This is a genomic window from Ruegeria sp. YTSB088 (assembly GCF_059609825.1).
Map to the genome: position 1 here is coordinate 1 of NZ_JBXWMM010000011.1, position 56,675 is coordinate 56,675.

53 protein-coding genes (1 of these 53 running past the window's edge) are annotated in these 56,675 nt (G+C 58.3%); 18 read left to right on the forward strand and 35 right to left on the reverse strand.

The window, feature by feature from the left end; translation table 11 throughout:
• The first annotated feature begins 223 nt into the window (after positions 1–223).
• Positions 224–1,030 carry an NAD kinase gene (locus AC2FFA_RS16815; protein ID WP_117869562.1) on the forward strand — a complete coding sequence of 269 codons (807 nt, stop codon included), beginning with the start codon at positions 224–226 and terminating at the stop codon, positions 1,028–1,030.
• 247 nt (positions 1,031–1,277) lie between these two features.
• On the opposite strand, the gene AC2FFA_RS16820 is transcribed toward AC2FFA_RS16815, so the two are convergent.
• From AC2FFA_RS16820 to AC2FFA_RS16830, 3 genes are all read right to left on the reverse strand, one after another.
• Positions 1,278–2,720 (reverse strand): amidase family protein, encoded by a 1,443-nt coding sequence (locus tag AC2FFA_RS16820; protein ID WP_496852477.1) that lies wholly within the window; start codon positions 2,718–2,720, stop codon positions 1,278–1,280.
• 89 nt (positions 2,721–2,809) lie between these two features.
• Positions 2,810–4,699 (reverse strand): propionate-CoA ligase PrpE, encoded by a 1,890-nt coding sequence (gene prpE, locus AC2FFA_RS16825; protein ID WP_496852478.1) that lies wholly within the window; start codon positions 4,697–4,699, stop codon positions 2,810–2,812.
• A gap of 360 nt (positions 4,700–5,059) precedes the next feature.
• Positions 5,060–7,333 carry an NADP-dependent malic enzyme gene (locus AC2FFA_RS16830; protein ID WP_496852479.1) on the reverse strand — a complete coding sequence of 758 codons (2,274 nt, stop codon included), beginning with the start codon at positions 7,331–7,333 and terminating at the stop codon, positions 5,060–5,062.
• A gap of 185 nt (positions 7,334–7,518) precedes the next feature.
• Here AC2FFA_RS16830 and AC2FFA_RS16835 point away from each other — a divergent pair, with 185 nt between their 5' ends.
• From AC2FFA_RS16835 to upp, 7 genes are all read left to right on the forward strand, one after another.
• Positions 7,519–8,223, forward strand: a complete 705-nt coding sequence (locus tag AC2FFA_RS16835; RefSeq protein WP_117869557.1) for a hypothetical protein — start codon at positions 7,519–7,521, stop codon at positions 8,221–8,223.
• Complete coding sequence (locus AC2FFA_RS16840; protein WP_496852480.1) at positions 8,186–9,289, forward strand: cupin domain-containing protein; 1,104 nt, start codon at positions 8,186–8,188, stop codon at positions 9,287–9,289. The genes AC2FFA_RS16835 and AC2FFA_RS16840 overlap by 38 nt, the downstream gene beginning before the upstream one ends.
• A gap of 71 nt (positions 9,290–9,360) precedes the next feature.
• Positions 9,361–9,774, forward strand: coding sequence for a cytidine deaminase (locus tag AC2FFA_RS16845; protein WP_256369674.1), 414 nt, complete (start codon positions 9,361–9,363; stop codon positions 9,772–9,774).
• A gap of 4 nt (positions 9,775–9,778) precedes the next feature.
• Positions 9,779–11,086: a thymidine phosphorylase gene (locus AC2FFA_RS16850; RefSeq protein WP_496852564.1), complete on the forward strand. Its 1,308-nt coding sequence runs from the start codon at positions 9,779–9,781 to the stop codon at positions 11,084–11,086.
• The gene (locus tag AC2FFA_RS16855) at positions 11,083–12,294 is read left to right on the forward strand and encodes a phosphopentomutase (protein ID WP_496852481.1); all 1,212 of its coding nucleotides are present in this window, start codon (positions 11,083–11,085) and stop codon (positions 12,292–12,294) included. The genes AC2FFA_RS16850 and AC2FFA_RS16855 overlap by 4 nt, the downstream gene beginning before the upstream one ends.
• Positions 12,291–13,277 (forward strand): adenosine deaminase, encoded by a 987-nt coding sequence (locus AC2FFA_RS16860; RefSeq protein ID WP_496674725.1) that lies wholly within the window; start codon positions 12,291–12,293, stop codon positions 13,275–13,277. Before AC2FFA_RS16855 ends, AC2FFA_RS16860 begins: the two co-directional genes overlap by 4 nt.
• On the forward strand, positions 13,274–13,906 hold the full coding sequence (gene upp, locus AC2FFA_RS16865; RefSeq protein WP_117869551.1) for a uracil phosphoribosyltransferase: 633 nt from the start codon (positions 13,274–13,276) through the stop codon (positions 13,904–13,906). Before AC2FFA_RS16860 ends, upp begins: the two co-directional genes overlap by 4 nt.
• Before the next feature lie 6 nt (positions 13,907–13,912).
• On the opposite strand, the gene AC2FFA_RS16870 is transcribed toward upp, so the two are convergent.
• Positions 13,913–14,926: a hypothetical protein gene (locus AC2FFA_RS16870; protein WP_496852482.1), complete on the reverse strand. Its 1,014-nt coding sequence runs from the start codon at positions 14,924–14,926 to the stop codon at positions 13,913–13,915.
• A 147-nt stretch (positions 14,927–15,073) separates the two neighbouring features.
• Here AC2FFA_RS16870 and AC2FFA_RS16875 point away from each other — a divergent pair, with 147 nt between their 5' ends.
• Together AC2FFA_RS16875 and AC2FFA_RS16880 are read left to right on the forward strand one after the other, a co-directional pair.
• Positions 15,074–16,009 (forward strand): DMT family transporter, encoded by a 936-nt coding sequence (locus tag AC2FFA_RS16875; protein WP_496852483.1) that lies wholly within the window; start codon positions 15,074–15,076, stop codon positions 16,007–16,009.
• Positions 16,010–16,293: 284 nt separating this feature from the next.
• The gene (locus tag AC2FFA_RS16880; RefSeq protein ID WP_299901626.1) at positions 16,294–17,067 is read left to right on the forward strand and encodes a Hint domain-containing protein; all 774 of its coding nucleotides are present in this window, start codon (positions 16,294–16,296) and stop codon (positions 17,065–17,067) included.
• Between the two features lie 56 nt (positions 17,068–17,123).
• Here the strand turns inward: AC2FFA_RS16880 and AC2FFA_RS16885 are convergent, their stop codons facing one another.
• The 8 genes from AC2FFA_RS16885 to AC2FFA_RS16920 form a co-directional block, all read right to left on the reverse strand.
• On the reverse strand, positions 17,124–19,325 hold the full coding sequence (locus AC2FFA_RS16885; protein ID WP_496852484.1) for a 3-hydroxyacyl-CoA dehydrogenase NAD-binding domain-containing protein: 2,202 nt from the start codon (positions 19,323–19,325) through the stop codon (positions 17,124–17,126).
• Positions 19,318–19,806, reverse strand: coding sequence for a cupin domain-containing protein (locus AC2FFA_RS16890; RefSeq protein WP_496852485.1), 489 nt, complete (start codon positions 19,804–19,806; stop codon positions 19,318–19,320). Before AC2FFA_RS16890 ends, AC2FFA_RS16885 begins: the two co-directional genes overlap by 8 nt.
• Positions 19,806–21,017, reverse strand: coding sequence for an acetyl-CoA C-acetyltransferase (locus AC2FFA_RS16895; RefSeq protein ID WP_117869546.1), 1,212 nt, complete (start codon positions 21,015–21,017; stop codon positions 19,806–19,808). Before AC2FFA_RS16895 ends, AC2FFA_RS16890 begins: the two co-directional genes overlap by 1 nt.
• Positions 21,018–21,028: 11 nt before the next feature.
• Entirely contained in the window at positions 21,029–21,667 is a 639-nt protein-coding gene (locus tag AC2FFA_RS16900; RefSeq protein WP_496852486.1) for a glutathione S-transferase family protein, read from the reverse strand.
• Positions 21,668–21,800: 133 nt separating this feature from the next.
• Positions 21,801–22,013 carry a hypothetical protein gene (locus AC2FFA_RS16905; RefSeq protein ID WP_117869544.1) on the reverse strand — a complete coding sequence of 71 codons (213 nt, stop codon included), beginning with the start codon at positions 22,011–22,013 and terminating at the stop codon, positions 21,801–21,803.
• A 55-nt stretch (positions 22,014–22,068) separates the two neighbouring features.
• The gene (locus AC2FFA_RS16910; protein WP_496852487.1) at positions 22,069–23,850 is read right to left on the reverse strand and encodes an acyl-CoA dehydrogenase C-terminal domain-containing protein; all 1,782 of its coding nucleotides are present in this window, start codon (positions 23,848–23,850) and stop codon (positions 22,069–22,071) included.
• 42 nt (positions 23,851–23,892) lie between these two features.
• Positions 23,893–24,294, reverse strand: coding sequence for a MerR family transcriptional regulator (locus tag AC2FFA_RS16915; RefSeq protein ID WP_117869542.1), 402 nt, complete (start codon positions 24,292–24,294; stop codon positions 23,893–23,895).
• Between the two features lie 269 nt (positions 24,295–24,563).
• Entirely contained in the window at positions 24,564–24,932 is a 369-nt protein-coding gene (locus AC2FFA_RS16920) for a MerR family transcriptional regulator (protein WP_117869541.1), read from the reverse strand.
• 115 nt (positions 24,933–25,047) lie between these two features.
• Between AC2FFA_RS16920 and AC2FFA_RS16925 the strand changes: the two genes are divergently transcribed.
• The 3 genes from AC2FFA_RS16925 to AC2FFA_RS16935 are packed head-to-tail and all read left to right on the forward strand — an operon-like array spanning position 25,048 to position 27,306.
• Complete coding sequence (locus AC2FFA_RS16925; RefSeq protein WP_117869540.1) at positions 25,048–25,467, forward strand: PaaI family thioesterase; 420 nt, start codon at positions 25,048–25,050, stop codon at positions 25,465–25,467.
• A 1-nt stretch (position 25,468) separates the two neighbouring features.
• Positions 25,469–25,987 (forward strand): PaaI family thioesterase, encoded by a 519-nt coding sequence (locus tag AC2FFA_RS16930; protein WP_496852488.1) that lies wholly within the window; start codon positions 25,469–25,471, stop codon positions 25,985–25,987.
• A 2-nt stretch (positions 25,988–25,989) separates the two neighbouring features.
• Positions 25,990–27,306, forward strand: a complete 1,317-nt coding sequence (locus AC2FFA_RS16935) for an MATE family efflux transporter (RefSeq protein WP_117869538.1) — start codon at positions 25,990–25,992, stop codon at positions 27,304–27,306.
• Here the strand turns inward: AC2FFA_RS16935 and arsC are convergent.
• The 4 genes from arsC to AC2FFA_RS16955 are packed head-to-tail and all read right to left on the reverse strand — an operon-like array spanning position 27,303 to position 29,462.
• Positions 27,303–27,644 carry an arsenate reductase (glutaredoxin) gene (gene arsC / locus AC2FFA_RS16940; RefSeq protein WP_496852489.1) on the reverse strand — a complete coding sequence of 114 codons (342 nt, stop codon included), beginning with the start codon at positions 27,642–27,644 and terminating at the stop codon, positions 27,303–27,305. The genes AC2FFA_RS16935 and arsC overlap by 4 nt on opposite strands.
• Complete coding sequence (locus AC2FFA_RS16945; RefSeq protein WP_496852490.1) at positions 27,641–28,699, reverse strand: quinone-dependent dihydroorotate dehydrogenase; 1,059 nt, start codon at positions 28,697–28,699, stop codon at positions 27,641–27,643. Before AC2FFA_RS16945 ends, arsC begins: the two co-directional genes overlap by 4 nt.
• The gene (locus AC2FFA_RS16950; protein ID WP_496852491.1) at positions 28,696–29,127 is read right to left on the reverse strand and encodes a DUF1330 domain-containing protein; all 432 of its coding nucleotides are present in this window, start codon (positions 29,125–29,127) and stop codon (positions 28,696–28,698) included. The genes AC2FFA_RS16945 and AC2FFA_RS16950 overlap by 4 nt, the downstream gene beginning before the upstream one ends.
• Positions 29,124–29,462 carry a DUF952 domain-containing protein gene (locus AC2FFA_RS16955; protein ID WP_496852492.1) on the reverse strand — a complete coding sequence of 113 codons (339 nt, stop codon included), beginning with the start codon at positions 29,460–29,462 and terminating at the stop codon, positions 29,124–29,126. Before AC2FFA_RS16955 ends, AC2FFA_RS16950 begins: the two co-directional genes overlap by 4 nt.
• Positions 29,463–29,569: 107 nt before the next feature.
• Between AC2FFA_RS16955 and AC2FFA_RS16960 the strand changes: the two genes are divergently transcribed.
• The 3 genes from AC2FFA_RS16960 (at position 29,570) to mnmH (ending at position 33,598) form a co-directional block, all read left to right on the forward strand.
• A complete protein-coding gene (locus AC2FFA_RS16960) occupies positions 29,570–31,147 on the forward strand; it encodes a bifunctional metallophosphatase/5'-nucleotidase (RefSeq protein WP_496852565.1) in 1,578 nt (525 codons plus the stop codon).
• Positions 31,148–31,832: 685 nt separating this feature from the next.
• Positions 31,833–32,498, forward strand: coding sequence for an SOS response-associated peptidase (locus AC2FFA_RS16965; protein ID WP_496852493.1), 666 nt, complete (start codon positions 31,833–31,835; stop codon positions 32,496–32,498).
• A 47-nt stretch (positions 32,499–32,545) separates the two neighbouring features.
• Positions 32,546–33,598 (forward strand): tRNA 2-selenouridine(34) synthase MnmH, encoded by a 1,053-nt coding sequence (mnmH, locus tag AC2FFA_RS16970; RefSeq protein WP_496852494.1) that lies wholly within the window; start codon positions 32,546–32,548, stop codon positions 33,596–33,598.
• On the opposite strand, the gene selD is transcribed toward mnmH, so the two are convergent.
• Genes selD through AC2FFA_RS17005 form a run of 7 tightly spaced genes read right to left on the reverse strand, consistent with a single transcriptional unit; the run spans position 33,589 to position 41,681 of the window.
• The gene (selD, locus tag AC2FFA_RS16975) at positions 33,589–35,748 is read right to left on the reverse strand and encodes a selenide, water dikinase SelD (protein ID WP_496852495.1); all 2,160 of its coding nucleotides are present in this window, start codon (positions 35,746–35,748) and stop codon (positions 33,589–33,591) included. The two genes, mnmH and selD, sit on opposite strands and share 10 nt — an antisense overlap.
• A gap of 5 nt (positions 35,749–35,753) precedes the next feature.
• Positions 35,754–36,140, reverse strand: a complete 387-nt coding sequence (locus AC2FFA_RS16980; protein WP_117869530.1) for a Na+/H+ antiporter subunit G — start codon at positions 36,138–36,140, stop codon at positions 35,754–35,756.
• 7 nt (positions 36,141–36,147) lie between these two features.
• A complete protein-coding gene (locus tag AC2FFA_RS16985) occupies positions 36,148–36,417 on the reverse strand; it encodes a K+/H+ antiporter subunit F (RefSeq protein ID WP_117869529.1) in 270 nt (89 codons plus the stop codon).
• Complete coding sequence (locus tag AC2FFA_RS16990; RefSeq protein WP_117869528.1) at positions 36,414–36,911, reverse strand: Na+/H+ antiporter subunit E; 498 nt, start codon at positions 36,909–36,911, stop codon at positions 36,414–36,416. The genes AC2FFA_RS16985 and AC2FFA_RS16990 overlap by 4 nt, the downstream gene beginning before the upstream one ends.
• Positions 36,911–38,455 (reverse strand): monovalent cation/H+ antiporter subunit D, encoded by a 1,545-nt coding sequence (locus AC2FFA_RS16995; protein ID WP_299901574.1) that lies wholly within the window; start codon positions 38,453–38,455, stop codon positions 36,911–36,913. The genes AC2FFA_RS16990 and AC2FFA_RS16995 overlap by 1 nt, the downstream gene beginning before the upstream one ends.
• The gene (locus tag AC2FFA_RS17000; protein WP_496852496.1) at positions 38,452–38,811 is read right to left on the reverse strand and encodes a Na+/H+ antiporter subunit C; all 360 of its coding nucleotides are present in this window, start codon (positions 38,809–38,811) and stop codon (positions 38,452–38,454) included. Before AC2FFA_RS17000 ends, AC2FFA_RS16995 begins: the two co-directional genes overlap by 4 nt.
• Entirely contained in the window at positions 38,811–41,681 is a 2,871-nt protein-coding gene (locus tag AC2FFA_RS17005; protein ID WP_496852497.1) for a monovalent cation/H+ antiporter subunit A, read from the reverse strand. Before AC2FFA_RS17005 ends, AC2FFA_RS17000 begins: the two co-directional genes overlap by 1 nt.
• 257 nt (positions 41,682–41,938) lie before the next feature.
• Between AC2FFA_RS17005 and AC2FFA_RS17010 the strand changes: the two genes are divergently transcribed.
• Both AC2FFA_RS17010 and AC2FFA_RS17015 read left to right on the forward strand, forming a co-directional pair.
• Complete coding sequence (locus AC2FFA_RS17010) at positions 41,939–42,379, forward strand: rhodanese-like domain-containing protein (protein ID WP_496852566.1); 441 nt, start codon at positions 41,939–41,941, stop codon at positions 42,377–42,379.
• Positions 42,376–43,200 (forward strand): CE1 family esterase, encoded by an 825-nt coding sequence (locus AC2FFA_RS17015; RefSeq protein ID WP_496852498.1) that lies wholly within the window; start codon positions 42,376–42,378, stop codon positions 43,198–43,200. The genes AC2FFA_RS17010 and AC2FFA_RS17015 overlap by 4 nt, the downstream gene beginning before the upstream one ends.
• Here AC2FFA_RS17015 and mdoH read toward each other — a convergent pair whose 3' ends face one another.
• From mdoH to AC2FFA_RS17075, 12 genes are all read right to left on the reverse strand, one after another.
• Positions 43,201–45,072 carry a glucans biosynthesis glucosyltransferase MdoH gene (mdoH, locus tag AC2FFA_RS17020; RefSeq protein WP_496852499.1) on the reverse strand — a complete coding sequence of 624 codons (1,872 nt, stop codon included), beginning with the start codon at positions 45,070–45,072 and terminating at the stop codon, positions 43,201–43,203.
• Complete coding sequence (locus AC2FFA_RS17025; RefSeq protein WP_496852500.1) at positions 45,069–46,568, reverse strand: OpgD/OpgG family glucan biosynthesis protein; 1,500 nt, start codon at positions 46,566–46,568, stop codon at positions 45,069–45,071. The genes mdoH and AC2FFA_RS17025 overlap by 4 nt, the downstream gene beginning before the upstream one ends.
• Positions 46,565–47,782: an OpgC family protein gene (locus AC2FFA_RS17030; protein ID WP_496852501.1), complete on the reverse strand. Its 1,218-nt coding sequence runs from the start codon at positions 47,780–47,782 to the stop codon at positions 46,565–46,567. Before AC2FFA_RS17030 ends, AC2FFA_RS17025 begins: the two co-directional genes overlap by 4 nt.
• 28 nt (positions 47,783–47,810) lie before the next feature.
• Positions 47,811–49,181, reverse strand: a complete 1,371-nt coding sequence (locus AC2FFA_RS17035) for a tetratricopeptide repeat protein (RefSeq protein WP_117869521.1) — start codon at positions 49,179–49,181, stop codon at positions 47,811–47,813.
• A gap of 179 nt (positions 49,182–49,360) precedes the next feature.
• On the reverse strand, positions 49,361–50,545 hold the full coding sequence (locus tag AC2FFA_RS17040) for a CaiB/BaiF CoA transferase family protein (RefSeq protein ID WP_496852502.1): 1,185 nt from the start codon (positions 50,543–50,545) through the stop codon (positions 49,361–49,363).
• Positions 50,532–52,151 carry a thiamine pyrophosphate-binding protein gene (locus tag AC2FFA_RS17045; RefSeq protein WP_496852503.1) on the reverse strand — a complete coding sequence of 540 codons (1,620 nt, stop codon included), beginning with the start codon at positions 52,149–52,151 and terminating at the stop codon, positions 50,532–50,534. The genes AC2FFA_RS17040 and AC2FFA_RS17045 overlap by 14 nt, the downstream gene beginning before the upstream one ends.
• Before the next feature lie 78 nt (positions 52,152–52,229).
• The gene (locus tag AC2FFA_RS17050) at positions 52,230–52,688 is read right to left on the reverse strand and encodes a DUF302 domain-containing protein (RefSeq protein WP_496852504.1); all 459 of its coding nucleotides are present in this window, start codon (positions 52,686–52,688) and stop codon (positions 52,230–52,232) included.
• A gap of 58 nt (positions 52,689–52,746) precedes the next feature.
• A complete protein-coding gene (gene cobF, locus AC2FFA_RS17055) occupies positions 52,747–53,517 on the reverse strand; it encodes a precorrin-6A synthase (deacetylating) (RefSeq protein ID WP_496852505.1) in 771 nt (256 codons plus the stop codon).
• Positions 53,510–54,238: a uroporphyrinogen-III C-methyltransferase gene (gene cobA / locus AC2FFA_RS17060; RefSeq protein WP_496852506.1), complete on the reverse strand. Its 729-nt coding sequence runs from the start codon at positions 54,236–54,238 to the stop codon at positions 53,510–53,512. The genes cobF and cobA overlap by 8 nt, the downstream gene beginning before the upstream one ends.
• The gene (locus tag AC2FFA_RS17065) at positions 54,235–55,557 is read right to left on the reverse strand and encodes a cobyrinic acid a,c-diamide synthase CobB (RefSeq protein WP_496852507.1); all 1,323 of its coding nucleotides are present in this window, start codon (positions 55,555–55,557) and stop codon (positions 54,235–54,237) included. The genes cobA and AC2FFA_RS17065 overlap by 4 nt, the downstream gene beginning before the upstream one ends.
• Complete coding sequence (cobM, locus tag AC2FFA_RS17070; protein ID WP_117869515.1) at positions 55,544–56,338, reverse strand: precorrin-4 C(11)-methyltransferase; 795 nt, start codon at positions 56,336–56,338, stop codon at positions 55,544–55,546. The genes AC2FFA_RS17065 and cobM overlap by 14 nt, the downstream gene beginning before the upstream one ends.
• Positions 56,335–56,675, reverse strand: partial view of a cobalamin biosynthesis protein gene (locus AC2FFA_RS17075; RefSeq protein WP_299901542.1) — the 3' portion only. Its footprint extends 40 nt past the window's final position; 341 of the gene's 381 nt are visible here — the last part of the coding sequence; the start codon falls outside the window, past its right edge; it ends in the stop codon at positions 56,335–56,337. The genes cobM and AC2FFA_RS17075 overlap by 4 nt, the downstream gene beginning before the upstream one ends.

The following is a 56,675-nucleotide window of genomic DNA, read 5'->3' on the forward strand; positions in this document are numbered from 1 at the left end:
GCTGACGACCCAGTTCCGACGTGATCGAGCCAAAAAGCTCAGGATCACGATCAGCAAGGGACTGGGTGAAAAATCCGGTGTCACGAAGATTGGCGTTCATGGGCGCTCCACATGGCTGGGTAAAATTCTTGCGGATTTCCTATCGGAAACGCCACATTTGCAAAAGGCTTAAAGCGACGATTTGGCCCGCTACGGCGTCAAGACTGGCCTATCGGGGAAAGGTATGTTTGTTTCGGAACCAAATGTGCAGCACCGGAAACCGGAAAACATGAAAAAAAGAATCGCCTTTCTTGCCAGTGAGGTCAAAGTGGCGCAAACAGCCCGTGACACTCTGGTGGCCAAACACGGCAATGCCGCTCCTCGCGACGCAGATGTTGTGGTTGCTCTTGGAGGGGACGGCTTCATGTTGCACACCCTGCACAACATGCAGCATCTCGATACACCGGTTTATGGTATGAACCGCGGCACGATCGGGTTCCTGATGAACGAGTACCACGAAGACGACCTTATGGCACGGCTGGAGGAAGCCGAAGAAGAGGTGATTAATCCATTGGCAATGCGGGCGATGGATCAGTCCGGAAAATTACACGAGGCGCTGGCGATCAACGAAGTATCGCTGTTGCGCGCTGGGCCACAGGCTGCTCGTTTGAAGATCAGTGTTGATGGCCGCGAGCGCATGGATGAACTTGTCTGCGATGGAGCTCTGCTGTCTACTGCGGCGGGGTCAACGGCATATAATTACTCGGCGCACGGGCCTATTCTGCCGATCGGCTCGGACGTTCTCGCGTTGACACCAATCGCCGCATTTCGCCCCCGCCGATGGCGTGGTGCCTTGCTGCCTAAAATCGCAAAGGTGCGGTTTGATGTGCTGGATGCGGACAAGCGACCTGTTATCGTTGCGGCTGATTCCATAGCCTTCCCAGACGTTGATTGGGTCGAGATCCGATCCGAGCCAGCGATCTCACATCGCATTCTTTTCGATCCGGGACACGGGTTGGAGGAGCGGCTGATATCCGAGCAATTCACTTAAATTTACGTTTCTGCGAGCTTTTTTGAGCCTGTGTGAAGCAGTTCACAGGGGATTCGCTCACAATTGGATAGTGTGAACTTGCTCGGAGAACACGCCAAGGTGGGAGTGAGTGGCCACCTGAAAGGCGTTTTCGAATGATTGCGCAGATTTTGCGCTGGCGAGGGTGGGTGGTGCTACGCTCGTCATCAGAAATCCGGGCTTATTTTAGCAGTCGGGCCCCGGGTACAATGTCCCGGGGTCTATTTTTTCAGCCACCCTGCAACTCTGTCTTTTCCCATAACGGCAGGCACATTTGCCCCACGCGTGCTTCGATGGCCGCGGCCGCATCCACCGCTAGATCTTCGCGCCAGCGCTGAGCGGCAATCTGAACATTGATCGGCTGAGGACCCTTCGACAATTCAGCCAGTCGGGCCGGGACACATGCCGCAGGCAGGCCTAAAAAGTTCATCGCATAAGAATATACGGCGCACCCCAGAACCTCGTGCACACCTTCAGCGCCTTCGGTGTCCCGGTCGGGTTTGAAGAACGGTTGTGGCAGGAAAGGCGACAGTACCAAAGGGAAATCCTGCAGAAACAGGGACCAATTGCGCGCGTAGTGGCTTCGTTTGGCCAGCATCTGGATCATCTCGGTTTCGACAATTGGCGGGAATTCCTGAAAATAGACCTCAAAGATATTCTGAATGGTTTTGGAACCAGCGGCTTCGATATCTGATTTCATGAGCGTCAGCACTTCGCCCATCAGCGTACGATAACCGATCCGACCACATTCAAAAACATCAGGCTGGTCAACCTCTTCCACAACATAGCCCGCATCAACCAGCGCCTCTCGTGCCGTGTCGAGCGCTTTCTCGACCTCGGGGTGCAAGTCATAGCCGAATGTGTTTTTTGTAAAGGCCACTTTGACTGGTGCGTTGAGGTCAGGACCACGCCAGGGCATTGGCACGTGAAACGGGTCACGCGCGTCTGCGGCGATCAGGCTGGGCATGGACAGATGCAGGTCGGCAGCCGACCGGGTTAACAGGCCCTGAACGGACATCGATTGCGCCAGCAAGCCGCGTTCGGCTTTCTGGCTTGGGTTCCACGCCGGGACACGCCCCAGCCCGGGTTTCACTGTCACGGCTCCGTTGGCTGCTGCGGGAAAGCGCAGGCTGCCGCCGATATCGTTGCCGTGGGCCAACGCGCCGATTCCGGCGATGACCGCGACGCCAGCCCCGCCGGAAGAGCCGCCGGGAGAGATATGCCGCCCCCAGGGGTTGTGCGTACGCCCATAAAGCGGGTTGTCCGTGTCGGCGCGGAACGAGAACTCGGGCGTGTTGGTCCGCCCGATAACAATTGCCCCGGCCTTTTGCAGATTGCTCACAACCGGGGCGTCATCCGGTGCCATTACATCTTTCAGAGCAACAACACCGTTGGTTGTGGCATGGCCTTTTTGGTCAACATTCACCTTGATCGTGACCGGCACGCCATGCAGCGGCCCCGTCGGTTGGCCGTTCGCCCGCGCATGGTCCAAGGCCTTGGCACGTTCCAACGCCTCGGCGCGCAGGTCTTCCACCACTGCATTCAGGTCGGGGTTGACCGCATCCATTCGCTCGATCGAGGCCTGAACCGCCTCGGTCGCACTCAGGTCCCCGCGTCTTGTCAGGGTGGCCAGATCAGTGGCGCTGAGACGCCAGATATCGGTTTGTGTCATGGGTCCTCACTGTCTTAATGCGACAGTAGGGAGGCTGCTTCCGGTTGCAAGAGAAGACACGACAAAGGGCGGCTTGCGCCGCCCTCAAGTTACTTGGCGTAACCGATTGTCTGTAAGGCTTCTTTGATTTCGTCAAGAATGGCAGGGTCGTCGATTGTTGCAGGCATTTTATAGTTTTGGCCGTCCGCAATCGACACCATCGTACCACGCAGGATTTTACCTGAACGGGTCTTTGGCAATCTGTCGACGACCACAGCCAGCTTGAAGGCCGCCACCGGGCCGATCTTTTCCCGAACCATTTTGACGACTTCCTGAACCACGTCGGTATGATCCCGGTTTGCGCCGGCATTCAGGCACAGGAACCCAACGGGCATCTGACCCTTTAGCTGATCCGATACACCGATCACCGCGCATTCGGCCACATCCGGGTGAGCGGCAAGCACTTCTTCCATCCCGCCGGTCGACAGGCGGTGACCCGCGACGTTGATGACATCATCGGTGCGGGCCATGATGTAAAGGTATCCGTCCTCGTCGATCATTCCGGCGTCGCCGGTTTCATAATACCCGGGGAAGTGCTCCAGATAGGATTTCTTGAACCGCTCCTCGGCGTTCCACAGGGTCGGCAGGGTGCCCGGAGGCAGCGGCAGCTTGACAGCGATGGCCCCGAGTTCGCCGGCTTTCATGGGGTGACCACCTTCGTCCAGTATTTGTACGTCATAGCCCGGCATCGGTTTGGCAGGCGAACCCAGCTTGATCGGAAGCTCTTCGATGCCCAGCGGATTGCCGGCAATGGCCCAACCGGTTTCGGTTTGCCACCAATGGTCGATCACCGGAACCTTCAGCGCATCCTGTGCCCATATGATGGTATCAGGATCAGCGCGTTCGCCTGCCAGATACAGAGCCCGCAGATGAGACAGATCGTATTTGGCGATCAATTCGCCCTTTGGATCTTCACGTTTGACGGCGCGGATCGCTGTGGGCGCGGTGAAGAAGCTTTTGACCTTATGCTCGGAGATTACGCGCCAGAAGGTGCCCGCATCAGGGGTGCCGACCGGTTTGCCTTCGAACACAATCGTCGTGTTCCCGTGGATCAGGGGTGCGTAGCAGATGTAGGAGTGCCCAACGACCCAACCCACATCGGACGCCGCCCAGAATACATCACCCGGATCGACGTTATAGATGTTCTTCATACTCCAGTTCAGCGCCACCAGATGCCCGGCAGTTGGGCGCACGACTCCCTTGGGCGCCCCGGTGGTGCCCGAAGTGTAGAGGATATACGCCGGATCGTCTCCGTCGACGGGGACACATTCTGCTGGTTCAACGCCGTACTGGAACCCGTGCCAGTTGTAGTCACGCCCTTCGATCAGCTGAGCAACTTCTTGTTCGCGCTGGAAGATGACGCAGAAATCCGGCTTGTGTTCAGCAAGTTCAATGGCGCCGTCCAGAAGCGGCTTGTAGTGCACCACCCGCCCAGGCTCCATTCCGCAGGACGCGGCTATGATCGCTTTGGGTTTGGCGTCATCGATACGGACCGCCAATTCGTTGCTGGCAAATCCACCAAACACCACGGAATGCACAGCGCCCAGACGTGCGCAGGCCAGCATCGCCTCAAGCGCTTCGGGGATCATCGGCATGTAGATGATAACGCGGTCACCTTTCTCGATACCTTTTGCCCGCAGCGCACCGGCAAGATTGGCCACGCGGTTGCGCAGTTCAACATATGAAATCTCGCGCTTGGTGTGGGTGATCGGGCTGTCATAGATGATTGCGGTTTGTTCGCCGCGCCCGTTTTCCACGTGGCGGTCCACGGCGTTCCAGCAGGTATTGACCCGTGCGTCGCTGAACCATTCGTACAAGGGCGCATTGTCGTCGAACAGCGCTTTGCTGGGTTCCCTGACCCAATCGATTCCCTTGGCGGCGTCCATCCAGAACGCCTCGGGGTCCTTCTTCCAGCTGTCATAAACGTCCTGATACGCCATCTCGTCCTCCTCACAACGACTTGGTCTTTGTGTTAGGACCCAGAAAACTCTCGGGCAAGCGCGTCAAATGACGACGCGTCAGTTTATCGCAAAATATTTGCAGGAAATCGCACAATAGCTTGCAAATTTTTGCAAACCTCTTTTCCAGCATTGAATTTTCTGCGCCGAAAATGCCATTTTGCAAACTTGCAAATTCGGCAGTGCAAAAGATCATGCGAGAGGCGACTCGGCGCAACGCCAATTCGCCACTCATCCGCTATCGTCACCACGGAGGTGAAACGACATATAGCAGCCAAGGTGTGAGTGTTTTATTAACCGCACCCCCGCGAGGATTGCGGTTCACGTCGACAGGAGACCAGCTTACCCGTAATGCGCCACCGGGGTCCCCGCTATGGCAGCCATGTTCAGCAATCCGCGTGCGGTAATGGACGGGGTGACGATATGCGCTTTGTTGCCCATTCCCATCAGAATGGGTCCGACTTCGATCCCGTCCGCTTTCATTTTCAGAATATTTCTCACGCCGCTGGCTGCGTCCGCATGGGCAAAGATCAGCACATTTGCCGCTCCCTGAAGGCGTGATCCCGGAAAGATCCGCTCGCGAAGGTCCGCATCAAGGGCGGCATCCAGGTTCATTTCCCCTTCATAGATAAAGTCGCGTGGTTTCTGGTCCAGAATTTCCAATGCGGCGCGCAGGCGTTTTCCGGAACCTTCTGCCTGATTGCCGAATTGCGACTGCGAACAGAATGCGATCTTGGGCTCAAGCCCAAATCGACGAACATGCCGTGCCGCGCCAATGGTCGATTCGGCCAACTCCTCCGGTGTCGGCAGTTGCCGAACGTGCGTATCGGCTATGAACAAGGGGCCGTCTTCCAATATCATCAGTGACAAAGCGCCGTGCGGGCGCAGGTCGCCGTCGGCCAGCACCTGTTCAACATAGTTCAGATGCCAGCGATATTCGCCAAACGTGCCGCAGATCATACTGTCAGCTTCGCCTCGATGCACCATGATCGCGCCGATGGCGGTCGTATTTGTGCGCATGATTGCCTTGGCCAGGTCAGGCGTCACACCTCGGCGCTGCATGAGCTGATGATACGAGTTCCAGTAGTCGTAATAACGCGGATCGTTTTCCGGGTTCACGATCTGGCAATCTGTGCCCGGGCGAATGGTCAGGCCTAGCTTTTCGCAACGGGATTCGATTACTTCGGGTCGCCCGATCAGGATCGGCGTTTCTGTTGTTTCCTCAAGAATGGCCTGTGCAGCCCGCAGCACCCTTTCGTCTTCGCCCTCGGCAAAAACGATGCGACGGGATGCGACAGCCGCAGCCTCGAACACGGGGCGCATCAAAAGGGCCGACTTGAAGACAGTCTGGTTGAGCTTTTCCTTGTAGGCCTCAAGGTCCTCAATGGGGCGCTTTGCGACGCCGCTTTCCATGGCTGCCTTGGCAACCGAAGACGAGACGACGCCCACTAGACGCGGGTCAAAGGGTTTCGGGATCAGGTAATCCGGCCCAAAGGTCAGTTGTTCGCCCTTATAGGCGGCTGCGGCTTCGGCGCTTGTCGTCGCGCGGGCCATATCCGCAATGCCGTCAACGCAGGCAATCTGCATCGCATCATTGATCTCGGTCGCGCCCACATCCAGAGCCCCCCGGAAGATAAACGGGAAACACAACACGTTGTTGACCTGATTGGGGAAATCGCTGCGCCCCGTGGCGATGATCGCGTTCGGGGCAACCTCACGCGCGGCCTGTGGCAAAATTTCAGGCGTTGGGTTGGCCAGTGCAAAGATGATTGGACGATTGGCCATTTTCTTGACCATTTCGGGCTTCAGGACATTCGGGCCGCTAAGGCCCAGAAACAGATCTGCATCGCCGATTACATCATCCAGAGTACGCAAGTCTGTTTTCTGCGCGAACTGCGACTTATGCGGGTTCATATCCTCGGCACGCCCCTCGTAGACGAGCCCGTGAATATCGCACAGCCAGATGTTTTCCTGTTTCACACCCAGCTTCACAAGCATGTTCAGGCACGCAATCCCGGCAGCCCCGCCACCGGTTGATACGACCTTGATGTCTGCAAATGTCTTTCCGGCTACATGCAGAGCATTCTTCGCAGCGGCCCCCACGACAATGGCCGTTCCGTGCTGATCGTCGTGGAAAACGGGAATGTTCATGCGTTCGCGGCACAGCTTTTCGACTATGAAACAATCTGGCGCCTTGATGTCTTCCAGGTTGATGGCCCCGAATGTCGGCTCCAGCGCGCAGACGATATCCGCCAGCTTTTCCGGATCGGGCTGATCGACTTCGATATCAAAACAGTCAATGCCTGCGAACTTTTTGAACAGGACGGCTTTGCCTTCCATCACCGGTTTCGAGGCCAGCGCCCCGATATTGCCTAAACCAAGAACCGCAGTGCCGTTGGACACCACGGCGACAAGGTTGCCGCGCGCCGTATACTTTTCAGCGTTCGCAGCGTCGGCTTTGATTTCAAGGCTGGCCTCGGCAACGCCGGGCGAATAGGCGCGCGCCAGATCGCGACCATTTGCCATCGGTTTCGTGGCCTTGATCTCAAGTTTTCCAGGTTTCGGATGGGCGTGATAGTCAAGCGCGGCCTGTCGCAGGCTGGGGGTGTCAGACATTGGAGATTCAGTTCCCTCTGAGAATTTGATTTAACATTAAACTATTCGTCCGAGCTTGGCTACGTTGCGTAATTTTGCCGACGTCTCGCAGTTGCGAACCGGAATTGGGTTGAATTTTGACACATTTTTTTTACATCTAGGTAACTTTGCGAAACGAACAAACACTCAGGCAAGACGAAGCAGTAATGACTTTCAAGGCAAATGATCAGGTCGATGGCCTGTCCTCTGGTCCTGTGGCGGATACTGGAGTTGCGCGGCTGACCATATGGTTTGCGGTGCTGTCGGGTGTTGTGCTTCTTGGTGCTGTTGGCATCTGGCCAGAACAGGCACTGGTTTTCAATCAGGAAGGCGGATTGTTTGAAACAATTTCCGCGGCGTGTTTGTTTGCAGCGGGTGTGGCGGCTTTGTGGCGATACCCGGGTGTCACCCGGCTGTATATCGGGCTGACATTCCTATTGTTGGCCGAGCGTGAGCTTGAGGAAAGCGTTTACCCTGAAGGCAGTTTGCCGTTCCTGATCCTTGACGGTCTGGATGCCGTGCTGGACGTCACTGTGGTCAGGGTCCTGCTGGCCTGCGTTGTTCTGAGCGGCGTCATCTGGCATGGGATCCCGACGGGATGGCGTGCTATCAAGCAACGCGCGTCTTTTATGATCGTGTTCATAGTGGCCGGCTGTCTTGCCGTCATCGCCCAACTTCTCGAAGAATTCACCGGGCTGCACAGCGACGCTTTGTCGTCAGTTATGAAAACGCGCCTTTTCGTGATGGAAGAAACGCTCGAGATGTTCTTTTCGATTGGCATTTTGGCCTCTGTTCTGATCGGATGGCCAAAATCGAAATCTGATGAGACATCTCATGACAAAGACATCCGAGCCTTCCCGGACCCAAGCTGAATTTCGTTTGCCTACCCAGGAAATTCGAAACGACATCCCCTTTTATACCAAGGTGTTGGGGATGCAGATGGACATGATCTATCCCGCAGACGATCCGCGCGTCGCAGTGTTTTCAGGGCACGGTCTGCGGCTGCGGATCGAAAAAGACGCGCCCGAAGGTCCGGGAGCATTGCGCATCCTGACAGATGACCCGGAAAGCTTTGCAGATGGCCAACGCGTTCTTGTCGCGCCGAATGGGACCCGGATCGAAATCGAAGAGCGAAATCCGCCGCTGGTGATGCCTGAAACAGTTCATTCCTTCGTGGTGCGCAGGCTTAAGGATCAGGCACCCTGGATCATCGGCCGGGCTGGGATGCACTATCGCGATCTGGTGCCAGACCGTTTGGGCGGATCGATCATCGCAAGCCACATCCGTATCCCGGACGGTGGTCCGGTGCCCGACATGGTGCATTTTCACAAAGTTGGGTTCCAACTGATATTCTGCATCCATGGCTGGGTGGATGTTGTCTACGAGGATCAGGGAGAGAAAATGCGCCTGAATGCAGGGGATTGCTTTATCCAGCCGCCGGAAATTCGTCACCGTGTACTCGAAGCGTCAGACAATGTTCAGGTCATCGAAATAGGGGTGCCAGCAGAACATGTCACGGAAATCGACCATGACATGCAGCTTCCAACGCCGCATTTTCGCCTGGAGCGCGAATGGCAAGGGCAACGCTTTGTCTATAACCAGGCCAAGGACGCTGAATGGGTACCGTTCCGTCTTCCGGGTTACATCTGCCGCGACACGACAATTGCCGAGAACACCAAAGGGGTCGCAGGGGTCCAGGTCGTCCGCAAAGGGCAGGGCGATACCGAATGGGCCAGCCACGATACGGACATTCACTTTACCTTCGTGATGGACGGAGCGGTCACGCTGGAAGGCGAAGGGCGCGAGCCCTACCGGCTGGAGCAAGGAGACGCCTTTGTCATCCCGCCCGGGATGCGCACGCGGTTATCTGCCCCATCGGACGACATCGAGTTGCTGGAAGTCACCTTGCCCGGTACCTTCAACACAACACTGGGCTGACCGAAAAACATCGGCTGGGGGCTTCAACTTCTCCGCCTTTTTACTTTACGGTGCAATTTTCTGACCAGACGATCAAAAAATGGGGAATCGCCATGTCGCTCAAAGACGCTGCTTTGTCCGTCCGGGAAAATGCCTATGCGCCTTATTCGAATTTCAAGGTTGGCGCGGCGCTTCGATCCTCCTCGGGTCAGGTCTATTCCGGGTGTAACGTTGAGAATGTGGCATATCCCGAAGGCACCTGTGCTGAGGCCGGTGCAATCGCCTCGATGGTTGCTGCGGGCGAGCAGGAATTTACAGAGGTCTACGTGGTTGCCTCCAGCCCTCAGCCTGTGCCGCCCTGCGGTGGGTGCCGCCAGAAACTGGCCGAGTTTGGCAAGCGCGATGTGAAAGTTACTCTGGCAACCGTGGACGGTGCCGAATTTGAGACAACCATCGGGGATCTGTTGCCGGGTGCATTCGATGCTTCACACATGGAGGATGTCTGAACGCATGGATGCCCGCTCGATCATAGCAAAACTGCGCAGGCAGGAGGTGCCGGGTCGCGAGGAACTGATCTGGTTTGCGCAGGGACTTGCGGACGGAAGCGTCAGCGACGCGCAGGCCGGGGCTTTTGCCATGGCCGTCTGCATGGGCAGTTTGGGCGCTCAGGGGCGTGCGGATTTGACGATCGCGATGCGCGACAGTGGAGACGTACTGACTTGGGATGTGGACGGCCCGGTGATCGACAAGCACTCGACCGGAGGTGTCGGGGACAGTGTCAGCCTGGTTCTTGCCCCGGCGCTTGCGGAATGTGGGGCGTATGTCCCAATGATCTCGGGCCGGGGCCTGGGGCACACTGGTGGAACGCTTGACAAGCTTGAGGCTATCCCGGGGGTCAGCACTCAGATCGGGCAGGACCGTCTTGCGCAGATTCTGCGCGAAACCGGCGCCGCCATCGTCGGAGCGACGGGCCAGATCGCGCCGGCAGACAAGCGCCTTTATGCGGTGCGGGATGTGACCGCGACAGTTGAGAGCCTGGACCTGATCACAGCGTCGATCCTGTCCAAAAAGCTGGCCGCCGGCCCGGACGCGCTGGTTCTTGACGTCAAGGTCGGCAGCGGCGCTTTCATGAAAACGATGGAAGATGCCCGCAAATTGGCCACCGCATTGACCGAGACCGCAAACGCAGCAGGGTGTCGCACGTCGGCGGTGATCACTGACATGAATCAGCCATTGGCCCCGGCGTTGGGGAATGCTTTGGAGATCGCTGAGGTGATGAAAGTCCTGACCGGCTCGGATATGTCACCTTTGGCAGACATTTCTGCCGAGCTGGGGGGCGTCTTGCTGACCGATGCAGGAATGTGCGGTTCGGTCGATGAGGGACGTGATAAAATCTTTGAAATCATCCGTGACGGACGCGCCGCAGAGCGATTTGGGCGCATGATGGCAGCGGTTGGTGGCCCCGTTCAGTTCGTCGAGACCTGGGCTCGGTTCCTTCCTGAGGCGAATGTCATCCAAGAGGTTCCGGCGCCGCGGGACGGCTTCATTTCTGCTATCGATGGCGAAGCTCTGGGTCTTGCCGTGGTTGCGCTGGGCGGTGGCCGTCAGGTCGAAAGTGATGAGATCGATCCTGCCGTCGGAATATCCAATATTCTCCGGCTGGGGGATCGTGTGACCAAAGGTTCACCGATTGCCGTGATCCACGCTGCTCGGGAAGATGCCGCGCGCCGAGCCACAGAAACCGTGCTGAGCGCGATTGAGATCAGCGATACGACTCCGATGCTTCCGGATCTGATCCACGAAAGGATTAGCGTATGAGCCGTGCATTTCTCGTCGTCATGGATTCCGTTGGAATAGGCGGTGCGCCTGATGCCGATCGTTTTTTCAATGGGGACGTCCCGGATAGTGGGGCAAATACGCTGGCTCATATCGCGCAGGCTTGTGCCGAAGGGCGGGCCGAAGACGGTCGCTCGGGCCCTTTGAGCCTGCCGAACCTCGACGCGCTGGGTTTGGGTGCGGCTGCGCGACTGGCGTCTGGGGACGCAACCCCCGGATTGGACGCCAAACCCGTTGGGCTGTGGGGCTGCGCGCGCGAGCATTCGCCCGGCAAAGACACGCCCTCGGGCCACTGGGAACTGGCAGGTCTGCCGGTACCCTGGGAATGGCACTATTTCACGGATACGGTTCCAGCTTTTCCTGCGGACCTGAGCCGGGCAGCGGCCCGGGCCGCCGGGACCGAAGGCATCCTTGGCGATTGCCATGCCTCGGGCACGGCGATCATCGCTGAATTAGGTGCCGAGCATATGCGAACCGGCTGGCCGATCTGCTACACCTCAGCCGACAGTGTGTTTCAGATCGCAGCCCATGAAGAGAGTTTCGGGCTGGACCGTTTGCTGGGTATGTGCCGCGCACTTGCACCGCGCTTGCACGGGATGAAAGTGGGCCGTGTCATTGCGCGCCCCTTTGTCGGCACGCCAGAGGCGGGATTTGAACGGACAACCAACCGCAAGGATTTCGCCATTCAGCCACCCGCTCCGGTTCTGACCAATTGGGTGCAGGATGCCGGGCGGAAGGTGCACGCGGTGGGCAAGATCGGCGACATCTTTTCCATGCAGGGTATCGACACGCTGCGCAAAGGGTCGGACGCTGAACTCATGCGGCACCTTTCAGATCTGGTGGATGACGCCGAAGAGGGCAGCCTGACTTTCGCCAATTTTGTTGAATTCGACAGTCTTTATGGCCACCGTCGGGATATCAGCGGCTATGCCCGAGCATTAGAATGGTTCGACCGGGAGATCGGTGAGATTCTGGCCAGGCTCCGCCCCGGCGACCTGTTGGTGTTGACCGCCGATCATGGCAATGATCCCAGCTGGACCGGGACAGATCACACACGTGAACAAGTACCGGTTCTGATTTCCGGGTCTGGCACGGGGCAGATCGGCCAGGTGGACTTTGCCGACATTGCCGCCAGCATCGCCCATCACCTGAACATTCCGGCGCAAGGGCCGGGAAGGAATTTTCTATGAGCGTCGCCGACCTGCCGAAAATAGAACTGCACCTGCATCACGAAGGCGCCGCGCCACCGGCATTCATCCGCCAGCTTGCGCATGAGAAGCGGGTGGACCTGAGCGGTATCTTTAAGTCCGACGGTTCTTATGATTTTCGCGATTTCGCGCATTTCCTGAATGTGTATGAGGCCGCCTGCGAAGTCCTGAAAACGCCTGAAGACTTCCGGCGGCTGACATTGGCCATTCTCGAAGAAAGCGCCCGGAACGGCGTGGTCTATTCGGAAACCTTCCTCAGCCCGGACTTTTGCGGGGGTGGTGATCTGCACGCGTGGCAGGACTATCTGAATGCCATTCAGGACGCTGCGGATGAAGCCGAACGCAAGTTCGACATAACCCTGCGGGGTGTCATCACATGTGTCCGCCATTTTGGCCCCGAGCAAGCCAAGCGGAGCGCCTATTGTGCAGCAGAAACAGCGGGCGACTGGATTACCGGTTTTGGCATGGGGGGAAATGAATCCGTTGGCACACAGGTTGATTTCAAATGGGCTTTCGACTGCGCGCGCGAAGCCGGGCTTCGCCTGACGACACATGCCGGTGAGTTCGGAGGCCCTGAAAGCGTGCGTGATGCTGTGCGCGATCTGGGGGTCGAGCGCATCGGGCACGGTGTTCGCGCCCTCGAGGATCCGGACCTTGTTCGCGAACTGGTCGACCGGGAAATCACTCTTGAGGTCTGTCCTGGATCGAATGTGGTTCTGGGGCTTTTCCCCGATTTTGCGGCCCACCCGATTGCGAACTTGCGCGATGCAGGCGTGAAGGTAACGGTATCCACAGACGATCCCCCGTTTTTTCACACGACCATGCGACGGGAATATGAGATGTTGAACGCAGCCTTCGGCTGGGAGGCCGAAGATTTTGCGGCCCTGAATCAGACCGCCCTGGAAGCGGCCTTTTGCGATGATGATACCCGCGCGCGGGTCAACAAAAGACTGGAGAACACATGAGCGAACATCTGACCGTCGTCGATCACCCGCTGGTGCAACACAAACTGACGCTCATGCGGGACAAGGGTACCTCGACCGCCGGGTTCCGGCAGTTGCTGCGCGAAATAACGTTGTTGTTGGCCTATGAGGTCACGCGCGAAATTCCGTTAACCACGCGCCATATCGAAACGCCGATGGAAGAAATGGATGCCCCCATTCTTGCGGGCAAGAAAATGGCGCTGGTGTCGATCCTGCGTGCCGGAAACGGGATGCTGGATGGGGTGTTGGAATTGGTTCCTTCTGCGCGCGTCGGTTTTGTCGGTCTGTATCGCGACGAAGAAACGCTAAAGCCCGTGCAGTATTACTTCAAAGCACCCGAGAGCCTGAAAGACCGTTTGGTTATCGCGGTGGATCCGATGCTGGCCACTGGCAACAGCTCGGCTGCGGCCGTTGACCTGCTGAAAGAGGCGGGGGCGACGGATATCCGCTTTCTCTGTCTGTTGGCCGCGCCGGAAGGGGTCGCGCGTATGAAAGAGGCGCACCCGGATGTACATATCGTCACTGCTGCACTGGACCGCGAGCTGAACTCGAAAGGCTATATCATGCCGGGTCTGGGCGATGCAGGCGACCGGATGTTTGGAACCAAGTAACCCGGATTATTCGCCGCATATGTTTTGCAGCCGGACCCAATCGCGGTCCGGCAACACCTGTTCCAGGGTTCGGCCGACCATGGGATCAGCCTCAATCAGACCCAGTACTGATTCACCGGTAATGTCCTGAGCATAGGCGTAAGGGGTAGAGGGCAGGGCGCTTTGTGAGAACATCGCCAACAAGTCTTCGTCCGGAAGGGATGGTCGGGGCTGCGAAAGGACCTGTTCGGTATACGTGTCAATGATCTCAGGGGTCAGTTCCCCGGTCGTCAACAACCGAAAGGCCGAGGATGCCCCGGTTCTGTCCAGCAGATCATCCAGCGGGTCGTTGAGCGCCGTACGCGCGCGCTCTGCGATAATGTAACCTGCTGCGACGGCAGGGTCTTCATGGTCTTCTACCAGGGCACGATTTAACAGAACGGTGCCACCGGGCAGGCTGAGGCTGTCCTGAACACCTGCGGGCAGAATAATGATCTGCCGGACGCCTGCACGGTGGGCCAACTGATTCAGCGAAGCCTGCGCATCCACAGACGTGCAGGCCGGTCCCGAGACGCGCTCGATCCGACGCAAAATCGTGTCTCCGATCTCCTGTCGTTTGACCTCGGGCACGACCGAGACAACGTGGTTTCGCAAAGCACCGGGGAACCAGAACAACAATACCGCCAGAACCGCTGCCACAACGCCTCCGACGCTCATCCAGCGCAAACGGCCGGGACGGGGACGAGAGCGTTCGATGGCACGTTGCAGCCGATCGATCGCTTCGAGCATCGTGGTTTCGGATTCTCCCAGTTCCAGTGTCTCATCCGGATCACCATCGGGGTTGAAAACAGCCGGAAAGGCACCGGGATTCTGCCGTTCCAGCGCCGCCAAGGACCAATGAGTCAAAGCCCTGTCATTGAAATCGGAAATTGTCAGGGTTGCTTTGCCAATCGATACCACAACTTCGCGCCGCTGTTCATCGGGCGAAGAGCGCCACAGACCGGTGGCTTCGATCCGCTGGTACTTTTTCAGGGCCGTCATCTGGTTGAGGTCTGCTCGAAATTGTTTTGCCGCAGCTTAGCATGGCAAAATCCCCGGGCGCAAACCTGTTGCGCAGGCATTCAGATTTGTGCTGGATACCCGTCAGGAAAAAGATCGCCGATCTTTGATCGCAACAGAGGCGCGAAAATGCAGGCAGACACGTCCACCGCCCCGGTGCTGGCTTCGGCCCTGATGGTAGCTGCGATGGCAATTATCGGCGTGATCGACAACGTTGTGATCCTGCTGGCCGAGACGGTCGGGCTGTGGCAATTCCATTTTATGCGGGCACTGTTGATGCTGCCGCTGATTGTTGGCCTTTCCTTTCTGGGGCTGGGTGGGCTGAGGCCGCATCGGTGGGGACCTGTCATCTTACGCAGTTTGTTGATCACAACGGCTATGTTTTTCTATTTTGCGTCTCTGTCGATGATGCCGATTGCGCAAGCCCTGGCAGGGTTGTTCACCTCCCCGATTTTCGTGCTGTTGATTTCGTCCATTGCGCTCAGACAAAAGATAGGGCCGTGGCGCATTCTGGCTGTACTGATCGGTTTTTCGGGCACTCTTCTGGTTTTGCAGCCAAACCCGGTCGAATTTGATATGCGTTCGGTTTTCCCGATTGCCGCTGGTTTTTTCTATGCCTTGAGTTCGATCATGACGCGGACATATTGCGCGCGTGAAAGCACGGTTGCGATGCTGGCGGCCATGGTCATTACCCTTGGCCTGTCAGGGGCCGTGGGGGTTATCTTGTTCACGGTCTCGCCTGTTGCCACGCTGGACGGGCCCGAAGGCTTTGTCACGCGGGGCTGGGTCTGGGGCGTGGGGTCCGCATTGCAATGGATTTCAATTCAGGCAGTCGGGTCGACAATTGCGGTCTTCATGCTCATCAAAGCCTATCAGGTAGGCGAGACCTCTTACGTGGCCGTGTTCGAGTATTCGGTGATGATCTTCGGGCCGCTCTTTGCATTTGTCGCACTGGGTCAAACCCTCGATCTGATGCAGGTGTCCGGGATCGTCCTGATCGCGACAGCAGGGGTTTTGCTGGGCTGGCGGGCCAAACGGTCATCCACCCAGCAAGAACTTGCCTGACGCGTGCAATACCGCACTCTGTCAACGGTTTTAAAACGCTGCAATCTGAATAAGCGACTTCATTTCGTCTGATCGGGGGCAGGTGGATTCGAACGATCACAACATGGTGCCCGTTTCGAAAATGGCACAAAAGCCGGTTTGTGGCCTGTCAGTGTTTACGGGATCTCTACAAAAATATGTTGAGACGGCCCAAATTGGGCATAAATATGTCTGAAATAAGACAGCCTCGATTTTTGATGTTAGCTGTTTGGCATAGTGAGTTTGTGCCAAAGGGGGTTAGGCACGTGTCTGAAGTTACGAGTATTTCTGTATATCTTGATCAGTCGTCCGAAACTGATCCATCCAGTTTGAACCACGCCGTGAATGCGCGCCGTGGCGGATTTTTGAACGGCACGAAGATTGCGACAACCAGCGGGTGGAAACCGGTGGAACGCATTGCAGTTGGCGATCTGGTCCGAACACTGGATCACGGGTTCAAAGAGGTGCGCCGCATCTCGACCAGCGTCGTGGTCATTCCTGCCGAAGAGCGCCGTTCGGAGTATTTGCCGGTTTTTGTACCTGCACGCGCCGCATATAACGGGCGTCCCGTCTGGCTGATGCCCGAGCAGGGCATTGCTCTGAACCTGACACGGTCTGATTTCAGGGCCAGCGTGTGTTCCGTAGTGTCCGCACGATTGCTGAACGGCGTGGGTCGGTTTATGTCGCAGGCACCGGGATCGTCGTTTGAGGTCCGTTCCCTGTTTTTCGACGAAGATCAGGTGATCTTTGTTGAAGGCGGCCTGCAGGCTTACTGCCCTTCCGGCCTATTCAACATGCGCGGCACGGCCAGCGGGCCTGGTTACGATGTCGCTGATGAAGAGACCGGTACAGAACTGGTCAACTTGATTGCAAGCAGGGGCGATATGTCAGCCCTTGCCAACCCATTGGGTGCCCTGCCTGCACCCATTCCACAGGAACCGATATTTCCGATCCGTCCGCCCTCTGGGGTCAGGCGACCGGGTCGACCGGGGCGTCCAAACGCGCCGGTGCTGTTTCTGCGGCCCGAATGGCAGATCTAACCAAACACTGACAAAAAAGAGGCAGGCGCGTGATCTCACGCGCCTGCATCACTGTTTCAGGCAGCCTTTGCTTCGGGGTTGAAGCGCCCGTAGAAGGTTTGACCCTTCTCGGCCATCTCACGCAGCAGCGACGGGCAGGCAAAGCGTTCGCCATATTTCTCGGCCAGCTGATCACATCGTTCGGCCGCATAGGGCGTGCCGATGATGTCGAGCCAGCTGAGCGGACCACCGGACCACGGCGCAAAGCCCCAGCCCAGAATGGCGCCCACATCGCCCTCACGGATGTCTTCCAGCACGCCTTCTTCCAGCGCCCGGACCGCTTCCAGAACCTGCGCGAACATCAGACGCTCCTGTACTTCGATCAGGTCGGGCTGGTCTTTGGCAAGTGGATATTTTTCCTGAAGACCCTTCCAGTATTCGACGCGTTTGCCCTTTTCGTCATAGACGAAGAAGCCGGCATTCGCCTTGCGCCCCAGACGGCCCTGTTCTTCCATCCAGAAGATCAGATCGTCCGAGGGGCTTTCCGGATAGGCATTGCCCATGGCTGCCTTGGTCGCACGGGCGATCTTGGCACCCAGATCAATCGAGGTTTCGTCGGTCAGCTGTATCGGCCCCACCGGGAAGCCCAGCTGACGCGCCGCGTTGTCGATCAGCACAGGGTTTACACCCTCGGCGATCATCCGAACGCCTTCGTTGATGTACGGAATGATGCAGCGGTTGGCGTAGAAGAAGCGGGCATCGTTGACGACGATGGGTGTCTTGCGGATCTGGCGCACATAGTCCAGTGCCTTGGCCACCGCGCGATCACCGGTTTCCTTGCCCTTGATGATCTCGACCAGCAACATCTTCTCGACCGGCGAGAAGAAGTGGATGCCGATGAATTGCTCCGGACGCACGCTTGCCTTGGCCAGATCCGAGATCGGCAGGGTCGACGTGTTCGAGGCAAAGATGCAATCTTCCGGGATGATCGCCTCGACCTTTTTGGTCATCTCGGCCTTTACGCCAATGTCTTCAAACACGGCTTCAATAATCAGGTCACACCCTTTCAGATGGTCCAGATCCGGTGTCGCCGTGATGCGCGCCAGCATGGGCTCTTTCTTTTCAGCCGTGACCTTGCCGCGCTTGATACCCTTGTCCAGATAGGTTTCGGTATAAGCTTTGCCTTTGTCGGCCGCTTCCTGATCGCGGTCGATCAGAACGACTTCCATGCCAGCTTGGGCAGAAACCAGTGCAATACCGGCCCCCATCATGCCGGCGCCCAGAACGCCGATTTTCTTGACGCGCTGATCGGGCACACCTTTCGGACGGACCGCGCCTTTTTCAAGCGCTTCCTTGTTGAGGAACAGTGTCCGGATCATCGCCGACGAGGAGGGGTTCATCAGAACGTTGGTGAACCAGCGGGCTTCAATTTTCAAAGCGGTGTCAAAATCAACCAGCGCGCCCTCATAGATCGCGCTCAGAAGGGCTTTGGCCGCAGGGAAGGCGCCTTGAGTTTTTCCGTGAACCATGGCGCTTGCGCCCACGAAGGTCATGAATCCGGCAGGGTGGTAAGGCGCACCACCGGGCATCTTGTAGCCCTTCGCGTCCCAGGGTTTCACCAGATCAGCGTCCTTGGCATTCAGAACCCATTCTTTGGCTGCGGCAACCGGATCGTCTGCAACTGCATCGATCAACTGTGCGCCCTTGGCTTTGGCCGGGTCCATCATCTTGCCTTCAAGCAGTACGGGGGCCGCCGCCATTGCACCAACCATGCGGCTGTAACGGATGGTGCCACCTCCGCCGGGGAAGATGCCCAGCAGGATCTCAGGCAGACCGATCTTGGACTTTGGGCTGCTGGTCATAACTCGGTGATGACAGGCCAGTGCGATCTCGGTCCCGATCCCGGCGCAAGTTCCGTTGATCGCGCAGGCGATGGGTTTGCCGCCTTTCTTGGTCTTGGGGTCCATGCCCGCCAATTCCAGCTTGCGCAGGATGTGGTGCCCGCCCATGACGAAATCAAACAATGCCTGTGCGGGTTCGTCACCCGCTTCCTGACGGATAGTCGCCAGTGTGTTCAGGTCCATGCCGCCGGCAAAAGAGCCTTCCTTGCCCGAGGTGATGACAATACCTTTGATCTCGTCGTCGCTTAGGGCCTCATCAATCAGTTGGCTGACTTCTTGAAAAGCTTCGCGGGTCAGCACGTTCATGGATTTTCCCTGGGCGTCCCAGGTAACAAAGGCGACGCCGTCCGCGTCTTTGGTCAGAGTGAAATCAGTCATTGTCATCTCCAATCTGGTCAGCCGTCAGCGGGCTGCCGTCCTTGCGGGTGAAGGAGAAACCGTTCTCATCATCCTTCACCATCATGTCTATGTCGCTGTATAAGCCGGTCTCGGTCGGGGTTCGCGTGCCCACAACCAAAAAGGTTGCGGGCGCATCGGATTTGTTCACCAGATGATGGCCATTGGCCTCACCTGCGGGCCAAGCGGCGCAATCGCCGGGTAACATCACATGCTCACCATCGTCATCGATCAGCACGCAGGTGCCACTGAGCATGATGGCAAATTCGTCCTGCTCCATGTGGTAGTGGCGCAGCGAAGACAGGCCCTGCGGTTCAAGCCGAACGATGTTGACCCCGTATTGGGTCAGGCCGCCCGCATCCCCGATCCGCTGAATGAAACGACCCGCAGTCGCCTCGGCCAGCCTGCCGGGGTAGGACGAGCCGCCCTTGAACGGTATCTGTGAAAGATCCAGTTTGGGCATCAGACGCGCTCGATAATCGTTGCCGCACCCATGCCGGACGCAATGCAGAGCGTGGCCAGACCGGTTTCCTTGTCCTGACGCTCCAGTTCATCCAGCAAAGTGCCGATGATAATCGCACCGGTTGCGCCCAGCGGGTGTCCCATCGCGATCGAGCCGCCGTTGACATTGACCAGGGCGGGATCGACATCGAATGCCTGCTGGAACCGCAGCACGACCGAGGCAAAGGCTTCGTTGACCTCGAACAGGTCCAGATCGCTGATCTTCATGCCGTTGTCAGCTAGGATCTTCTCGGTCACAGGAACCGGGCCAGTCAGCATGATGGTCGGGTCGGTGCCGATCTTGGCGGTGGCCTTGATGCGGGCGCGCGGTTTCAGGCCATATTTCTCGCCGAATTCTTTGTTGCCGATCAAGACCGCAGCCGCACCATCCACGATGCCCGAGCTGTTGCCCGCGTGGTGGATGTGATTGATCCGCTCAAGATGCGGGTATTTCAACATTGCTACCTTGTCGAAGCCGGGCATCTGTTCGCCCATCATCTGGAAGGACGGGTTCAGTGCGCCAAGGCTTTGCATGTCGGTGCCGGGGCGCATGTATTCGTCACGGTCCAGAATGGGCAGGCCGTTCTGATCCTTGACGGTGATGACCGACTTTTCGAACCGGTTGTCGGCCCAAGCTTCGGCCGCGCGCTTTTGCGATTCAACCGCCAGAGCGTCTGCGTCATCGCGGCTGAACCCATATTCCGTCGCAATGATGTCGGCCGAGATACCCTGCGGCACGAAGTAGGTTTCCATCGCCAGAGAGGGGTCAACGGCAATCGCCGCGCCATCGCTGCCCATGGGAACACGACCCATCATCTCAACGCCACCTGCGATGTAAGCGTCGCCTGCGCCGCCTTTGACCTGGTTTGCCGCCAAATTCACTGCTTCCATTCCGCTCGCGCAGAAGCGGTTGATCGCCAGGCCGGGGATCGACTGGTCCAGATCCGAGGCCAGGACCGCCGAGCGTGCCAGACAGCCGCCTTGTTCCATCACCTGCGTGACGTTACCCCAGATCACGTCCTCGACGGCGTGCCCTTCAAGGTTGTTGCGTTCTTTCATCGCGTTCAGGGTCAGGGCGGACAGGCGCACCGAGGTTACCTCGTGCAGGCTGCCATCCTTGCGGCCCTTGCCGCGCGGCGTGCGCAGGGCGTCATAAATATATGCTTCGGTCATGGGTCTTCTCCTCAAGCTCGATCCGACGGGTTGCCGGGCATCAGGTCATAGGGGTGTTTCCAGCCGGGCTGCTCGGACAGGCGAGAAAGCCAGGCGTCGATATGGGGCCAGTCGGCACGATCAAAGCCGAAAGGTTCTGGGTAATAGAGATAGCCACAGCAGCTAAGGTCGGCGTTGGTCACGCCGTCACAAACGATCCAGTCTCGGCCTTCCAAATGCGCGTTCAGCACCTGATAGGCAGCCTTCAGGCGGCCCTGGTTGAAGGCGATCACATCCGGGTTGCGATGCTGTTCGGGCAGAAAGTTGATCAGGAACCGGGTCAGGCCCGCCATCGAGCTGAGCTTGTGATTGTCCCAAAGCACCCAGCGTAGAATGTCATAGTTCTCTTCCCGGTCCTTACCGCCGAACTTGCCGGACTTCTCAGTCACATAGGCCTGGATGGCGCCGGATTGGCTGGTACGAAAATCGCCGTCGATCAGAACAGGTACTTCGCCCATTTCATTCACTTCGGCGCGATACTCAGGCGTGCGGGTTACACCTTTGAAGAAGTCGACGAAGACCGGTTCCCACTCCAAACTGGACATTTCCAGTGCCAAAGCAGCCTTGTAGCTGTTCCCACTTTCTCCGAAGCAATGAAGTTTGATGGACATGTGCTCGCCCCTCCCAAGGCGCATGGTACGAAGTCGACATTCGCGTATTTCGAGAAAGACCAACCAATAGGCAGCGCCCTTGGAGTTCGTCTTTCTGAAAACACGCCCACCCGAGATCAGGTGGCTGGTTTTGTTAACGTTTCCGCGCCTCAAGCTCGGAATTGAAGATGCGTAGGCGGTGGGTCAGGTTCTCCTCATCAATTACACTGTTGAAATTCTCGAACAGAAACGAAAGTGCCTCGCCTTCGTCCAGGCCCGCCTCGCGCGCGAACGCTTTGAGCTTGCGGTACCCGTCCTCGGTCATTGCGATCGGAAAGCGGCGGGTTAGGCGAAAACGTTTCGGCATGTGGTTTCCTTCGAAAGGCTGGGTCCGGGCAATGTTACCCGAACCCAGACTGTGATCAGAAATTCGCAGCGTCCAGTACCATTACCGTGTCCGCGCCGGTCTGGATGCGTGCAAGATGCATCGCCGTGGCGGGCAGACGGCGGGCCATGTAGAAGCGGCCGGTGTCGATCTTGGTTTCGTAGAACGCTTTGTCCGACGCACCACCGTCCAAAGCCTCTTGTGCGGCCTTGGCCATCTGCGCCCACATCAGGCCCAGGCAAACATGGCCGAACATGTGCATGAAGTCATACGAACCGGAAAGAGCGTTGTTGGGGTTCTTCATGCCTTCCTGCATGAAGTACATGCCAGCGGCCTGAAGATCCTTTGACGCGGTTTTCAGCGGTTCGATGAAGGCCTTGTCATAGGCTTCATTCTTACCGGAGTTTTCCTTGCAGAAGGTTTTGACCATGTCGAAGAAGGCCATGACGTGCTTGCCGCCGTCCTGCGCCAGCTTGCGGCCCACCAGGTCGAGCGCCTGAACGCCGTTGGCGCCTTCGTAGATCATGGCGATCCGGGCGTCGCGGGTATATTGCGACATGCCCCATTCCTCGATGTAGCCATGGCCGCCATAGACCTGCTGGGCCTGAACGGTCATGTCATAGCCCTCGTCTGTAAGGAATCCTTTGATGACCGGGGTCAACAGCGAAATCAGGCCGTCGGCGTCCTTGTCGCCCGACCGGTGCGCCTTGTCGATCATCGTGGCACCCCACAGAATGAATGCGCGTGCACCTTCGGTGAAGCTTTTCTGGTCCATCAGGTTTCGCCGGATGTCAGGGTGAACGATCAGCGGATCGGCGGGGCCGTCCGGGTTCTTTGCGCCAGTAACATCGCGGCCTTGCAAGCGGTCCTTGGCGTATTCGACAGCATTTTGATACGCAGCTTCGGCCTGAGACAGGCCTTGCATGCCCACACCCAAACGCGCTTCGTTCATCATGGTGAACATGGCGCGCATGCCTTTGTGTTCTTCTCCCAACAGCCAGCCGGTGGCCTCGTCATAGTTCATGACGCAGGTCGAGTTTCCGTGGATGCCCATTTTCTCTTCGATCTTGCCGACCGAGACTCCGTTGCGCTCACCCAGGGAGCCGTCTTCGTTGACGATGAACTTGGGGACGATGAACAGCGAGACACCCTTGATACCCTCGGGGCCGCCGGGAATTTTTGCCAGCACCAGATGGATGATGTTGTCTGCCATGTCGTGATCGCCCGACGAGATAAAGATCTTTTGGCCGGTGATCTTGTAGCTGCAATCGCCCTGCGGCTCGGCCTTGGTGCGCATCAGGCCTAGATCGGTGCCGCAATGCGGCTCGGTCAGGTTCATGGTGCCTGTCCATTCACAGCTGACCATATTGGGCAGGTACGTGTTCTTCTGATCGTCCGTTCCGTGCGCCAGAATCGCCGAGGCAGCACCGTGCGTCAGGCCCTGGTACATTGTGAAAGCCTGGTTGGAGCCCGAGAACATCTCGCCCACGGCGGTCCCCAGCACATAGGGCATGTTCTGACCGCCATACTCTTCCGGCATGTCGAGGCCAGTCCAGCCACCTTCCTTCATCTGCTCGAAGGCGTTTTTGAACCCGGTCGGGGTGTACACAATGCCGTTTTCCAACCGGCATCCTTCGGTGTCGCCGACAACGTTCAGCGGATGCAGAACATTGGTGGCAACCTTGCCGGCTTCTTCCAGAACCGCGCCGGTAAACTCGGCTTCCAGTTCGTTGTAGCCGGAGATATCCGACTGCGAGACATTCAGTACGTTGTGCAGGATGAACTGCATGTCTTTGATTGGCGCGTTGTAAACGGGCATGTGAAGCTCCCTTAATTCATATGTCCGGATGACAGGTCGAGGTTACTCGGCTGCCTTCTTTTCCTGTTTCATCGAGGCGATGACTTTCTCGCCCCAGCGCAACTGCTCTTTCAGATCGTCGATGGCTTGTGTCAGCTCTTCGCGGCGCGATTCCATATCCTCCAGACGCTCGCACGCGATTTCATAGGTGCGGGTCATCTGAGTGACCTGCTGGTCGCCGACATGGTACAAATCCAGCAGTTGCCGAATTTCTTCGAGGCTGAATCCAAATCGTTTGCCGCGCAGGATCAGTTTGAGCCGCGCCCGATCACGCTTGGTGAACAGACGTTTCTGGCCTTCACGGATCGGGAACAGAAGTTCCTTGGCCTCATAGAACCGCAAGGTGCGTGGTGTGACATCATAGGTCTCGCACATCTCGCGGATGGTCATCACATCTTCGGTCATTCGTCATACTCTCGTCACTGGCGTCATGAGATATGAGTTGCGCAGTTGGTATGCGCTTTACAACATGAGAGTGACGTTTACGTAATCCAGACGCTGCGTCATTTCCAAGTTGACGTAACATCCGGTCACGTAAGCAAGGTTTGACGCAATTTTCTTTCCGCAACGTCAAGCGGGTTTTCCCGCCAAAACCTTCGCAATGGCGGAACACTGCGCACATGCTTGAGCGGGTTCGGAGTGATCATTTTGGATATGCGGAATGGGAGCGGCGGCTATCCCAAAGATTTGGCCGTCTGGTCGCGCAGACGCTTGAGTTCGTCCATGGCTTCATCCAATTGCTGGCGCTGCTGCTGAAGCTCGCTCATCTGGCGGTCCGCCATCTCGACGAAAGTAGCCATTTGAGCTTCATTGCCCTGATCCTCGTAGATCAAAAGCCATTGACGAATTTCTTCCAGAGGAAATCCGAACTTGCGCCCGCGCATGATCAGCTTCATCCGCGCGCATTCTCGCGGGCCGTAAAACCGCGACCGACCTTCACGGTCCGGTTGCAAAAGTTCGATGTATTCGTAATAGCGCAGAGTGCGCGGGGTGACGTCGAACTCGGCGCACATCTCTTTGAATGACAAACGGTTGTTGGACATTCCCGATCTCCTTGTCAGCAACCTAGGCGGTCCCGATCCCAAGCGCAACAGGTGGGCTTGCCCTTTGCGGAAACAGCGGCTCATAAAGGACGGGCAGAGAACAGGACGCAAACATATGGTCGACAAGACAGTTTTAGCCCGCCAGTTTATCGAGGCGATCCCCCACGCGCGGGCCTTGAACCTCAAGCTCACGCAGATCGGCGATGGCGAGGCAGAAATCACGTTGCCCTACAATGAGGATCTGATCGGTGATCCGCGCACAGGGGTGATTCACGGCGGGGCGATTTCCACAATTCTGGACACATGCTGCGGTGCTGCAGTGATGAGCCACCCGTCGGCCCCCGGCGGGACAGCCACGATCGATCTGCGAATTGACTACATGCGCGCGGCGACACCGGGTCAAACGGTCACAGCGCACGCCGTCTGCTATCACATCACGCGGAACGTGGCTTTTGTACGAGCGACGGCTATGGACGACGACAAGGACCTGCCGGTGGCCACTGCCTCTGGATCCTTTACGGTTGAGGGGAAATAACATGGCAAGACCTCGTCCCGAACCAATGCAGGTGGTCAAGCAGCGACGCGATGCAGCGTTGCTTGCGCTGGTTGACGGTGTGCCTTACATCCGCTTTCTCAATATCAGCTTCGACCGGCGCGGGGATGAACTGATCGGTGTTCTGAACTTCGATGACAAGTTGATTGGCAACCCGTTCCTGCCTGCGATTCATGGCGGTGTAACCGCGGCATTCCTCGAAGTGACCGCTGTCATTACCCTTAGTTGGGAACATTTTTTCCCGCGCATCGAAAGTGGCGAGATCGACGGAGAGGCCATTGTGACCGACCCGAATATCCGCTTTCCGAAGACCATCGACTTTACCGTCGACTATCTGCGCTCGGGCCTTCCACGGGACGCATATGCAAGGGCCTTCATCAGCAGATCCGGGCGGCGTTATGCCTCGGTCCGGGTTGAAGCCTGGCAGGACAATCATGCGAAACTGTTTGCGCAGGCTTCCGGGCATTTCCTGATGCCGCAACCCCCCAGAGATCAGAGCTGACCATGCAGGACGCCTCGGCGCCCATTACGCATAGACGGGTGTTGAAGATCGCGGTGCCGATCGTCCTGTCGAATGCCACTGTTCCCATACTTGGTGCGGTGGATACGGGCGTAGTCGGTCAGATGGGCGAGGCGGCCCCAATCGGGGCGGTCGGCATCGGCGCTGTGATTCTGTCCACTGTCTATTGGATCTTCGGTTTCCTGCGGATGGGAACCACCGGGATGGCGGCGCAGGCACGCGGGGCAGGCGACATAGTTGAAACCCGGGCGTTGCTGATGCGCGGCCTGATGCTGGGTGGCGCGGCAGGGCTGTTCTTCATCCTTGCGCAAGTGGCTGTTTTTGCGGGTGCGTTTGCGCTTTCCCCGGCAAGCCCCGAAGTCGAAGCCCTGACCCGATCCTATCTGGAGATTCGCATCTGGGGGGCACCTGCCACCATTGCATTATATGCTGTTACCGGCTGGCTGATTGCCGTCGAGCGCACGCGCGGCGTGTTCGTCCTTCAGGTCTGGATGAATGGGGTGAATATCGTTCTCGACCTGTGGTTCGTTCTTGGACTTGGCTGGGGGGTCGAGGGAGTAGCCATTGCCACCCTGATTGCAGAATGGACAGGATTGGCATTGGGGTTATGGCTTTGCCGGGATGGGTTCGCAGACGGAATCTGGCGCGATTGGGCGCGGGTTTTCGATGCTGCCCGGCTGCGGCGCATGTTGCAGGTCAACGGTGATATCATGCTGCGTTCCGTTCTGTTGACCGGATCGTTCACCACATTCCTTTTTGTTGGCTCGGATCTGGGTGACGTGAATCTGGCCGCCAATCAGGTCTTGCTTCAATTTCTTGAAATCACGGCCTTTGCGCTTGATGGGTTTGCCTTTTCCGCGGAAGCGCTGGTCGGAGGCGCAGTCGGGGCCAGAGACAGGTATCAGGTGCGTCGCGCTTCTGTCATGGCCTCACAATGGGGTGTTGGGGGGGCGCTGTTGCTGGGAGCGTTTTTCTTCTTAGCCGGCCCGGCGCTGATCGACCTGATGTCAACCTCACAGCAGGTACGCGAGGCCGGGCGTGAGTTTCTCTTCTGGGCAGCGATTGCTCCGGTGATCGGAGTGGCAAGCTGGATGTTCGACGGTATCTACATCGGTGCCACCTGGACCCGCGCCATGCGCAATGCGATGATTCAGTCAGTGGCGATCTATGTGGTCGCACTTTTCATACTGGTGCCGAGTTTCGGCAATCACGGCCTGTGGGCCGCGTTGATGGTGCTCAATATTGCACGTGGGGTGACAATGGGCTGGCGCTATCCCAAGCTTGAGGCACAGGTGTCCTAGAGCAGCGTCAAAAGGTTCTCTGGTGGACGTCCGATGGCGGCTTTGTCTCCGGCAATTGCAAGAGGCCGCTCGATCAGGATCGGGTTTTCGGCCATGGCACGGATCAGGTCTTCGTCGGGCGAGGTTTTGCTCAGCCCCAATTCCTTGAACCGTTTTTCGCCTCTGCGTATCATTTCGATGGGTGACAGCCCTAGGGCGGATTGTGCGGCGCGAAGTTCGTCGATTGAAGGCTCGTCTTCCAGGTACTTTCGAACGGTGATCTGCGCACCGTTTTCTTCCAACAGTGCCAGTCCGGCGCGGGATTTGGAACAGCGGGGGTTGTGCCAGTATTCGATCACAGCCAATCCTCTCGTTTGCTGCCGATAGCTTGCGATACGGTGTCAAAACCGTCACGAGCCAGCAAGTCATCCAGCCCTTCAGCGATGTCAGCCGCCAGGGAAATGCCGCCATACACCATCGCAGTATAGAACTGCACAGCCGATGCCCCGGCACAGATCTTGGCGTAGGCCTGCTCGGCATTGCTGATGCCGCCAACGCCTATCAGGGGGATATCCCCGCCCGTCAATTTGCTCAGCCGAGCCAGTACGCGGGTGGATTTTTCAAACAGCGGGGCGCCCGACAAACCACCGGTTTCGTCTTTGTGTACGCTGCGCAGACCGTCGCGGGACAGGGTGGTGTTGGTGGCGATCACAGCGTCCACCCGGGTTTCGCGGGCGACCTCGGCGATGTCCTGCAATTCCGCCTCGGTGAGATCCGGTGCAATTTTCAGGAAGATCGGCAGCGGGCGCGGCAGCGCATCACGCGTCTCGATCACACCGCTCAACAATGCGGTGAGTGCGGCTTTGCCCTGCAAATCCCGCAGCTTTTCCGTATTCGGGGATGACACGTTGACGGTTGCAAAATCCAGATGTTCGGCACAATGGGCCAGCACTTTGACAAAATCGCCGGCACGGTCTTCGCTGTCCTTGTTGGCCCCAAGATTCAGGCCGATGACCGCGTCTTTGGGACGGTCTGCCAGCCGTTTGGCCATCACCTCCATGCCTTCATTGTTGAATCCAAAGCGGTTGATGGCTGCCCTGTCCTCGGTCAGTCGAAACAGGCGGGGTTTGGGGTTCCCCGGCTGCGGACGCGGCGTGACCGCCCCGACCTCGACAAAACCGAACCCGGCGCGGGACAGCGGGGTCAAAACCTCGCCATTTTTGTCGAACCCGGCGGCCAGCCCAACCGGGTTCGGCAGGGCCAGCCCGGCAACGACGGTTTTCAGGCGCGGTGTTGTCACTGGCCCTGGCGCGGGTGCGAGTCCGGACTTCAATGCCTTGATCGACATCCCGTGGGCGGTCTCGGGGTCCATGCGGTGCAGGGCGGCCAGCCCCAGTTTTTCTGTCAGTTTCATCCGAACGCCGTCCCGGCTTCACCTGAACCGCATCGGATCAGGCGCGACGTTTCCACCGCAGCCTGACGATGGATTACGGCCGCCCGATAGACCGGGTCCGTTACCATTTCAAGAAACGCATGTGCAGTCGGGTAGCGCGCAACAAAGACGGCATCCCATGTTTCATCCGATGGCCCGATGAGGGTTGATTCAAACACCCCACGCCAGAGGATGGTCGCCCCGATATGTTCAATGATCGGAGCGGTTTCAGCCCCGTAGTTCTGATAGGCTTGCGCTCCGGTCAGCCCCGCATTCGCCAGTTCATGGGCGGTCGGGTACTGCGCCTTGGCCCGAAACTTCACCAGATTGAGCATTTCGATCGGGCGGTCCCGATCCAATGCCTTGAAGCCCTCGAACTGGTCGCGGTCCGGGTCGACATAGGATGTCATGACATGTCCTCGGGGAACTGGTGCGCGGTGCCGTCAAAAGGCAGAGGGCGTGACCAGACAACATCTCTCATCCGGATCTGGCGATAGAGATGCGGGAACAGGGCACCGCCGCGCGAGACCTCCCATTTCAGGTCGTCGCCCATCGCATCTGCGTCACAGGCCAACACAGTCAGCCCATCGACACCGGCAAAATGCTTGGCTGCGGTTTCAGCGGCTTGTTCAGCGGTGGAAAAGTGGACAAACCCGTCAGCGACATCAATCGGTGCGCCTTCTGAGGCGCCCTGGTTTTGCAGGGCGGCCCACTCTTCGGCTCGGAAAATCTTGTAAATCAGCATACGGACCTGATGCCCCGCGCCGAAGATGGAATCAAGTCGGATTTCTTCTTTGACTCTCTGTCGTCATGCGCGCACGATCACCACAAATAATAACTGGGAGTACCATGATGCAGACCCGAATTTTGACTTCAGTTGCGGTTCTGGGCCTGACCGCTGGTGTTGCGGCAGCCGACTACAAGTTGACAATATTGCACACCAACGATTTTCATTCGCGTTTCGAGCCGATCAATAAATACGACAGCGGATGCGACGCAGAAGACAATGCCGAAGGAAAGTGCTTTGGTGGATCGGCGCGTCTGGTCACTGCCATAGACGAAGCACGTGAACGTGCCGACAATTCGATTCTGGTGGACGGTGGTGATCAGTTTCAGGGGTCTCTTTTCTACACGTACTACAAGGGAAAAGTCGCTGCCGAGTTCATGAACAAGCTGGGCTATGACGCCATGACCGTGGGCAATCACGAGTTTGACGATGGCCCGGAAGTGTTGCGTGGCTTTATTGACTCGGTCGATTTCCCGGTCTTGATGTCCAATGCCGATATTCGCGACGAAGAACTTCTGACCGACCACATCAAGAAATCTACTGTGATCGAGGTGGGTGGCGAACAGATTGGCCTGATCGGGCTTACGCCGATCGATACGCATGAACTTGCGTCGCCCGGTCCCAACGTGACCTTTTCAGACCCGGTACCAGCGGTGCAGGCCGAGGTCGACAGGCTGACGGGCGAAGGTGTCAACAAGATCATCGTGCTCAGCCATTCAGGCTATGGCGTCGACCAGCGTGTCGCGGCAGAGACAAGCGGGGTCGATGTAATCGTCGGCGGCCATTCGAATACCTATCTTTCGAATGCGTCAGACAAGGCTGTTGGTCCGTATCCTACGGTGGTCAACGGTGTGCAGATCGTTCAGGCATATGCCTACGGCAAATTTCTGGGCGAATTGAACGTCACGTTTGATGATGACGGCAATGTGGTCGAAGCCGTTGGTGAACCTTTGATCATGGACAACACTGTGACCGAGGATCAGGCCGCATTGGACCGGATCGCGGAACTGGCGGTGCCTCTGGATGAAATCCGAAACAAGGTTGTTGCAAGCACAGCTGAAGCCATCGAAGGCGATCGCGCTGTGTGTCGTGTGCAGGAATGCCAGATGGGCAATCTTGTTGCTGATGCGATGCTGGCGCGGGTTGCCGATCAGGGTGTACAGATTGCCATTGCAAACTCGGGTGGTTTGAGGGCGTCTATCGATCCCGGAGATGTGACCATGGGCGAAGTGCTGACCGTGTTGCCGTTCCAGAACACCCTGTCAACTTTTGAGATTACCGGACAGACCGTGATCGACGCGCTTGAAAATGGTGTCAGTCAGGTGGAAGACGTGAAGGGGCGTTTTCCTCAGGTCGCCGGCCTGCGCTTTACCTGGGACCCCAGTGTTGCGCCGAACGAAGGGCGTATCATTGATGTGATGGTCGCCGAGGGCGACGGTTTTGTTCCGATTGACCCGAATAAAACCTACCTGGTCGTAACCAATAACTACGTCCGCAACGGTGGTGATGGGTACGCGATGTTCAAGGGTGACGACAAGAACGCCTATGACTTCGGTCCGGACCTTGCGGATGTAACTGCCGAATATCTGGCGGCAAATGCTCCGTATCAGTCTTATGTTGATGGGCGCATCAAGCAGAAGTGACTCTGCTTTCAGGATTAACAAAAGCCGCATCGCTATGGTGCGGCTTTTTTTGTTTCCTAACGGATCAGCTGAAGTCGTATTCCGGCCAGAGTTCCGGGCCCAAGCCGTCAAGCATCGGTTTGATCTGATCCGCGACCTCGCGCCAGCCCCTGATTGACTTGGGCGAACCCCTAGAGACAGTAAGCCTTTGCACGTTTTGCAGGCATTTTCGGGTTGTTGGGGTTTGAGGCCAGTTTGTGGGCGGTGAACCGGGCAATTGACTCCAGTTTTCTCCTCAGGCCTACTCTCGACTATGACCCGTGCAAGGTGCCGGTGGACTGGGAATTGTTATTTACTTTTCGGGTATTAGCCAAATCACGCGTTACCTGACCCGTGTGTATCAGCGCGCTCGCCAATTTCTGGGCAAGCAGCGGATCATCGGGCTTTGTCCACGAAGCTTCAACGAAATGTGGACAAGGCTTTCCTTACTGCCTCACCTCGGTCAAAACGAAGCCGGAAAAGGTTTGATAATCCGAGGCCTTCGGGAAATTTTTGAGTTCCCGCGGGGTCTTTTCAGTGCCTGTGGACGCTTGCCAGCCTCCCCAAAGGCCACCGCTTTGCTCTTGTGGGATCGCGTTTTCTGGTTTTCCATGCGACCCAGTAAGATCCTGTGTCAAAACCAGGATTGTAACGGTGGTTCATTACCATGTGCGGACGGTTTGCAATAACTCTTCCCAATGACGCGATGGCGCAGCTGTTTTCCGCGCGCCCGGCTAATGCGTTGCCAACCGTCCCGAACTTCAACGTGTGTCCGACAAATCAGGTGCATGTGGTGCGGGGCGGTGAATCAGGCCGTCATCTGGATGCGCTGCGCTGGGGGTTTCTGCCACATTGGTACAAGACGGAAACTGCCGGGCCGTTGCTGATCAACGCACGTGCCGAGACTTTGGCGGAAAAGCCCGCCTTTCGCGATGCCTGCCGATCACGCCGCTGTCTGATTGTCGCAACAGGGTTTTACGAATGGACCAAGACGGACGAGGGAACGCGCTTGCCTTGGTATATCCATCGCAGGGATGGCGCCCCGGTTGCCTTTGCAGGGATCTGGCAGGACTGGGGGGTGGATGAAAACCGTCAGGGCACCTGTGCCATCGTGACAACGGCGGCCAACGAAAACCTCAGCACGATCCACCATCGGATGCCCCTGATCCTTGAGCCCCCACACTGGCCATTATGGCTGGGTGAAACTGGAAAGGGGGCCGCACGTCTGATGCAGCCGGGGGAAAGGGATGTGCTGGCTTTTCATCGCGTCGGTCCGGCCGTCAACTCAAACCGGGCCAGCGGGCCTGATCTTATTGAGCCTTTCGACGCGTGAGGGCGCATGACCTTTCCTTTGGAAACGCGGCAAGCTAGACCTTCGGCATGGCTCTGAACTTTCCTGATCTGACACAGCTTTACGCGCATGACTATGACACAGTCATTGATGTGCGCAGCCCTGCCGAGTTCGCTGAAGATCATCTGCCAGGTGCGATCAATCTGCCAGTTCTGAATAACGAGGAACGCGCCCGTGTCGGAACCATGTATGTACAGGAGAGCCCGTTTCTGGCGCGTAAACTTGGGGCTGCTTTGGTGTTCCGCAACGCGGCCAACCACATTGAGCGGCATCTAAGCCATCACGAAGGCAGCTGGCGCCCCTTGGTCTATTGCTGGCGTGGCGGACAGCGTTCCGGGTCGTTCACCTGGATGCTGCAACAAATCGGCTGGCGGGCGGAAGTGATTGAGGGCGGCTATCGCACCTACCGCAGGTTGGTGAATGCGTATTTGTATGATGATCCGTTGCCGCATCGGCTGGTGGCGCTGGATGGCTATACCGGAACGGCCAAGACAGAATTGTTGGCCCTGTTGCGCGCACGTGGAGTGCAGGTTCTGGACCTCGAAGCACTGGCCAATCATCGAGGATCATTATTGGGGGAAAGACCGGGCGGGCAGCCCAGCCAGAAAGCCTTTGAATCAGCTTTGTCGGGAGCGCTTTGTGCGATGGACTCGGCGCACCCGGTTGTGGTCGAAGCGGAATCTTCCAGGATTGGGAGCCTGATATTGCCACCCAGCCTGTGGAACACTTTATGTGCAGCCCCGCGGGTGAACATCACGGCGCCACTCGAAGCGCGTGCCGCCTATCTGGTTCAAGCCTATGATGACATCCTGTCAGACAGCGACCGGTTGCGAGAACGGCTGTCGCCGCTGCGGTCTCATCGTGGTCACGAGGTTGTTGATGGTTGGATGCAGCTGATCAATGCAGGTCAAAAACAGGTGCTTACTCAGGCCCTGATGGAGCAGCATTATGACCCGGCATACGCAAAGTCGCGGCGGTCCCGTTCTGTTGAGGAACTGGCCGATATTGAGATCGCTGTTCTGAACGACGCCGGCCTGAGCGAGGCAGCGACCCGGATCGAAAGCCTGCTGGATCAGCTTTGAAGACGCAGCCTCGGTGCTTCGGTGAGTTCGCCGATTGCCATGGCTGGATACCCATCGTTCTTGAGGTCTTCCAGGACGGTATCGGCATCCTTCGCCGCGACCGCGGCCAGCAGGCCGCCTGCTGTCTGCGGGTCGAACATCAAGGCGGCTTTGCCCTCGGCGGGCAGGTCAGGTGCTATTGCCCGGTTGTCTGCAAATAGGGTTGACCGAACACCCTGGTCCGTCAGCTCCTGCGCGCCTTCCATCACGTCCACAGCACCCAGATCCATCATGGCCCCGCATCCGGAAGCGTCGCAGATGCCTTGCAGGTGTCCGGCCAGACCAAACCCGGTCACGTCGGTCATCGCATGGGCCCCGGCCAATATGCAGGCCGCCTTGCCCTGCGGCTGCACCATGTGCTGGTAGGCTGCGGCGACCCAGGCACCGTTGGCCTGGCCGGCCATCTCAGCCGCCATAAGAACACCGCTTCCTATGGGTTTGGTCAGGATCAGACAATCGCCCGGTTGCCCGCCCGCCAGTGTGATCGGGGCGGTTTCGCATAACCCGGTCAGTGTGAAGCCAATCGTCATCTCGTCACCCATGGAGCTGTGCCCGCCCACAATCTCGGCACCGGCGTCCCGCATGACGGCTCCTGCGATTGACATGATTTCCGACATGGTACGGCTTTGCAGGGCAGAAGACATGCGTGGCAAGATGATGGTTGCCGTGGCTGCCTGAGGCGTGGCCCCCATGGCCCAAATATCGCCTAAGGCGTGAACAGCCGCGATACGGGTCATAAGCGCAGGATCTTTGGTGAAAGCCCGCAGGTGATCGGACGTCATGACCTGCTGAACTCCGCCCGTCTGAAGCAGAGCCGCGTCATCGCCGGGCAAGGGTGTGATGTCAGGGCGAATGGGGGCGGGCTGCGATTTCAGTGCAATGTGCAATGCACCCCGCCCGACCTTGGCACCGCATCCGCCACACATCGGTTTTTCACCCAGCGCCTCAACAAGTCCGGCCGCACTTTCGCGAGGCAGCGCAGGGGGCCTCATCTGCGGCAGGTCCCGGAACTTGTTCATGAAGGTCTGGTCGATGTGGTTCTTCCATGTCCACATCATCGCTCCGCTGAAGGATGCTCCCAACCGTTCACCCAACGCCGATTTGCCGCCCAGTGAAATCAGTTTCAGGTAGTCCTTCTGCGGGACATATTTGCGCATCCGTCCAGCCCCCAGCGCCGCGCGCAGATTGTCGAACAGAACCGGTGCTTCGCGCACTGCATAAACCCCGGCCTTGGGTCTGGGATTGTCCACCAGATGGGCGCAATCACCGGCGGCAAAAACCACTGGATCGCTGGATTGGAGGTAGCTGTTCACCCGGATGAAGCCATCCTCAAGGTCCAGCCTGGTCTTTTCGATCCAGTCATACGGGCGGGCTCCGGCCGCACCTGTTACGAAATTGGCGGGAATTGTGCGCCCATCTTGCAATGCGACGTGTTCCGAAGCGATCCGGCTGATTGCTGCGTTTTCGATCACTTCCACACCAAGATCCTGCATGGCTTGCCGGATCGTCGCTGCCGCTTTGGGTTTGGTGGCCGTCAGGGCAAAGGCATTGTCGATCAGTGTAACCTGTGCTGTCCGACTTTTGGCCTTTAGCGCGTGAGCCATCGCCATGACCAGTTCAACCCCGGCGACTCCACCGCCGATTACGGCGACCGAGGCAGCGCCGCTGCCTTCCAGATAAGCAGCCCACTTTGCCGCGAATGGCCCCAGTGGTTTGGCCGGTACCGCATGTTCCGAAAAGCCGGGCATTTCAGGCATGTCCGACGAAATGCCAACATTGACCGACGCCACGTCGAAACCAACCGGAGGATGCCCGGGAACATGTATTTCCTGACGATCGGTATCGAGTCCGTCGACCGAGCCCAGAATGACCCGCGCGCCTGCAGAACGCGCCAGTTTGACCAGATCGATGTCCAGCTCCCACCGGTCATAGTGTCCGGCGATATATCCTGGCAACATTCCGGAATAAGGGGCCGTTGGGCCGGGGTTGATCACTGTCACCCGCGCCCCGGGCAAAGGGTTCATCCCCCATTTGCGCAGCAGCAGCGCGTGGGTGTGACCTCCGCCAACAAGAACCAGATCGCGGGTCAGGGGCAGAGGAGGAATGTGCATAGGTTTCAATTCGCGCTATGGTCCGGGACGTCCTCGACCTGCTCGACGGCGTGGGTGGCCCAAAGCTCATCCTCGCCGGCATCCGGCAGGTCTTCTGGGTTTTCATGACGGTGTATGTGCCATTTTGCAATGAACAGGGCCGTGATCGGAGCGGTCAGGAACAAGAACAGAGTGATCAGCAGCTCGTGCAGGGACAGCTTTCCTTCCAGAAGAACAGAATGCACGATCGAGGCCAGAAGCACGCCGCCCACCCCCAAGGTCGTTGCCTTGGTCGGCGCGTGCAGGCGGGACATCGGGTCTTTCAGCTTGATCATGCCAAAAGACCCGACAAAGCCGAAGATACCCGAGACGATCAGGAAAAAGGCGATCAGCAGTTCCACGATGAATGTCATCCCGCCCTCATTCGATAATGTTGCCGCGCAACATGAAGCGCGCATAGGCCACGGTGGAAACAAAACCGAGCATGGCAATGATCATGGCGGCTTCGAAAAAGATCTCTGTCCCCTGATCCAGCCCATATAGGATCATCAGGGCGATGGTGTTGATCACCATAGTGTCCAAGGCCAGAACCCGAGTACCGACCCCGTCAGCGGAGATGATACGCCACAGACACATCATGATCGCCGCACCGAAACAGGCAAATGCAAAATAAATCGCGTAGTCGATCATTCGAAAATCTCCTTCAGGCGACGTTCATAGCGCTGTTTGATCTGGTCCCGCACGGCCTCGGGGTCGGGGGCATCAAGACAGTGCACCAGCAGATTATGCCCCTGAGCTGACAAATCACAACTGACGGTGCCCGGAGTCATCGTGATGGTGCCCGCAAGAACCGTGATCGCTTCGGGTGTGCGCAGTTCAAGCGGGACGCAGATCCAGTTGGGCTGGCGGTTATCATTGCGTTTGAACAGGATGATCCGGGCCACTGTCACGTTCGCAACCACGATATCCCAAAGCACCACCAGCATGTATTCCACAATCATTGGCCAGTTGCGAAGTTTGGGACGATCCGGCCAGTAGGGTTGAGTGACGAATGGAATGATGATCCCGAGAATTAGGCCAAAGACCAGAGAGTTCAGCGAAGGCTTGTTCGCCAGCAGTACCCAGACCAGCGTCAGCAAAATAGTCAGGTGGGGGTGCGGGAAAATCCGGCGCAGCAGTTTCATCACTCTTCCCTTCCCAAGACGGCAGAGATGTAGTTTTCAGGCGCAAACAACTGCTCTGCGGTTTTGCTCGTGTACTCCAGAGCCGGACCTGCGAACAGGGTCAGCAGGATCAGACCTGCCACGGCCCCGAACACGGCCGTAAAGGCAAGGCCGGGTTGCGGTTCGGGGGCGGTGGGGGCAGACGCCTCTTCGCCTTCGACGGTTTCTTCGGTTGCGACAACTTCAGCGTCATGGCTTTTCCAGAAGATCAGCGACCCGGCGCGGGCCAGCCCGACGATGGTGACAAATGATCCGATCAGGATCACTGCCCACACTGCGGTGGCATCGGATGCGTCACGCGAAGCGTCCAGAACCAAAAGTTTGCCTACAAAGCCGGACAGTGGCGGCATCCCGGCCATGGCGATGGCGCCAACAAAGAACAACGCGGCTATCAACCCGCTTTGTGGCATTGGCGGTTTGGGGGCGATGGTCCCTCCCTGTCGTTCCATGATCAGGTCCGCAACGAGGAACAGCAACGCCGTCGCAAGGGTCGAATGGAAGACGTAATAAAGGGCGGCTGCCGTTGCGTCGGGCGTGAATTGCGCAATCGCGATCAGCAAGGTGCCCATGGATGCAATGGCACAGAAAGCAACCATGCGGGCAATATGCTGCGACCCCAGAATGCCGACAACGCCGACCGCAAGCGTTAGCAGCGCCGCAGGTTGCAGCCACTCGCCAACCAGACCCTGCGTGGCTTCTACTTCGGGACCGAAGGCCAGCGTGTACATCCGCAGGATCGAATAGGCACCGACCTTGGTCATGATTGCAAACAGGGCCGCAACGGGCAGGGGGGCGTTGGCATAGCTGGCCGGTAGCCAGAAGTGCAGGGGCAGAACGGCAGCCTTGATACAGAAGACCAACAGCAACAGCACCGCGCCAACGCGCAGCAATGCGGTATCTTCGGCCGGAATTTCCGCAACGCGCACGGCGATGTCCGCCATGTTCAGCGTACCGGTCACGCCATAGATCGTACCGAGGGCAAACAGAAACAGGGTCGACCCCAAAAGGTTGTAAGCCACATACTGCACACCCGCTTTCAACCGCACCGCGCCACCGCCATGTGTCATTAGGCCGTAAGAGGCGATCAGCAGAACCTCGAAGAAAACGAAAAGGTTGAAGGCGTCGCCAGTCAGGAAGGCGCCACAAACGCCCATGAGTTGGAAATGGAACAGCGCATGAAAATGCTTGCCCCGGTCATCCCAGCCCGAGGCAATGGCATATAACACAATCGGCAGGGCCAGCAGGGCAGTCAGCAGAACCATCATTGCGGACATGCGATCCAGCACCATTACAATGCCAAACGGGGCGGGCCAGTCGCCAAGCTCGTACACCTGAATGTCCCCGCCCGAGGCTTGAGCCGTGATCGTCAGCGCAATCCCAAGCAAAGCCACAACACCGGCGACCGAGAAGATGCGCTGCAGGTCCAGATGGTATCGCAGGACCATGATGATGAACGGGGCCAGAATCGCGGGCAGGACGATCGGCGCAACGATCCAGTGGTTCATGCGTCATCTCCCGTTGCGTCAACACTGTCCTGGGCGGTCATGTCGATATGGTCGTCTTTGGCGGACAGGTATGCGCTGAGTGAGATCATCACGATCACGGCAGTCATCCCGAAAGAAATCACGATAGCGGTCAGAACCAGCGCCTGCGGCAGTGGGTCGGTATAGGGGACGTCCTTGTATTTGTTCAGGACTGCCGGTGCGTTCAAAGCAAGTCGCCCGGTCGCGAATAGAAACACGTTCACCGCGTATGTGATCAGAGACAGGCCCAGAATGACAGGGAACGTCCGACGGCGCAGGATCAGGAATATCCCGGCGGCAGTCATGATGCCGACGGCAGAGGCTACGAGCGCTTCCATCAGGCCTGCTCCTTCTCTTGTTCTTCTTCCAGAAGATCATCCCGCAGTGGGTTGATATCCATCGGGAATTCCTGTGCCATTCCCGGCTGCCACGCAAGTCGCGACAAGCTGTCCAGCGCCAGCATCACCGCGCCCAGAACTGCCAGGAAAACACCCGTATCGAACAGCATGGCGGTGGCCCATTCGAACTCCTCCAGCGGTGGCCAGTGAAGATAGCCGAAATCACTGGTCAGGAAAGGACGATCGTTGAACCATGCACCCAGTCCTGTTGCTGCGGCGATCAAAACGCCCCAGCCGATGGTGCCGTGGTAATAGAATCTCTGCCGCTCGATGGCCCAGGTATAGCCGCTGGCCATGTACTGCATCAGGTAAGCGATGGCGACGATAAGCCCGGCGATAAAACCGCCACCGGGCTGGTTGTGCCCGCGGAAGAAGATGTACGCCCCGACCATAAGTGCGATCGGCATCATCACGCGGGTAACCACAACCATCATCAGCGGATGCGAGTCCCCGGATTGCGGCCAATGCGGTTTGCGGTTCAGCAGATAGCTGCGGACATTTGTACCGAGAACGGATTCCGTCAGCGCAAAGATGATCAGTGCGGCGATGCCCAGAACGATGATCTCTCCAAAGGTATCAAAACCCCGGAAGTCAACAAGGATCACATTGACCACATTGGTGCCGCCGCCGCCTTTGTAGGAATTGGCCAGATGGAACTCTGAAATCGTCGGGAAAGCGAAATCGCGCATCATCATCGCGTAGATCAGCGCACCGGTGCCAAGGCCCGCGACGACGGATATCGCGGCGTCCCGCCAGCGCCGGGCCGCTGAACTGTCCCAGGGCGTTTCGGTCGGCAGGAAGTTCAGCGACAGCAACAAAAGGATCATTGTCACCACTTCGACCGAGATTTGCGTCAAGGCGAGATCCGGGGCCGAGAGATAGTTGAAGGCAATCGAAACGATCAGGCCAACGACTCCGATCAATACCAGCGACAACAGGCGGTTGCGGTGGAACCACATGATGCCCAGCGTCGCGCCAACCAGACAGATCCACCCGATGATCGGAATGATCTGTGCCGGCAGTGGAACGCGGGTCTCAATACCAATTGTCCCGGTCGAATACGCGTAATAGCCGAGGCCAACGGTAAAGGCGACAAAGATGATTGCATAGCGGCTGAGAATGCCGTTGTGCATCTCATCGGTGATCCAGCGGCTCAGTATTGTCAGCCCGTCTATTATTGCTTCGAAGATCTGCTTGGCCTCGGGGCGGGGCAGTGCGTTCCAGATCTGCTCACCCCGTTTGTGCAGCGCCAGCAGGAACAGGCCGCCCAGCGTGGCCACAACCGACATGTAAAGGGCCGGTGTGAAGCCATGCCAGAGTTTCAGTGAATAGTAGGGCAGCTTTTCACCGCCAATCACCGCGCTTGACACCACTGCAACCAGAGGTCCGACAATGGCAGCGGAATAAAGACCAATCAGGATGACAAGCATGACCAGGAATGCCGGTGCGATCCACAACCCAACGGGCGGGTCATGCGGATGGGCCGGATAATCTTCCCGCTCTGGACCAAGGAAAACATGACTCACAAAGCGGAAGGAATAGGCGGCAGAGAACAACGCAGCCAACAACGCCAGGCCCGGAACCAGGTAATGAGAGTGCAGCCATGTGGTGTGCACGGTCTCCTCAAGCATCATCTCTTTGGACAGGAACCCGTTCAAGGGCGGCAGCCCGGCCATTGAGAGGGCGGCAATCGTGCCGATGGTGAAGGTGATCGGCATCAGGTGGCGTAAGCCGCCCAGCCTTTTGATATCGCGCGTACCGGTCTCGTGATCCACGATCCCGGCGGTCATGAACAAGGCGGCTTTGAACGTCGCGTGGTTGATGATGTGGAACACGGCAGCGACGGCGGCAATTTTTGTGCCGAAACCCAGAAGCATGGTGATCAAACCCAGATGCGAAACGGTCGAAAAAGCCAAAAGCGCTTTGAGATCGTCCTTGAACAAAGCGATTGACGCGCCGATCAGCATGGTGACCAGACCCGTGGTGGCCACGATATAGAACCAAGCATCCGTGCCAGCCAGAACCGGCCACATCCGTGCCATCAGAAACAAGCCGGCTTTCACCATGGTGGCAGAGTGCAGATATGCCGAAACCGGTGTCGGTGCTGCCATGGCGTGCGGCAGCCAGAAATGAAACGGAAACTGTGCCGATTTGGTGAAACAGCCCAGCAGGATCAGGACAAGCGCAGGCATATAGAAGGGTGAGGCCTGAATAAGCTCTTTGTTCTGTAAAATGACGCTGAGGTCATAAGATCCCACGATGTTGCCAAGGATCAGCATCCCGGCAATCATCGCCAGGCCGCCAGAGCCAGTGACCGCCAGTGCCATACGCGCACCTTGGCGGCCTTCGGGCAGGTGTTTCCAATAACCGATCAGCAGGAATGAGCTGAGCGATGTAAGTTCCCAAAAAATAAGCAGAAGTAGGACGTTGTCTGAAAGGACGATCCCGACCATCGCGCCCTGAAACAGCAGAAGATAGGTATAGAACTGCCCCATCGGATCTTCGCGCGACAGATAGAACCTTGCATAGAGGATGATCAGCAATCCTATGCCCAGGATCAGCAACGCGAACAAAAATCCCAAGCCGTCCAGCATGAAATTCGCGTTCAGACCCAGCCCCGGTATCCAGTCGAACCGGGCGGTTACGACTTCTCCGCGCATCACTGCGGGGATATGGATCAGCAAGCCCATCAGGGCCAGGAACGTGGTCAAACCAGCGGAGGAAGCGGCTGCGTTCCGGCCTGCACGGATCAGCAGGGCGGGAAAAACAGCGCCAAGGAAGGGAAGGGCCGCGATAAGGAATAGGGACAAGTGCGATACTCCGATCTGGGCGGTCAGTGTGAAGCCAATTTTGTAAAGATATTTTGCCGACTGTCCAGATATTGTAACTTTTTTACAGAGTCCTAATGGTTCGGTCAGGTATTCTGCCACGTTGCGAAAAAATGACACGATCTTGATGTGGGGCGGGGTTTTTCAACGCCCCCGTTTCAACCCACCTGTGATAGAACAAATCTCAGCGAACAGGAGGCTGAATCTTGGCCGAGAAAGTGAACCGAATCCGAAGATGGATGTTGATCGGCGTTTGTGCTGCGATCGCAGGTGGGTTTGCGATCAGGGAATACCGTTTGATCCCCGAAGACCACGGTGGCGGCCGGATCAGCGTAGCCGTTGCCCATGAACAGGCGGTAGACGGGCGCATTCTGCTGGTCGATATCCGCACCCCGCGCGAATGGCGGGCATCCGGAATTGGCGAGGGTGCTGTGCCGCTGGATATGCGGCGCGAAGATTTCGTCAATGCACTGACGGAATTGACCGGCGGCGATCAGGCAGCGCCAGTGGCGCTGATCTGCGCGCGCGGTGTGCGTTCAGCACGCCTGAGCAACCGCCTGATCGAGGCTGGATTTACCAATATCATCGACGTGCCCGAGGGCATGCTGGGTTCGGCCGCAGGGCCGGGATGGGTTCGGGCCGGATTACCGGTTCAAAAATTTGATGAGGATGCAGGATGATCCGGGAATTCAGCCTGGCTTTAGCCGTTACAGTGACCGGGCAAGCCGCTTTGGCGGGGTGTGCCGGGCAAGAGGATACATGTGAGACGCCCATGGGTGCCTATCACATCGAACTGCCCGATGCCGACAATGCGCCCATGGTGGTTTTCCTGCATGGGTATGGCGGCAGCGGGTCGGGTACGATGCGCAATCGCGGGATGGTCGAACCGCTGTTGAAACGCGGTTACGCGGTGATGGCCCCTGAGGGGCTGGAACGGCCCGACCGGGGCGGAACCAAAAGCTGGAATTTCTATCCAGGCTTTGGGGATCGGGACGAAACCGCTTTTCTGACCGAAGTGGTGCAAGACGCGGCAAAGCGGTTTGGTATCGACGCCGACCGTGTCTTGCTGGGCGGGTTTTCCGCTGGCGCGTTCATGGTCAACTATCTGGCTTGCGAGGCCCCCGATACGTTCTCGGCCTATGTTCCGGTTTCCGGTGGTTTCTGGCGTCCGCACCCTGAAACCTGCAAAAGTCCGATCCGCATGTTCCATACACATGGCTGGACAGACAATGTGGTGCCGCTGGAAGGGCGCCTGCTGGGCGGAGGGCGCTATCAGCAGGGGGATATCTACGCGGGCCTGGAAATCTGGCGTGATGCGAACGGTTGTGTCGATCACAAACCGGCTGGATTCAGTACGACAGGTGATTTCATGCGCCGACGCTGGACCACCTGTGCCGAAGGCAGCGCGCTGGAATTTGCTTTGTTTCCCGGAGGGCATACCGTTCCCGCGGGCTGGGCCGTCATGATGGTCGATTGGTATGAAGGGCTTCCCGGCAGTTGATCACTCGGCCGGGGTCATGTTGCCTTTGCCTTCGACCAGTCGCTTCAGTTCATCGCGATAGCGGCGCGCTGACCGGGTGATGGCGGGTTCGCTGAAGTCCTCCCGCATTCCGACCATTTTGCGCGCGGCACCTGCCGAGACACCGCTGAGCGCAGATAATGGGATAGCCAGAGCCAGGCTGATGGCAATCGGGGCCAGCCAGATCGACACCAGACCGGACAGGATACCGACGCTCAGCGCCACTCCACTGACGGTTTCAAGCGCATGGCACAGGATCAGCGTTCGCATACCATAGGTGCCACCGTCGCGGGCCTGTGGCGACCAACCGCGCTGAATGCCAAAAGCCGTACGGAAAACAGCGATCATCTGTTGCACCATCAGGATCGGAGCGTAAAGGATCGACAATAGAACCTCTGCCAGGAAAGAGCCGAGGAATTTGCGCCCGCCACCGAAATCCGCGTAACGTACACCGCTCAGCGGCAGGGCCAGAACGCCCAAAACCTTGGGGGCCAACAGCATCGCGTACATGACCAGAATGATCAGAACGTGACGGGTTTCCGACATCTCAGGCCATTGCGGGAACAGAGGATTGTCGGGGCTGAAATAATGCAGGACAGAGGCATCCTGACCCTGACCGATAAGCGCCCACATCAACAACAGGGCGAACCACAATGGCGACATCAGATAGCCGACTGCGCCATGGAACATGTGAAACCGCGACACGGCCCGGAATCCGGAAGAACCCAACAGTTTCAGGTGTTGCAGGTTGCCTTGACACCAGCGGCGGTCCCGCATGGCGTGATCGATGAGGGTGGGCGGTGTTTCTTCATATGACCCGCGAATGCGCGGCAGGAAGCGCACGGCCCATCCGGCGCGGCGCAGCAGGCCAGCCTCGACGAAATCGTGGCTCATGATCAGCTTGTCCTGACCGCTGAACGAACGCAGCTTGGGCAATCCGGCGCTTGCGGCAAAAGCCTTGGTGCGGATAATCGCGTTGTGGCCCCAATAGTTGCCTTCCTGCCCGCACCAGCGGGCCAGACCTTCGGCAAAGGCAATGCCGTAGACGCCGTTCGCAAATTGCTGCATCCGGGCAAAGACAGACTGCGCGCCGATCAGTTGCGGATAGCTTTGAATCAAGCCCGCACCCGGATCGCATGCCAGTGCATCGGTCAGGCGATGGATCGCGCGCCCGGTCATCAGGCTGTCGGCATCCAGCACCAGCATGGCATCCCAATCCGCGCCCCAGCGGCTGACCCAGTCGGCAATGTTGCCCACTTTGCGATCGGTATTCTGTTCGCGGCGGCGATAGTACAGCTCAAGCCCGGGTGCCAGCGTGGTGCGCAGTGCCTCGACGCTGGCCTGTTCCTGTGCCGCAATCTCCGGGTCGCGCGTGTCCGACAGGATGAACATTGCATAGTGGTGCTGCCCGCCGCGCGCCTGAAGATCTTCCAACATGGTGCGGGCATTGCCCAGTACGTTCCAGGGGACCTCGTTGTAGACCGGGGTCAGCAGCGCCACCCGCAGGGGTTGCGCTGCGGTCCGGCGCTTGGGACGTTCCTGTTTTGCCAGCGACACCATGCCCAGCAAAACGGTGCAGAAGGTGAAGGAAATCCAGAAGAAGTTGAACGAGATCAAGGTCAAAAGGATGCCTTCAATCACGTTGATGCCCGCCGCACCGAACCAATCGCTCATGACCCATAGCAAGGCCAGAGTGGCGGCCATTGCAGGCGAAAAGGCAAGCGCGCGCCAGAATCCGGTAGATGACCTGTTCTGACCGGAAGGTGCGTCCGCATCCCGGAAACGTGCGCCAAAGTTCTGCGCAGGCATCGCCAGAGGGGCTTCGGGCGGCATGATATGCAGATCGCGGTTCATGTGGTCCATCGATATAGCCAGACCTCTGAGGCAGGCTGTTTGTCTTTCAGCAACTGCGCCCGCAGTTCCACATGGTTACGCTCGCCGGGCTGGAATGAGAACGCCAGACGCAGGCCACCGGTATCCGGGTTGCGTTGCAATACCCCGTCCGAGGTTTCCGCATGGGGGGAATCCACGAAAACCGTGATCGCGTCGATATCCGCGAACAATTCGCTGTCTTCAAAGTCGATGACGGCCAGCCGGCCTTCGCCAAAGGTGTTCTCGCCCATCGCGGTGTTGATTACGCGTGGCATCGGTGTGCGTTGGGGTTCTTCCCCCCAGATCAAGCGATAGGACAGGTCGACCTGACTGCCGGCCGCAAAGGGCTCAGCCGGACGCCAATAGGCGACGATGTTGTCATAGATTTCCTGATCTGCCGGGATCTCAACCAGCGTCACCGAGCCTTTGCCCCAGTCTTCCTGGGGCTCGACCCAAAGGCCCGGGCGTTTGTGGTAATTTGCCTCGAGATCGGCGTAGTCCGAAAACTCTCGTTTGCGCTGTATCAGACCAAACCCGCGTGGGTTTGTATCGACGAAGGATGAAACCTGCAGACGGGTCGGGTTGGCCAACGGACGCCACAAAACCTCGCCCGCGCCATTGCGGATCAGCAGGCCGTCACTGTCGTGTACAGCAGGGCGGAAATCGTCGAACCGGCTGTGGTTGGTCTGGTCGAACAGGAACATCGAAGTTCCCGGAGCGATGCCCACATGGGGCAGTTCTTCGCGCGGGAACAGCGTTGCCTCGACATCCATGATGCAATCCGCGCCCGCCGTGACGTTGAAACGATAGGCTCCGGTCACGCTGGGGCTGTCCAACAATGCATGCACGACCATGTTGCGTTGGCCCGGTTCGGGACGCTCCAGCCAGAAACGGATGAATTCGGGGAATTCCTCACCATCCGGATCGCCGGTTTTCAACGCCAGACCCCGCGCGGACAGTCCGTATACCTCGTGCAGACCGATGGCGCGGAAATAGCTGGCCCCCTGCCAGACGCAGAATTCATCTGTTTTACCGGGGCGGTGCATTTCAGTGCGCAGGCGCAGGCCGGAGAAGCCCAGCGTTTCATCGATTGGCAGTTGCGGCACGTCTTCGGACTTGTCGAACATTTCCAGATCGAAGGCGACCGGCTTGGTCATGCCGTTCTCGACCGTCTCCACCTTTACGGTGCGGGGGAAATACAGGCCGGGGGTGAAGAAATCGACATTGAATGGCGTCTCGGTTTCGTACCACAGCGCCCGGTCAAGCCGGAACCGGATGGAGCGGTATTGCTGATAGGTCAGGTCCTGCCATTCCTGTGGTACCATCTCGCGTTCCACATAGGGGCGGCTGGCCAGATCGCGGGCCATTTCAATTACGTAATCACGGTCAAAAGGCGTCTCACCGCCCGTCGCGTACGCGGTCGGGGCAAAGGCCAAAGCAGTCGTCGAGACGAGGAATTCGCGGCGTGTGAATTTCATTTCTTCGACTTCCAGGGTTGTGACTTGAACCAAGCTGCCAGATAGGCAACGCCGATGATCATCGCAAACCCAATCATGTTGGCGACAAAGACAGTGGCGACATCCCGCCCAGCCTGATCCAGCGCGACGCCGATCAGCCGGGCCGCGGCCATTGAAAACACAAAGACGGCAAGGGATTGCTGGCCGACCTTGGTGATAACGGCGAGCAGAAATTGCCAGATACGTGCGCCCGAACCATGACCTGTTGCGATCAGACGGTGGCCGTGCTCGCCCGCTGCAACCCATCCCAGATAGGCCAGCGACAGAAAGTGGACATATCGCAGAAGGCCGAACTCGGTTTTACCGCGCAGCTCTTCGGTCAGGGGCCAGCCCTTGCGGATCACTGCGCCTAGCTCGGGCGCAGCCGTATTGATCCAGGTGAAGACTTTCCAAGACCCGAACGGAGCCGACAGGACGACAAAGGCAATTGCCACCCAGATCAAAGACTTTGACACGGGCGGGGCCGGGATCCAACCGCGCATGAACGCAAAGCCGGTGAAGAACAGCAATTGCCAGCCAAAAGGGTTGAAGAACCACTGGCGCGCGGACCAGGGTTCAGCGGGAAGGGCCAGCGCGCCGGTTTGTGCGATGAACCAGATGGCCACGCAAACTGCCGCCATCAGCCAGAAACTGACGCGGTAGAGCGCCATGTAGAGCGGCATCAGCGCCAGTACGACCAGATACATCGGCAGGATATCGAAGTAGTTCGGAACATAGGTCAGAGTGAAAATCCCGACCATCTGCGGCGCGGGGTCATTGAAAAAATGCTGTAGGTTCAGCGACAAGACATAGGTTTTCTCGAACGTGCCAGTCTGATCCAGCGCGGCCATCGTCATGGCAACAAAGAAGAACAAGGCAATATGCGCCCAATAAACCTGCCAAATGCGGTACGCGACACGTGCGGTTCCCATCCACCAGCCTTTGCGCAGAAATGCACCTCCAAAGGCGACGGCCGAGGCCATACCCGAACAGAACACAAAGATCTCGGTTGCATCGGAATAGCCAAACCGCGCGGGAATCCATTTGGCCCAGGGATCATTGGGGATATGTGCAATCAGGATGATAAACATCGCAATGCCACGGTAGAAATCCAGCCGCGGATCGCGCGTGCTGGCAGAGGCTGCGGCGGGGGCCGCAACGGGTGCAAAATCAGAAGCGGGCGATATGGTCGCCATACGTTTTCTGTCCTTCTTGGTCTTCTTGTTATTCGGCGGGGACGCTTTGTGCGTCACCACTGTCACGGGCCGCGTCGATCAGGGCGCGGCGCGCGATGGCATAATTGTCTTCACCTCCGGCGCGCTTGGCCCGGCGATCATCCAGAATGCGCTCGACTGCATCGAGGCGCCCGGCCCGAAGACCGGAATCGATGGTAATGCGTTCAAATACATCGCGTTGAGCGTGGCTGCCACCGGCCAGTTGCATGGAACCACGTGCTGTCAAAAGATGATCAAAGGCCGTGGCGTAATGACCGTCACCAAAGGCCTCGAGGCCCATGGCAGCGGCAACACCGGGATCCGCCATTCGGCGGGTCATGTCGTCATTGGCGCGCGCTGCATCCTTGTTCATGCGGCTCAGCATCTTGGCCGTGGCGTCGGCGCGGTTATCACCGGTCAGCGCCAGCAAATAGTGTAGATCCGCGAAGATCAGGCAACCGTCTTCAGTCCGAGCAGCACTCAGATCAGCCAGTTCTTCCCAGCGGTTCCCAACATCTACGCCTTCGAGCTCAAGCCGAGTCAGAAGTGAAGTTGCGTTCGAGATGTCCCGGTAATCGTCGGTTTTGTCCTTGCGAATATGGGCGTCATACAGCTCCATCACATGATCAACCTGACCCAGATCCAGATGCATCAGTGCCTTGTGCCACCAGACGTGGTAACGGAAATTGTTGCAGTGGGACCAGGCGGCCTCACGCCCGGCCAGCCAGTCAAGGCCAAGTTGCGCGTTGCCTGTCATCTCATGAACGTGGGCCACCGCGTGAAGGCCCCAGGCGTCGTCGGACACCATCCACAGCGCCTGTCGGCCTGAGATCTCGGCCTTCTCGTAAGCGCCGGTTTCCTCCAGTGCGAAGGAATGACAGCCCAGCAGATAACCGCGCCCCGGATGATCCGGTTCATAAGCGGGCATCACCCGCTCGATCGAGCGGCGCATCCCGCCCGCATCACCCAGAACGAAGCGGGTTGCGTGGCTTAGTTTCATCGCCAGAGTGTCCTGCGGATGGTCACGCAGGATTGTTTCGAATGTCTGAACCGCCTGCGCCTGTTGGCCGGCCAGATACAGGGCCAGCGACTCCACATACAGACGTTCGCGCTCAGTTACGGGCTGACGTTCCATCGCCGCATTGGCGGCAGCCAGCGCTTCGACGGCAACCGCCATCATCTCTCGCCGTCCAAGCAGCGCCATGAACAGACCTTTGATCGCATGACCCAGCGCGAAGTCGGGCTCAAGTTCAAGCACTTTGCCCAAATGCTGAGGCGTGACAGCGGCATGAGCCATGAACCCAAGCTGAACACCATTCCACGCTTCGACGGCCGCCGGCTGGGTCAGGGTGTTCATCTGTCCGAAAACGTCTTGTTTCATGCTTGGGTCCAATCTGATTGCGATATTTGACACTGTTCGATGTAACAGAGTGTGCGAGAGCGGCGTAACAGTATCGACCCTGCTCTCGAATTGGTGAAATGACGTGTGCGTAAAAGACGAAAAAAATCGCCGATTCAAGGGCATGTTTCAGCAACTTGCCGCCTAAATGTGCAAGTATTTCAATCCTCGAACGGGTTTTCAGCGCTCAGAACGGCCTCGGTATCGGCTCCACAGACCGGTGGAGCATTTCGATATGTTACAGGCGTGCGAGACAGGTTCAGAGGATTCCCTATCAGGTTGACCTGACCCGGATGGGCCTGCATGGCAATCTGCATTTGTCTTGCAGCCACTTGTTCCGTGTTGAACACCTGATCCAGCGTCTGCACCGGGCCGACGGGCACTTTGACAGCTTCCAGGCCGGAAATAACGGTCTGGGTGTCCAGCGCCTGCACCGCAGGACGAAGGATGGAATTCAGTGCGTCACGATGCTCCAATCGGGCCGGGTTGGTCGCGAATCTCAGATCGTCTGCCAGTTCAGGAGCATTGATGAAGCCGCAGAGCTTTCTGAACTGGCCGTCATTTCCAACCGCGAGAATCACGTGCCCATCGGCGGTTTCGTAAACGTCATAAGGGACGATATTCGGGTGCCCGTTGCCGCGTCTTTGCGGAACATTGCCTGACGTCAGATAGTTGACGCCTTCATTGATCAGCCAGGCAATCTGAGAATCTACCAGCGCCAGATCGATCTGTTGGCCCTCGCCGGTCAAGTCGCGGTGGCGCAGTGCGGCCAGGATACCAACAGTCGCATACATCCCGCACATCACGTCGGCGATGCCAACGCCCACTTTCATGGGGGCGCCCTCGGGGTCGCCGGTCAGCGACATGATCCCGCCATAGCCCTGCGCCATCAGGTCGTAGCCGGGCTTGCTGGCATTCGGCCCAGTTTGACCGTAGCCCGAGATTGAACAGTACACGAGGCTTGGAAACTCTTGCGACAGGGTGGCGTAGTCCAGCCCATACCTGACCAAGCCGCCCGGTTTGAAGTTCTCGATCAGGATGTCCGCGTGTGACGCCAACCGTCTGATTTCCGCCTGACCCTCGGTCGAGGAGATATCCAGCGCGACGGATTTCTTGTTGCGGTTGGCCGACATGAAATAGGCGCTCAGATCCGAGCGGTTGCCCTCGGCATCGCTCAAGTATGGCGGGCCCCATTGCCGCGTGTCATCGCCCCCGGTTGCCGGGTTTTCGATCTTGATGACGCTTGCACCCAGATCGCCCAGCAGTTGCGTGCAGGTGGGGCCTGCCAGGATCCGGCTAAGGTCCAGAACCTTGACACCCTTCAATGGGCCTTCAGATGCGGCCATCATAGCCTCCACGCTCAACTTCAGTGGCAATCACTGTAAATGTCTCAGCCTTTACAGCAGCTTCCAGTGCGGCGCGCAACTCTGTCCTGTTATGAACCGTATGGCCATTGCCGCCAAAGGCCCGGCCCATGGCGGCAAAGTCATGATGGCCGAAATCGACGCCCGTGCTTCGCATCTGTCGCTGGCGTTGTTTCAACTCGATCAGGGCAAGGCTGGCATCGACGAAAACCAGAAAAATCGGGTTGCCGCCCATTTCAGCAGCAGTCGACAATTCTCCTGCAACCATTAGGAACCCGGCATCGCCCGAGAAGCTGATCACCGGGCGGTCGGGCTCTGCCAGTTTCAGGCCAATGGCCATAGGAACAGCGCTGCCCATAGTGCAGAGCGCCGAGGATTGGATCAACCCGCGTTCTTCGTTGCACGCCCACATCTGGCTCAACAGAATGCGGTGAGCGCCACTGTCGGCGGTGGCCAGTGTTTCAGGCGGCAGGACAGAACGTGTTTCGGAAATTACGGCAGCGGGCCCCCAGCTTTCATCGGTGGGGAAGGCCTTTGCCAGCGAGGCTTTAACCTGCGCGGGCTCGTTGCCCGGCCATGTTTCACGGGCCGGGTTGCCTTTGGCAATTGCCTCCAATGTCTCGCCCGTGTCGGCGACAAGGTTCAATCCAGCCTGATGCATGTAGTGGTCGTTGACCACCGCAGAGATATCGATGACGCGTTTTTCTTCCGGATCCCAGATCTCACGCCAACCGGTGCGCATTTCGATCGGGTCATATCCCAAACACAATACCAAGTCCGATTGTTCGACCAGAGGCACGAGATGCTTGTCAGCCAGCGGCGACAGCCCCGCGCCGCCGAGACACAGCGGGTGATCCTCGGGCACGACACCTTTGGCCTTGTAGGTCGTCACGAAAGGAATATCAAAATGTTCCAGGAACGCCTGTACCACACTGCGCGAGTCGTCATAGAGGACATCCAGGCCGATAATGGCAATGGGGCGTTCGGCCTCGGCCACCCAGCGGCGGGCCTTCTCAAGGCATTCACCGCCGGGGCTGACCGGCGCGACCTTGGCCAGCCGGCGGCGTTTCACGCCGGTTACAGGCGTGTCGGCCACTGAAATCGGAACGTCGATATGAACCGGGCCCAGTCGTGGCTGCATGGCCAATGACACCGCCTTGTCGGCAATGACATCCGCGCCCTTGGCTGTCAGTGTATAAGTGCCCTTGGTGATCGAGCGATAAACCCGGCTGTGATCCATGACCTGATGGGTATAGGTCAACGCTTCGTCCGCGTCGACGCATCCGGTCAGAACGACCATCGGCACACGATCCTGCAAAGCGTTCGCCACCACATTGATCCCGTTCATTGCACCCGGACCCAGCGTGGCCACCAGAATCGCAGGTGCACCGTCGCGATGATGCACGGCTTCTGCCATGAACCCGGCAGAGTTTTCGTGCTTGGTCAGATGAAAGGTGATCCCTGCCTTTTCCAGGGCGTCGACCAGCGTCAGGACCTCGCCCCCCGGCATCCCAAAGGCGTGACGACAGCCCGCTTCATAAAGACGTTGGGCCAGAAGATCCGCAGCGCGGGGCGAGGAGTCCTGCATCAGTCATGCTCCGAGAAACTGTTTCGAAGCAGATTGCGGAGGACGCCTCTGGACGCAAGGCGGTTCACGGCAGTGTGACTATTTGACTGCGCTTTCAGCGATCGATTGAAACTTTGTGTCAAGTTCTGTGGCAATATTCACCAGGTCTTGCCCACCTTCCGATGCGTAAGGCGTAAAGACAAAGCTGGGGGTCTTGTAAGACAGGGTCGCCGTCCCGTCTTCGTTCTCGGTTACGTAAAACCGGATCGGAGCCTCGATCATCGCGTGGACCGAGGTCTCCAGAACCCGCACGGCGTAGTCATTGTTGAAGGCCCCGATCACGCGGTTTCCCGGAAGGGTAATCCCACGTGCTGCCGCCGTTTTGGTCGGGCCCGCCTGAGTCACGACGATCAGTCCGTTTTCCTTGATCGCGGCTTTGGTTGCGTCAACCAGCTCGGCGTACGGCTTTTGGGATGGGTATACGGCCCAGCCCTCGGGCGTGTCTTGAGCCCAAAGGGGTAAAGCGATCAGGCAGAGCAGGGGAATGAAGGTTTTCATCAACGCGTCTCCGTTATCTTGCTTTGACCTGTGTGCCAGACTTGAGAGTTCTGCGCAGTCACGAAACCGTGTTCGCCGAGCGGCGCTGCACCTCGCGTTTCTTCAGCACGTAGATATCCATGATCCAGCCATGATCGGCTCGGGCGCGGGCGCGCGTATCAAGGATCCGCTGCGCGACCTGATCCAACGGGCCACTTATCAACAGCTCTTCTTTCATACCCACATAGGCACCCCACCAGATGTCATACTCTGCCCTTTCAAGGGATTGGAACGAGCATTCCCCATCCAGCATGACGGCGACTTTTGAAGCAGTTTCAGGCCAGCCTTCATCCCTGATACGGCGCCCGGTGGTCACGACATAGGGTGCGCCCAGATCATTGATCGGGATCGCATGAGCCGCGGTCAATGCCTGCAAGGCTGTGATGCCGGGAATCACCTTGGTGTTGGGCTTGGGGTCCAGCCGCGCCGCAATGCGCAGCGAACTGTCATACAGGGACGGATCGCCCCAAATCAGCAGCGCAATGTGCTGCGCCTCCGGGTGGGCCTCTATCGCCTCTTGCCAGCGCAGTGCAATGGCGTCGTGCCATTCGTCTACGCCATGCAGATAGCCGTCATCCGCGCGGCGCTTGGGGATGTCAAAATAGGCAATCTCCGGCGGTGTCTCAGTTACCCGATCAATGATTTCCTCACGCAGCCCGGCCAGATCGGCCTTGTTCTCACCTTTGCGGGGGATCAGGATCAGATCGGCCGACCGGATCGCCTGCGCACCCTGAAAGGTCACATGATCCGGGTTGCCGGTGCCGATGCCAATCAGGCTCAGGTCAATCATCTTCGCACTCCGCCAGCGGCCCATAAAGGATCAGGGCCGGAGCTGTGCCGATCTCGGATTTCAGCTTTTCGGCCAAGGCGCCGATGGTGGCGCTCGTCAGCTTCTGATCCGGGGTCGAAACCGATTCAGCCATTAGGGCAGGCGTATCCAAAGGCAGGCCGCGGGAATGTAAAGCTTCTGCCAGAAGCGGGAAAGTACGTTTGCCCATGAATACGACGGTGGTGGCCTGAGAATCGGCCAGTGCTGTCAGGTTCAGATCGTCCGGCAACGCGCCACTGACATCATGTCCTGTCACGAACTGCACCCGCCGTGCGGTCAGACGACGCGTCAGCGGAATGCCAGCGGCAGCTGCGGCAGCGACGGCAGACGGGATGCCGGGAATGATCTCGAATTCAATGCCTGCATTACGCAGGGCAACAAGCTCTTCTTCCAGGCGCCCGAACATGCCGCCATCGCCGGACTTCAGCCGCACGACATGCTGGCCGGTCTGGGCGTAGTCCACAAGCAACCGGCTGACATGGTCCTGCTTGGGGGACGGTCGACCGGCCCGTTTGCCCACGCCCACAAGATCCGCGTCCTCGCGCGCATGGCTCAATATAGGCCCGCTGCTGAGGTCATCGAACAAAACCGCATCGGCCTTTTGCAGGCGATCTACGGCCTTCAGTGTCAGCAATTCCGGATCACCAGGGCCGGATCCGACGAAAGAGACAAATCCGCTCATTCAGATGCCTCCGCAATCAGGTGAAAGAACGTACCGGTGACATTGCCGCGAACAGAGCCGGTCTGAGGCCCTTCTGCGCCTTCGGCATCAAACACACGGGCGAGTGGCGCGTCAGGCTGATCCACGATCGAGGAATAGTGGAACTCATGCCCGCGCAGCGCCGCATTCAGTGCAAATCCCGGCATCGGGGCCAAAAGTTCGGCCTTGCGATAGCCTAGGTTGAATTTGCGTTTTTGGTACGACGTCACCAGCCCCAGCAGGCCAGCCATTTCATGCCGCACGCCATCCTTGTCGATCAGCGCATGACCCAGCGCCATATACCCACCGCACTCCCCATGCACAGGCCTTGTTTCCGCGTGCTTGCGCAGACCAGCGAGGAACGTTCCGGCAGCAGCCAACGTCCCGGCATGCAGTTCCGGATATCCGCCGGGTAGCCAGACCAGATCGGCATCCGTCGCCGGAGCTTCATCGGCCAGAGGTGAGAAGGGCAGTATCTCGGCCCCTGCTGCGCGCCAGCCTTCCAGCAAATGCGGATAGGTAAAGGAAAATGCCGCATCGCGAGCCAGTGCAATCCGCTGGGCCGGAGGGCGCGGCAGCGCGTCTGACGATGGCCCAATGGGGCCTGAGGAAGCCACCCGTTTGATCGTTTCCAGGTCCACATGTTCGCGCAGAAATGTAGCATATCCCACAATGGCACTTTCCAGATCCGGGTGTTCGACGGCTTGAATCAAACCCAGGTGACGCTCGGGGAGGGTAAGGTCGCCTCGGCGCGGCAGAACACCGAGTACCGGCAAGCCTGCACGTTCCATCCCCAACCGTGTCAGGCGCTCGTGCCGGGGGCTGGCGCAGCGGTTCAGGATCACTCCCGCAAAGGGCAGATCGGGGTTGTACATCTTGAACCCCAGCGCTGTGGCCGCCGCAGATTGCGCCTGACCGCCAACATCCAGAACCAGTACGACTGGCCAACCCATCCGTGCGGCAGTCTCGGCGCTTGACCCATGACCCAACTCGCCCGGCTTGGCCACGCCATCGAACAGGCCCATCGAGCCTTCGGCCACCACGATGTCAGCGCCTTCGGCCTGAGCTGAAATTGCGTTCAACAGCGGGTCACCCATCGCCCAACTGTCAAGATTAAACGAAGCCCGCCCAGCCGCTGCTCGGTGGAAGGCGGGGTCAATATAATCCGGCCCGCTCTTGAACGGTTGAACGGTCAGGCCATCCTCGGCCAGCGCTCGCAACAGGCCCAGCATGACCGTTGTCTTGCCTGTGCCGGAGGACGGTGCGGAGATCAGAAGGCCCGGAGGGTTAATCATCACCATGGCTCCAGCTCGACCAGGGGCTCTCGGCACTTTGTGGACGATAGCGGCGGTCGTAATCTTTCGAATAAAGGCAGCTTTCGTCAAAGCCTTCGCCCGCCAATGCCGGACCAACCATGATCAACGCAGTGCGCGAGATGCCGTCGTCCAAGGCTTCCTTGAGCGTTTCCAGCGTCGCGCGGATGATCCGTTCATCCGGCCAGCTTGCGCGATAGACCACGGCAACTGGGCAGTCAGTGCCATAGGCTGGGATCAGGTCAGCAATGACCTTGTCCAGATTGCCGATCGACAGGTGAATGGCAAGTGTCGCCCCTGTGCGTGCGAAATTCTCCAACGACTCGCCTTCGGGCATGGAAGATGCGCGGCCCGGCGTCCGGGTCAGAACCACGGATTGCGCCAGGCCGGGCAAAGTAAGTTCAGTTCCCAAAGCCGCCGCAGCCGCGGCAAAGGACGGAACGCCCGGGGTTACGCTGACCGGGATGCCCATTTTTTTCAGGCGGCGGATCTGTTCCCCCATCGCCGACCAGACCGACAGGTCGCCGGAATGCAGACGGGCCACGTCCTGGCCGGCCTGATGTGCGGCCTCGATCTCGGCCATGATCTGATCCAGGTCCATTGGAGCGGTGTTCACGATCTTTGCACCTTCGGGGCAGTGGTCGAGGATTTCTTCCGGAACCAGGGAGCCTGCATAGAGGCAAACGGGGCAGGATGCGATGATGTCGCGTCCACGCAGTGTCAACAGGTCGGCAGCGCCCGGTCCGGCGCCGATGAAATGAACGGTCATGTCTGTCCTCCGATGGCTATGGCACAGGTCGCCAGCCGGTCGTCTGAAATCTGTCTGGGTGAAAGCAGCCGCGCGCCCAAGCCAAAAAGCTTTCCGGCGGCGGCCAATGCGGATGCTTCGGCCACGCTTCCGGTGCCATAGGTGGCGCGGCTGCGGGTCGAGCAGGTAAGCGTGCGTTGACCGGCCAGATCGGCGGCACCAACGAAATGCAGTGGAAGGGACATTTCTTCGGCAAAAACTGTCAGGGCGAAATGACCTTCCTTGTCGGCAACAGTTGCCAGGGCGGTCACATCCCGGCTCGCTGCCGCCGCATCATATGCGGCGCGCAGGCTGTCGA

Bases quoted from the DNA above. Each gene is read 5' to 3' on its own strand.
- AC2FFA_RS16830 (WP_496852479.1), bottom strand. From the start codon at position 7,333: ATGTCTGACACCCCCAGCCTGCGACAGGCCGCGCTTGACTATCACGCC.
- AC2FFA_RS16895 (WP_117869546.1), bottom strand. From the start codon at position 21,017: ATGACCGAAGCATATATTTATGACGCCCTGCGCACGCCGCGCGGCAAG.
- AC2FFA_RS16960 (WP_496852565.1), top strand. From the start codon at position 29,570: ATGCAGACCCGAATTTTGACTTCAGTTGCGGTTCTGGGCCTGACCGCT.
- AC2FFA_RS16965 (WP_496852493.1), top strand. From the start codon at position 31,833: ATGTGCGGACGGTTTGCAATAACTCTTCCCAATGACGCGATGGCGCAG.
- AC2FFA_RS17040 (WP_496852502.1), bottom strand. From the start codon at position 50,545: ATGGCCGCATCTGAAGGCCCATTGAAGGGTGTCAAGGTTCTGGACCTT.
- AC2FFA_RS17000 (WP_496852496.1), bottom strand. From the start codon at position 38,811: ATGGAAGCGCTCGTAGCCTCTGCCGTCGGCATCATGACTGCCGCCGGG.
- AC2FFA_RS16915 (WP_117869542.1), bottom strand. From the start codon at position 24,294: ATGACCGAAGATGTGATGACCATCCGCGAGATGTGCGAGACCTATGAT.
- cobM (WP_117869515.1), bottom strand. From the start codon at position 56,338: ATGACCGTTCATTTCATCGGCGCCGGACCGGGCGCTGCCGACCTGTTG.
- prpE (WP_496852478.1), bottom strand. From the start codon at position 4,699: ATGGCGTATCAGGACGTTTATGACAGCTGGAAGAAGGACCCCGAGGCG.
- mdoH (WP_496852499.1), bottom strand. From the start codon at position 45,072: ATGAACCGCGATCTGCATATCATGCCGCCCGAAGCCCCTCTGGCGATG.
- AC2FFA_RS16950 (WP_496852491.1), bottom strand. From the start codon at position 29,127: ATGACATCCTATGTCGACCCGGACCGCGACCAGTTCGAGGGCTTCAAG.
- selD (WP_496852495.1), bottom strand. From the start codon at position 35,748: ATGCACATTCCTCCTCTGCCCCTGACCCGCGATCTGGTTCTTGTTGGC.
- AC2FFA_RS17030 (WP_496852501.1), bottom strand. From the start codon at position 47,782: ATGGCGACCATATCGCCCGCTTCTGATTTTGCACCCGTTGCGGCCCCC.
- AC2FFA_RS16980 (WP_117869530.1), bottom strand. From the start codon at position 36,140: ATGACATTCATCGTGGAACTGCTGATCGCCTTTTTCCTGATCGTCTCG.
- AC2FFA_RS17025 (WP_496852500.1), bottom strand. From the start codon at position 46,568: ATGAAATTCACACGCCGCGAATTCCTCGTCTCGACGACTGCTTTGGCC.
- AC2FFA_RS17045 (WP_496852503.1), bottom strand. From the start codon at position 52,151: ATGCAGGACTCCTCGCCCCGCGCTGCGGATCTTCTGGCCCAACGTCTT.
- AC2FFA_RS16905 (WP_117869544.1), bottom strand. From the start codon at position 22,013: ATGCCGAAACGTTTTCGCCTAACCCGCCGCTTTCCGATCGCAATGACC.
- AC2FFA_RS17065 (WP_496852507.1), bottom strand. From the start codon at position 55,557: ATGGTGATGATTAACCCTCCGGGCCTTCTGATCTCCGCACCGTCCTCC.
- AC2FFA_RS16875 (WP_496852483.1), top strand. From the start codon at position 15,074: ATGCAGGCAGACACGTCCACCGCCCCGGTGCTGGCTTCGGCCCTGATG.
- AC2FFA_RS16885 (WP_496852484.1), bottom strand. From the start codon at position 19,325: ATGACTGATTTCACTCTGACCAAAGACGCGGACGGCGTCGCCTTTGTT.
- AC2FFA_RS16835 (WP_117869557.1), top strand. From the start codon at position 7,519: ATGACTTTCAAGGCAAATGATCAGGTCGATGGCCTGTCCTCTGGTCCT.
- AC2FFA_RS16840 (WP_496852480.1), top strand. From the start codon at position 8,186: ATGACAAAGACATCCGAGCCTTCCCGGACCCAAGCTGAATTTCGTTTG.
- mnmH (WP_496852494.1), top strand. From the start codon at position 32,546: ATGGCTCTGAACTTTCCTGATCTGACACAGCTTTACGCGCATGACTAT.
- cobF (WP_496852505.1), bottom strand. From the start codon at position 53,517: ATGATTGACCTGAGCCTGATTGGCATCGGCACCGGCAACCCGGATCAT.
- AC2FFA_RS16935 (WP_117869538.1), top strand. From the start codon at position 25,990: ATGCAGGACGCCTCGGCGCCCATTACGCATAGACGGGTGTTGAAGATC.
- AC2FFA_RS16930 (WP_496852488.1), top strand. From the start codon at position 25,469: ATGGCAAGACCTCGTCCCGAACCAATGCAGGTGGTCAAGCAGCGACGC.
- AC2FFA_RS16850 (WP_496852564.1), top strand. From the start codon at position 9,779: ATGGATGCCCGCTCGATCATAGCAAAACTGCGCAGGCAGGAGGTGCCG.
- AC2FFA_RS16910 (WP_496852487.1), bottom strand. From the start codon at position 23,850: ATGCCCGTTTACAACGCGCCAATCAAAGACATGCAGTTCATCCTGCAC.
- AC2FFA_RS16890 (WP_496852485.1), bottom strand. From the start codon at position 19,806: ATGCCCAAACTGGATCTTTCACAGATACCGTTCAAGGGCGGCTCGTCC.
- AC2FFA_RS17010 (WP_496852566.1), top strand. From the start codon at position 41,939: ATGTTGATCGGCGTTTGTGCTGCGATCGCAGGTGGGTTTGCGATCAGG.
- AC2FFA_RS16820 (WP_496852477.1), bottom strand. From the start codon at position 2,720: ATGACACAAACCGATATCTGGCGTCTCAGCGCCACTGATCTGGCCACC.
- AC2FFA_RS16945 (WP_496852490.1), bottom strand. From the start codon at position 28,699: ATGAAACTGACAGAAAAACTGGGGCTGGCCGCCCTGCACCGCATGGAC.
- AC2FFA_RS16920 (WP_117869541.1), bottom strand. From the start codon at position 24,932: ATGTCCAACAACCGTTTGTCATTCAAAGAGATGTGCGCCGAGTTCGAC.
- AC2FFA_RS17015 (WP_496852498.1), top strand. From the start codon at position 42,376: ATGATCCGGGAATTCAGCCTGGCTTTAGCCGTTACAGTGACCGGGCAA.
- AC2FFA_RS16990 (WP_117869528.1), bottom strand. From the start codon at position 36,911: ATGAAACTGCTGCGCCGGATTTTCCCGCACCCCCACCTGACTATTTTG.
- AC2FFA_RS16955 (WP_496852492.1), bottom strand. From the start codon at position 29,462: ATGCTGATTTACAAGATTTTCCGAGCCGAAGAGTGGGCCGCCCTGCAA.
- AC2FFA_RS16995 (WP_299901574.1), bottom strand. From the start codon at position 38,455: ATGAACCACTGGATCGTTGCGCCGATCGTCCTGCCCGCGATTCTGGCC.
- cobA (WP_496852506.1), bottom strand. From the start codon at position 54,238: ATGAGCGGATTTGTCTCTTTCGTCGGATCCGGCCCTGGTGATCCGGAA.
- AC2FFA_RS16925 (WP_117869540.1), top strand. From the start codon at position 25,048: ATGGTCGACAAGACAGTTTTAGCCCGCCAGTTTATCGAGGCGATCCCC.
- AC2FFA_RS16815 (WP_117869562.1), top strand. From the start codon at position 224: ATGTTTGTTTCGGAACCAAATGTGCAGCACCGGAAACCGGAAAACATG.
- AC2FFA_RS16985 (WP_117869529.1), bottom strand. From the start codon at position 36,417: ATGATCGACTACGCGATTTATTTTGCATTTGCCTGTTTCGGTGCGGCG.
- AC2FFA_RS16860 (WP_496674725.1), top strand. From the start codon at position 12,291: ATGAGCGTCGCCGACCTGCCGAAAATAGAACTGCACCTGCATCACGAA.
- AC2FFA_RS17050 (WP_496852504.1), bottom strand. From the start codon at position 52,688: ATGAAAACCTTCATTCCCCTGCTCTGCCTGATCGCTTTACCCCTTTGG.
- upp (WP_117869551.1), top strand. From the start codon at position 13,274: ATGAGCGAACATCTGACCGTCGTCGATCACCCGCTGGTGCAACACAAA.
- AC2FFA_RS16870 (WP_496852482.1), bottom strand. From the start codon at position 14,926: ATGACGGCCCTGAAAAAGTACCAGCGGATCGAAGCCACCGGTCTGTGG.
- AC2FFA_RS17035 (WP_117869521.1), bottom strand. From the start codon at position 49,181: ATGAAACAAGACGTTTTCGGACAGATGAACACCCTGACCCAGCCGGCG.
- AC2FFA_RS16855 (WP_496852481.1), top strand. From the start codon at position 11,083: ATGAGCCGTGCATTTCTCGTCGTCATGGATTCCGTTGGAATAGGCGGT.
- AC2FFA_RS16900 (WP_496852486.1), bottom strand. From the start codon at position 21,667: ATGTCCATCAAACTTCATTGCTTCGGAGAAAGTGGGAACAGCTACAAG.